This window comes from Bdellovibrio sp. HAGR004, from assembly GCF_055397015.1.
Genome location: NZ_AP029176.1, coordinates 4022590 through 4077730, shown reverse-complemented (window position 1 = coordinate 4077730; position 55141 = coordinate 4022590). Strand labels below are relative to the sequence as shown.

Below are 55141 nucleotides of genomic sequence, written 5' to 3'. Positions count from 1 at the left end.
CAGGCGGAAATATGAATTGTCTTATTGTCGAGGATGACATCTGTATTGCAGAACAAATCAGCAGAGGATTATCGGGTTTCTTTGGAAGCATTGATATCGTAAATGGTGGCTATGAAGCTTTAGAAAAGCTGATGAATGTAAATTATGACCTTGTAGTCACTGATCTTATGCTTCCTGGGGTGAGCGGATCAGATATCCTGGCGACGATCAAAAGAAATAAAACAACACCAACCATCGTCATCAGTGCACGAGGCGATTCTGCCACGCGAGCAGAGGCTTTGCAGAATGGGGCGGATGATTTTATTATGAAGCCCTTCTCTTTGGCGGAGCTGCAAATTCACGTGCAAAGAATTATTGGCCGCAGCGCTGAGGCAGATTTGGTTTTGAGCTCAGGCGATTTGATTCTAAATCGTTTAGAGCGCAAGGTCACCATTCGCGGTGGACAGTCGATAGATCTGAATGCCCGAGAGTTTATGTTGCTTGAAATGATGATAAAAAATCCAGCTAAGATTCTAAGTAAGAATTTGATTCTGAAAGAGATTTGGAATTACGATTTCAATCCACAAACTAATGTGGTTGACGTTATGATCTGCCGCTTGCGCCAGAAGCTTCAAGACGAAAGCCAGAAGATGATTCGAACCTACCGGGGGCAGGGCTATGCTTTGAACTTAGCTCAGTAGCTAAATTCAAAGGTTTTAGCTGCGACTTACAGAGCGGGGCTCCATTTCTTCCAATCCTTAGGGGCATCCTCGAGCAGTTGGAAATGAGTACCCGCCTTGGCTTTTTCACCCGCGGCATCGGGGGTTGCGAGTTCGACTCCACCGCGCAAGATCGAATCAAAAGAGTTCACTTTGATTTCGGAATTAAATAAACCGAGCTTGGCCTGCACACCTGTTTTTTCCAGAAGACAGTGTTGGTACGAATCAGGCGCATGTGCTGGTAAGGCAGACTAAGCTGAATCTCGGCCTTTTGTGCTGTTTTTGACAAACTGACTTTGGTTACGCTGCCGACCACATGACCGCGGCATCGAACACTGTCCCCCTCGCTGACAGATTCCGCGTTGTCGGGGCCAGGCAGGGTGGCGATATAGCTGCCCTCGACGAGGGTGCCCAAACCACTAATACCTTCGATACTGATTTTAGGAGTTTCAATCCAAAACTTCGTGCCTTCCGTCGCAAATTCTTTCGCATTGCGATTTAGGCGAGCGTACACCACGACATTTTTTTGTTATCCGAAATGGCAATATCGGTGACAGTACCGATTTGCACACCACGAAAGCGAATCTGTGTTTTATCTGGCTTAATGGAAGAGCCTTCCTCGAAAGTGATTTCGATTTTTGGTCCAACTTGTTGCAAGTAGTCCCAAAACAACCAACCGGTTAAAGCGACCGCTAAAAATGGAAATAACCACAAATACCAATTAGCTTTTAGATTCTTCATTCTGGTCCTTCCAAATAACTGCGGGGTCAAAACTTGCAGAGGCAAGTATGGTAAATATAACTACAAATAAAAACATAAGTGCACCAAGTTCTGGTTTTGCATTGGCCCAGGCTCCGAACTTCATGACCGCCACCAGAACGGCCAGCAAATATATGTCCAGCATCGACCAGCGTCCAATTGCTTCAATCATATGGTACAGACGCGTTTTAAATTTCCGATGCTGGCCATTTTTCGCCGTGGCGGCTAAGTAAAATAAAACAGCTAATTTTATAAAGGGAACAAGGATGCTGGCCAGAAACACGATCAAGGCAATGAACCAATCACCCGATTCGGCCATGATCACGACACCTTCCCATATCGTCGAAGTCGTTTGTTTGCCAAAGAAGTCGACAGTCATAAAAGGAAAAAAGTTAGCTGGAATATAAAAAATAATACCTGTCAGTGCAAAGGCCACAACAGCGTGGGGATTGGATTTGATGACTTTGTTCCCTGTCCCGCAGTTTTCGCATGCAACCTTAGGGGTGCCTTCGGCGACGTTAAGTTGTTCTTGGCAAGCCCAGAAAAACGCCAGGACGAGTACGAAACAAAAGTAAAGATGTGTCAGTTGGATTTAGCGGCGCAAAAGAAAAAAGCTAAGTACGCACAGGATTCAGAATAGTCGGAAATAGCTAAAAGAAAACGGCGCCCACATACACAGGGCACCGTTTTCTTTTGTATCCAATTATGGAAGTTTCGAGTTTAGAACGAAACTGGAAACGACACACTAGCAATCCAAGCTTTATCCTCACCTGTAATGCTGTCTGTTGTTCCCGTAACACCACTTTCGGATTCTAATTTATTAAATTTCGTATCTTGATATTCAAGATTTAGGCTGACCACAGCAACGTAGAATCCAACGCCTACGCGGTAACCAGTTTGTTCTTTGAATTTTACGTCAACGTTGTTGATCTCTTTCGGATCCATTTCGCCGCCAATGATATAGGTACCCCACACTCTAAGTCCCGCAACGGGAGTTTGTGCGCCCAAAGTCACACCATAGTTCATGGCATTGGCATCGGCTTTACCGTTCAAGGCGGATGAGTCCATGCTTAACATCGAGTAACGAACATCGGCGCCCAAGAAAATAGATTCATGAACGTGGGCTCCTAGACGCAACCCTAAGCCTGCGCCCGTGGTTTTTTCGGTCGAGTCATTGAAGATAGGATAAGAAATTTTCATTTCGCCACTTGTGTAGGTCACTGAAGGTTCGATGAAAACGCCACCCTTACTAAGGTCTGCAGAAGCGACGCTGTAAGCGCCAGTAATTAAGAAAGAGGCTGCGATTGTCTTTTTGATGAGTGATGAGTTGAACATGGAAGTATCCTTTAAGTGTTTTTCAAACCACCGATTTCCTAATGAATAGGAGGGGCGAGAGGGTCTTTGCGCAGAACCCTCTCGCTTGAGGGGTGGGATATAGACTGACAAGAAGCGTGTTCTTGTCATGCTTTAGAGGCATTGCAATCATAGGGCCCAGTCTAAAAGCGCATATATTCGCGCAGGAATATTTCTCGCGAAATCTCGGGGCAAAATGACCCAGTTCTTAGGAGAAAAACCTCAATATGTTTTGTGCAGTGTGTGTGCTTGTTTATCTTGATGGGGTTGGATGTATCCCCTATGTATAAGAAGAGCGATTCTTTTATAGAGATCATTGGAAAGGTTTTTGTGAAAAGACTAAAGCGACTGTTGGTACTCTCCCATGAATGGAATGTCTTTCTTGTTCTTTTGATTATTATATCTATTAGTCTATTTAGTTGGTGGACCGTAAAAGTCCATCTTGAAAAAGAGTGGAGTGCACGTCTTGATTCAGAGATGGGTAAAATCACGGGGGTGATTGATCGGGAATTTTACGGCTACGGTCAAGCCTTGATGGACCTGAAGGCCGTTTTTCAAGTCGGCGGAGTTTTCGATCCTAAGGAATTCAAAGAGTATATTGAGTCGACCCAAGTGCTGCGTCGCTATCCCGGTATGCAGGGAATTGGGTTTGCTCAAAAATTAGAAAGAACGGAAATATCTGCCTTAGAAAAAGATATGCGTGGTCACGGCTTTGAAGATTTTAAGTTTTGGCCTGACGGTGAGCGGTCTTTATACACGTCGATAACTCTGATTCAACCTGAAGACTGGAGAAATAAAAAAGCTTTGGGTTTTGATATGTCTTCGGAGCTGACTCGTCGTGCGGCAATGGACAAGTCTCTTATAGATAATTCATTGACCATTTCTGATCCGGTCATCTTAGTGCAAGATGATGCTGAAGTTCATCAGCGCGGGGTTTTGATTTACTTGCCGGTTAAAAAAAATGTGCAAGTGGTGAATGCGCAAGATCCTAAGGACGCGCTGTTGGGCTTTGCTTATGGCGTCGTACGGATCAATCGCTTCTTTAATGGGGCCTTTGGGGTGCCCGAGTTCTATAACGAAAAAGTAAATTACCGGATCGAAATCTTTGATAAAAAACTAGGTAACACTATTCCCGTGTATGAGCGTTTTCCATCGCGTGATGGCAGTCGTGCTATTCCAGATTTCACTAAAACTTATCAGGCAAAAGTTTTTGATAAGAATTGGACAATCCACTTTGAGCCTCTGCCACACTTTTTTAACTGGTACGAACGTTATATCCCCATCTTGTTCGCGTTTGTGACCCTGGTTATCCTGTCGGTGGTATTTGTGGCGTTGTGGTCAACGCAACAATTTTTGAAATTCAGCGAGCGCCATAAAAATTCGTTGTCGCAGATCTCTAAGAACAAGTCTGAAGAAATTGCGTTGTTCCGTAAGTTGAACATGGTGAAAGCGGATCTTTCAGCGGCAATTGATGGCGAGAGCATTTTTGATCGCTTCTGTACGCATATGAACGATGTTTTCGCGGTGGACGATTGTGTGGTCTTTGTTCGCGAACAAAAGGGTCCCTATGAAAAGCGCTTCCAAAAAAGTCTGAACGTCTTCCCAGACTTTTTAAGTATTCCTTCTGAATTCGAAGACTTTTTAAGTGAAGGTATTTTACCCAGTCGTACTCAGGACAAAAATGAAATCCGAGCTCTTGAAATGCTCAACGAAGAAACTCGCGCTCTTTTGGCAGAGTATCCTTATTATATGGTAGGCGCCGTTTTACATGAATCAGGTAAAAAAACATCTGTCTTGGTTATTTTGCGTGGGCCTGAAAACTTGTGCGATTCAGAAATGAAGGAGTACGCCATTCAGAGGGTTGTGAGTCAGTTTGCGATGTCTTACGACAAAGCCATCCTTCTGCGTCGTGCTGAAGATGCGAATTTTATGAAAAGCTCATTTTTGGCGAACATGAGTCATGAAATTCGTACGCCCCTCGGTGTGATCGTCGGGTACTCGGAGATTTTGGCGGATGAGGAGCTCAGTACGAAAGAAAAAGAGGAGATCAGCAAAAGTATCAAGCGCAACGGTAAAGAATTATCTCGTCTGATTGACGACATCCTAGATATTTCGAAAGTGGAAGCTGGGAAGTTGCACTTCGAAATGGCGCAAGTGAATTTGGAAAGATTAATTCATGAAGTTAAATCGATTATGGAAGCTCGTGCGATTGATAAAAAGATCCAATTCAACATCGCAAAATTAAACAATGTGCCCACTTATGTGGTCACGGATGATGTGCGCCTTAAGCAAATTCTTGTCAATATTGTAGGGAATGCGATCAAGTTCACTGAAAAAGGTGGCGTGAAGATTCTGTACAAAACCGGCACGAACGAAGCTGGAGAAGCGTACTTGGAATTTCAGGTGCAAGATACGGGAGTGGGGATATCAGAAAAAGGCCGCGAAGTTTTGTTTAAAGCCTTTTCCCAAGCGGATGTGTCCACGACGAGAAAATACGGTGGCACAGGGCTTGGCTTAGCGTTGTCAAAGCGTTTAGCCGAGCTTCTGGGGGGAGATTTGTTCTTGTTAGAGTCTTCTGTTGGTAAGGGGTCCACCTTCTGTCTGCGCATTCCTTTAAAGGACTTGGGGCAGGGGACAATGTTGACAATGCGCCCTGCAGAGACCTCAGTGAAGCGCGAAGGTTTGGAAGATTCGAAGCGTGATATTGATTGGGTGAACTTGGATCTAAAAAATCTTTTGCGCGGATCGCGAATTTTATTGGTTGAAGATTCCGAAGACAACCAAGAGATCTTCACTCATTTTTTGCGGGGGGCTGGAGCTGAAGTTCAGATTGCGGAGGACGGTGTCGCGGCTGTTGAGCAGGCCTTTAAGTTCAATCCGGACCTCATTCTTATGGACATTCAAATTCCAAAGATGGACGGACGAGAAGCTACAAAAAAAATACGACAAAAGGGTTTTACTAAAAACATCATCGCGTTGACCGCCCATGCTTTGCATGAGGAATTGCAAAGCAGTTTGCAAGCGGGCTGCAATGGGCAGATCACGAAGCCTGTGTCCGGAGAGCTTTTGGTGCAAGAGGTGTATTTCTATTTGAATCACAGGAGTTAGCAAATGTCAGGAATTGCAATCCCTATCGAATCACGAGTTCGTTATTTGAAACGTCGCCAGCAAGAGTTCGCTGATTTGTTGGCGACAGAGTCGACACCTGAGGCGCTGTTTGAAAAAGCGCAGAAGATAGGTCATCAAGTGAAAGGCAATGCGGTTACTTTTGATTTTGCAGAGTTGACGGAAAATGCGAAGTCTTTAGAGGCTGCTGCGTTAAAACAAGACGCTCTCGCTGTTTTGAATTTGGCGCGGGAATTGATGGTGCAAGTCGAAGAGCAGTTAAGTACCCTTGTCTGAGGGGTGAGTACGACCCATCAGGATGCGATATACGAATAGAATTAAAAGAGCTCCTATCACTGAGGCGACAAAACCTGCGGGTTCGCCTTCCATATAGTAGCCGGTTTCAGTGCCGATAACGTGGGCTAAAAAAGACCCCATGACACCCAGTAAGCAAGTGATGATCCAGCCGCCGGGATCTTTTCCGGGCATCAGAATTTTTGCGGTAGCGCCGACTATTAAGCCGATAATTATTGCGCCGATCATAACAAACTCCTTCCTGATTCCTTTTAGGAATGCCACCCCCCCGGAGAATGCAAGAGGGGGTGGCTGCTTATTCGCCACCCTAGCAGGTGAGTGGCGAACTAACTTTTTTAGTTTCTTTTTTGTGGCGGAATATCTTTGTCCATAGTCTTACGAGTATCCTCTATGTACTTGGCAAGTACGCCGCCTACTTTTTCGGAAGCTTCTTCTTTAGCAATTCCGTATTTTTGTTGAATGATCCCTGCAATTGCAGTGGCATCACCTTTTGTTTTTTCCCATTCGTCGTCAGTGATGTTGCCCCATGCTTTACGTAGATCGCCTTTAATTTCTTTCCATTTGCCTTGGATGATGTCTTTATTCATAAAAGTCTCCTTGTTGTAGTGCAGTTGTTTATTGTTTAATCCATTTGCCATTCAAATTATTGGTAACGAACTAAAATGATCGCTTTAGAAGCTTTGGCTCCAGGCAGAAGCGATTTCAAAGTTTGTTTTGTTGTTGGGGCCGCGCCTGTGGCTTCAAAAGTCGTCTTCACTTCGTAGTCATCGCTTTTGACCATTTCACTTAAGATGTTTGGACGTTTTGCCATGTTGTGTGTATCCACGTCCGCAGAGGTGTTCACATCTTTTTCTAAGAAGTTTTCAATCGCATTGGCTCTGTCGTCTGCCAGTTTTGAATCTGCAGAAGCGACCTTAGCGCCTTCTGCTGGATATTCTTTGTCAGACCAGGCAAGAACTTTGAACTCTGCGACTTTGCCTTGTCGTTCGGCGACGGCTGCAAGTTCCCGAATTTTGCTTTGTTCTTCACGCGACAAATCTTTGGTGCCGGGTCTGAAGTTGATGACCGCATAATGAGACGTTCCTACTTCTGCGGCGGCGACAGCCGTTGGCGAAGGCGATGTGTGACTTGCCTCTTTAGCTGGTTGATAAGCGCAACCAACTGCGAGAACTGATGAACATGCGAGGATTGATAAAAGGGTTCTGTTGTGTAACATAACTTCTCCTGTCGTGATTTTTATTATCGGGGCATTAACCCCTATGTCGACATATGCTGCAATTCGGGTACCTATGTTAAAAAACCTTTAAAGCGAATATGTTTGATTTAAAAAGAATTTGGTGTATTAATGTGGCAAAAGTACACATTTGCAATGTGTATATGTGCCCCATGTTTAAAGGCAAAACTTCTGGCAGGGGCGGTAAGGGAGAAATATGGAAACGCAAAAGACGATTTTGCTTATTGAGGACGACTTAGACATGGCGGAGCTGGCATCCGCCTATTTCCGGCAAAAGAACATTCTCGTCATTCATTTGGTTGATCCCATGGAAGCGTTGCAAGCCATCACGACGGGAAGAATTAAACCCGATGCCATTATTACAGATTTAAACTTGCCACTGATGTCGGGTTTGTCATTTATCAAAGCAGTGCGAGCGGAAGGCTTGCAACTGCCAATTATTTTAATCACGGTATCAAACGATGTTGAAACCGCGGTGGAAGCGATCTCTGCCGGAGCTTACGATTTTGTGGTGAAGCCATTGCATTTTCCGCAGCTATTAATTTCTGCTCAGCGGGCCTTTAAATACAAATCTTTGAATGCTGAAAATGAATCTTTACGCCAAACCATTGATTGCACCAAGGGTGTAAACCCCGATGGGATCATCGGCAAAAGCGAAGCGATTCGCAAGGTGATTGATCTTGCTAAGCGAGTTGCGAAAAGCTCCTCGACAGTTTCGATCTGGGGAGAAAGCGGGACCGGGAAAGAAGTTTTTGCTAAAGCGATTCATAATTGGAGCTCGCGCAGTAAAAAGTCTTTCGTCGCGATCAACTGTTCGGCCATTCCAGAAAATCTTTTAGAATCAGAACTGTTCGGTCATGCCAAAGGGTCCTTTACGGGGGCGCTAGACAAAAAAATCGGTTTATTCGAAGAAGCTGATGGCGGGACACTTTTCCTCGATGAAATCGGTGACTTGAATTTACCACTGCAGTCAAAATTATTGCGCGTCTTACAGGAGCGTGAAATCAAACGCGTGGGTGAAAATCAATCTCGCCCTGTGGACGTGCGGGTGATTGTGGCCACCCATAAAGATTTGCGTGTCGAAGTTCAGGAAAAAAGATTCCGCGAGGACTTATTCTTTCGTTTGAATGTAATTCCGATGAAACTACCACCATTGCGCGATCGTCGAGAAGACATCTTGCCCTTGGCCGAGCACTTCTTAAACCGCTACAACGTGTTAAATGGAACGAATATTGTTGGTTTTAAAAAGTCGGCAAAAGAATTTCTGTTAACTCAACCTTGGCGAGGCAATGTCCGTGAGCTTGAAAATGCGATCGAGCGCGCCGTGGTCTTGGCAACAACCAACGAAATTGATGCGAGTGCATTTTCCTTATTTGATGAGCCTTCTTTGCAGGAGACCTTCTTAAGTTCTGAGGATAAAAAGAACGCCTTCGTATTTCACTTTGGTGAAGAGGTTGAACCCTTACATGAGTTGGAAAAGAAATACATCCAGTTTGTGTATGAACGTAAGAACCATGCGAAGGAGCTGACAGCTAAAGCCCTGGGCATCGATCGTAAAACCTTATACCGGAAGCTGCAAGAAATTGATCCTGCGACCAGCGAAAAGTAGGTCTGGGGTTTGGCAAAAAACCCCAAAAGCTTAGGGATATTTGCCTCATGACAGTTTTTAAATCCCCTATATTGCTTTTAGGCAGTGGTGGTGGGCTTGCATGGGATATTTTCCAAGATCAGGAGGATATCTTATGACAACGATTATTCGTCTAGTTTTGGCAATGGGATTTTTCGGAGCCATTGTTTTTGCGCACCAACCCGATGTTGAAATCGCAACAGCTAAAATGATCGGTGCTTCTCAGGTAGCACCGGTATTTTTTGATCCCGGTGCAAAAAAATTAAGTGCCGAGGAAAAGTCAGAGCTGCAAGCTTTTTTTACCTCGATACGGGAATCAAAAAAAATAAAATCAGTTCGTGTACTGGCTTGGGCGGATCGAGAATATCCAGCTAAGGATGAAAAAGTATCGCCCAAGCAAATAGCCTTGGCGAAGGATCGTGGCGACGCGATTAAGTCTTACCTGCAGAAAGATCTCAAGATTCAAACTGTCGACACGCACAACATGACCGAACGCCCGTCGAAACTCAGTGAGTTTTTTAAAACCAACGACTATGAAGTGAAGTCATCGGCCGAAGCTACAGGTGCCGCTCCGACCCCAGATAAGACGGGTGTTTTTGAAGAAATGGGCCGCTCGACCACAGCCCTGGTTCTTGTTGTTCTTGAATAAATCACCCCTCCCACTAAATAAGGATGGGCTTACTTAGTTGAAATTAGGAATTTTGACTGAGTAAGCCCAAAATGACCGCATGGATTTAAATCAAATAATGTTCCTAGTGATTCTTGCAGGTGCTTTGTATTTCTTTATCAGCGAAAAGCTAAGCGTTGATATGACGGCGTTATTAATCATCCTGGCACTAGCGATCAGCAAAATTTTAGATCCGAAAGAAGCTCTGTCAGGCTTTTCAAGTGAACCGGCTTTGATTCTGGCCGCTGTGTTTGTTCTTTCTTCTGGGCTGACGGCCACGGGGGTTACTGATGCAATTGGCAATGCTGTCGCTAAGGTTGCGGGAAAAAATCAGTGGATCGCGAACTTGGTCATTATGTCGACTGTTGCTGGGTTGTCAGCCTTCACTCATCACTTAATGGTGACGGCCATGATGTTGCCGATTGTAATGCGCTTGTGTCGAGAGCGAAATATGCCGTCGTCGCGTTTGTTGATTCCAATGGCCACAGCAGCGTCTTTAGGTACGACGATGACCTTGATTGGTGCGCCGGCATTTTTGCTTGCCAATAGCATCATCAAACGCGCCGGAGAGTCGCCCTTGCAGTTGTTTTCAGTGACTCCATTGGGATTTATCCTGGTTGTTTCTAGCTTCATTTTAATTTTGTTGTTGTTGTGGGTTTTGCCAAAAACATCAGGTCGTGACAATCACGACGAAAAGTTTCGTATTGATGGTGTTTTTACCGAACTCATTATCCCGCCAGATTCAAAGTGGCTTGGTATTGCGATTTCCCAATTTAGCAAAGAAACCGGAAAGCGTTTTGAAGTTGTCGGTGTTCGGCGCAATGGTGCACGGATTTCGACGATGGCAGACACGCATTTGCAAGTTGACGACGTGTTATTGGTGAAGACTTCGCCCGATGAGCTTTTGTCGTTTGATGAAAAAATGGGTTTGGCTTTGCGAACGGTAAAGAAATACGGCGCAGAGATGTCTGACTTCAGTGAGTCTTTGAATAAGTCAGAACCGATGATTGTTCAGGCAGTGATTTCGCCGAAGTCATCTTTGATAGGAAAAAGTGTCGGTGAAGCAGACTTCCTGCATACCTTGGGTGTGTTGGTTATCGGACTGTGGCGCAAAGATGGCTGGATCTATCACGAAATCTCAAAAGTCCGTCTGCGTGAAGGAGACTTGATTGTGTTGTGGGGCCATGAAGAGAAGTTAGAGGCCGTTAATGAGGACAGCAATTTTCTACTGCTGGTGCCTATGAATGTTCGTCCGAAGAAACGTGTGAAGGCTAAAACTGCGGGCCTCGTTATGTTAGGTTCGATTTTTCTGGCGGCAACGGAAGCTTTGCCTGCACATATTGCATTTATTCTTGGCGCCGTGCTGATGGTGTTAACGAAGTGTGTTTCATTACGTCAAGCTTATGAGTCAATTGAGGTGAAAATTTTTGTGATGATCGCCGGAGTGATCCCTCTGGGGATCGCTATGGAGAAAACAGGACTTGCTACTATGTTTGCGAAAAATCTTTCAACGCTAATTGCGCATTGGGAGCCGTGGGCGATCATGATGACGTTCTTTGTCGCCGCGGGGTTGTTGACGCAAATTCTTTCTGATGCGGCGACAACTGTCTTGATTGCGCCGATTGCCGTGGCTTTTGCGAAAGCAGCCCAAGTTTCCCCGACGGCCGCAGTTGTGTGTGTGACGGTGGGGGCGGTAGCGTCCTTCTTGACGCCGATTGGCCACCACGGAAACTTATTAATTTTGGGGCCTGGCAATTATCGTTTTGTGGACTTCCTAAAGATCGGACTTCCGTTGACGGCCCTTATTGCCGTGTTAACGAGCTTTATCTCGTTGCGGCTTTGGGGATAGTTCTTTGAGGCACTGCCAACATTGGGTTCTATTTTAGCTTAAAATCTGTTCTTGATAAGATGCTGAAAGAGATTGGAGGCCGCCGTGGCAATACATCAACCAATAATGAGCAGAGCGAAGTTTAGAATAAACTGGGAGCGTTTTAGTGCCAAGATGCTCGATGATGATATTTTTGATGTGTCGGCAAGTTTGGCGTTTTACACGGCTCTGTCTTTAGCGCCGATCTTGATTCTCCTGCTGACTTTTTTATCTTTTATGGGAGAAGGTTTTCGCCAAGAGTTGCTTTTGCAAATTCAGGAGCTCGTGGGCATCGAGGCCAGCAAGGTCACACGTGCGATTGCTGAAAGTGTGGATCAACAGCCGGAAATTCGAGATTTTGCCGGCATCGTAGGTGTGAGCACGTTAATATTTTCTGCGGGTGTTATATTTGGCAGCTTGCGCCGATCGCTAAATAAGATATTTGAAGCCCCAGCCGCTGGTGATCCAGTCTCTACGAATATTATAAGTGGTGCCTGGGCATTTGCTAAAGATAAACTTTTTAACATGGGCATGGTTTTAACATTCGTGTTTATTTCCATTGTCTCACTTTTAATCTCTTCAGTGATCTCCTTGTCGCTAAAAGGTGCGGCCCTGGCCTTGGGACAACTCATAAATTTATTTGTTTCTTTTCTTATTTTCTGGCTCCTGTTTAGTGCGATATTCTGGTTCTTGCCACAAATGAAGACGCGACGGAGAGTGGCAATTTTGTCAGGGTTTATCACGGCAATATTGTTTTCATTGGGCAAGGCTCTAATCGGAGTATATTTAGGGCAAAGTGCTGTGGCCTCGATGTATGGCGCAGCGGGTTCGCTAATTTTGTTGCTGCTGTGGGTTTACTATTCTTCGATAGTGATTTATTTTGGCGCTGAATTATCTTACGAAATCAACCGGGAGGTCGTGCATGAAAAAAATCTGGAATAAGCTCGGTACTGCAGGCAAGGTTGCTTTCGTTGTCTTCACACTGCTAGTTGTGACGCGTGTATTTTTACCGGTGGGGATCAAGTATACGATCAATTGGTATTTGGATAAAAAGCTGACAACTTATCAGGGGCGAATTGATGACTTCGATTTAGCCCTTTATCGGGGTGCCTATCAAATTCAAGAATTAAAAATTTGGAAGCGCACGGGCTCTGAGAAGAGTCCGTTCTTCTTAGTTGACCAGCTGGATTTATCTTTGGCATGGCGAGGCCTGTTTCAAGGTAAGCTCTTGGGTGATCTGACGGTGAATGGAATGCGCCTTGCCTTTTTAGACAGTGAAACAAAAGCAAAAAAGGAAACGGGCGAGGGGGAAGATTGGAAGTCCCTAGTGGGCAAGCTGATTCCTATTGAACTGGAGTCTTTGAAGATTCAGGAAAGCTCTGTGCATTTTGTGAATCGGGATTTGAAAGTCCCGCTAGATGTGGTCTTAGACCAGATTACCTTAGACGCTACAAATATTAAAAACACCGAGGAAAGTATTGAGATACTGCCAAGCACTGTGGAGTTCAGCGCGCGTTTTCAGAAAACAGCGCCTGTCCAGGGTCAGGCGCGAATGAATCTGCTCGCAAAAATGCCAGTCTTTGAAGCGAAAGCGCAGATGGAAAAGCTGGACATTACAAAGCTAAACGATTTTTTTGTGGCTTATGGCCCCGTCAGTTTTACCAAAGGGAAATTTTCGATCTTCGCAGAAGTCAGTACCAAGGACAATCGCATCGTGGGTTACCTAAAACCTTTCTTTGAAGATCTCGACGTGATTAGTGATCACGAGCACTTTGATTCACCAAAAAGATTCTTTAACGAAGTCGGCTTGGCTCTTGGCAATTTGATTTTACGAAATAGCAAAGAAAAGACTGTGGCGACAAAGATAGAATTTGCAGGGGCTGCGATGTCTCCTGATATCGACAAATGGGGAGCTTTTTGGACTTCTCTGCGCAACGGCTTTATTGAAGCTTTGCAGCGCAGTCTTGAAAATACCATTTCTATCAAAGATGTCCCGGCAGCAGATCCAAGAAAGTAACGCCACGAAACAACGTTGGTTCAATCGTGGCGCGAAGGCTTGACTAAAAAATGATCTTAAGAATTCTTCTTGTCTGTGAGCCCATATTTTTCATAACCGTAGTTTTTGAAGTGTGAAGGTTCTTCGGCGAGACGGCGAATAGAACAACCCGAGGGGATTAGCGTGATACAAACAAGTTTCATTTTGGCATTTTATGATAGGAGAAAACATATTCTCCATTATAGCCAAAACTCAAAGCCTTCACCTCATCCAAGGTTTCTTTCTTTTGAGGGAGTTTTTAGAGGGGTTTCAACGACTTAAAACAATACGCAGGCCATTTACATCAATTCTACTGGCCCACCCCTCTGACCTTCAGAAACCAGCTCGTAGTTTTTGGTGGTGAAGTTGTATTTGGCGGTCACATTCCAGGTCATGCCGCCATCTAGTTTTCCTTCGACACTGAAAGATTCAGAATTCAGACAGTTGTTATCAGGAGGTGGTTCCCACAGCCGTCGGGCCAAGGCCGATTCCATCACCGCAAAAGCGGAAGTGGTGACTTCGTTGAGCAAAACCTGATCGTGATCCTTGGTTTTGTATTCGTAGTTTCTTTTTTGGATATCTGCAGAGTTCAGTACAAAGACCACGCCTATTGCGCATAAGACAGTGACAAACAGAAGGGTGCTTTGACCATTATTGTGAAACCTCATGGAACAATCTTAGATCGTTCGCTATATACAAACAAGTTAACAGTCGGATTCGGACCTCAGACGAAGGTAGGGTTCTGATTTGTCCCGCTTTGAAACAAAAAAAGAGAGCCGGTATTACCAGCTCTCTTTGGGAACGCATTACTCTAGGGAGGGGCGATGCGTACTTGCGATTTTAAGCCGCAAGCGATTTTGATTTTTTTGGATCTTTCTTCGCAGCAGTTTTCTTGTCAGTCGTTGCTTTTGCATTCTTGTCGAAAGCAACCGCAAACACTTCGTCCAAGTTTTCTGCCAGGATAAAGTTGATCTTGTCTTTGAAGATCTTAGGGATGTCAGCAAGATCCTTTTGGCAAGCCATCGGGATGATGATGTTTGTAATACCCAAGTTCAAAGCGGCAAGACACTTCTCACGGATACCACCGACAGGCAGTACGCGTCCTTGCAAGGTCACCTCACCAGTCATCGCGATATCGTGACGAACCGGAGTGCCTGTCATCAAGCTGACAAGCGCTGTTGTCAGAGTGATACCTGCAGAAGGACCGTCTTTCGGGATCGCACCTGCTGGCAAGTGGATGTGAATGTCGTACTTTTCAAAGAAGTCCTCTGGAATACCCAGTTCTTCCTGGTGAGCACGAGCATAAGACATCGCGGCGTGAGCGGATTCTTTCATGACATCGCCAAGCTGACCTGTCAGAGAAAGATGTCCTTTACCTTTCATTTTCAAAGCTTCCACCGTCAGAACTTCACCGCCGGCCTGAGTCCAGGCAAGGCCTTGAACCACACCGATCTGGGAGTCTGCGATCTTGTCGTCACGCTGGAATCTTGGTGGGCCCAGAAGCTCTGGAACTGTTGTGGCATTTACTTCCACAAAGTTTGCTTCGCCCATCACAACCATCTTCGCCACTTTACGGCAGACGGATCCCACTTCGCGCTCCAGGTTACGAAGACCTGCCTCGCGAGTGTACCCAGCGATCAGATACTTGATGCCTTCGTCGGTAAACTGGATGTTTTCCTCAGTGATACCGTTGGCTTCAATTTGTCTTCTGATCAAATGTTTTTTCGTGATCAAAAGTTTATCGTTCTCTGTGTATCCTGGAATATTCAGGATTTCCATACGGTCACGCAATGCTGGTGGAATATTTTCCAACACGTTGGCCGTTGCGATGAACAACACATTTGAAAGATCGAAATCGACGTTCAAATAGTTATCGCGGAAAGTGGCGTTTTGTTCCGGATCCAGAACCTCAAGCATTGCTGCAGAAGGATCACCACGGAAGTCAGAGCCCAGCTTGTCAATTTCATCCAGTACGATCACTGGATTGTTTGTTTTTGCCTGACGCAAAGCCTGGATGATCTTGCCTGGCATTGCACCCACATATGTGCGACGGTGACCGCGGATTTCCGCTTCATCTTTCACACCACCCAGGGCGATACGGAAGTATTCACGTCCCATCGCACGAGCGATGGATTTACCCAAGGATGTTTTACCCACGCCCGGAGGACCGCCGAAGCACAGGATTGGACCCTTAAGATTTGGTTTCAGCTTGCGAACCGCCAGGAATTCCATGATGCGGTCTTTGGCTTTTTCCAATTCATAGTGATCTTCGTCCAAAATTTCTTTTGCACGGTTCAGATCGATATGGTCTTCGGATTTTTTGCTCCATGGAAGATCCGCCATCCAGTCAAGGTAAGTGCGAACCATGGTGGCTTCGGAAGCATCCGGATGCATACGCTCCAGACGGCCCAACTGTTTCAAAGCTTCTGCCTCGACATTGGCAGGCATACCGGCATTGATCAGCTTTTCGCGTAACTCATCCATTTCTTCGGATTTGGAGTCGCCTTCCCCAAGCTCATTCTTTATAGCCTTCATTTGCTCGCGCAAGAAGTACTCGCGTTGAGACTTGGACATATCATCCTTGGCATTGCCCGGACGATTTTTCTGTTGAGTCTGCATCACTTCAAGTTCAGCAGCCAGAATATCATTTACCAGTTTCAGTCTTTCTGTGGCGTCAGAAGTCTCAAGAACTTTTTGAGCGTCCTGAACTTTCACACCCAGATTAGAAGCGATCAAGTCAGCAATGCGACCTGGATCAGAAACATCATCCAGCACCAGAAGGATGTCCGGAGAAAGAGGGCGGCCCAACGCGATGATGCGTTCGATGTGCTCTTTGGCTGTTCTGATCAAAGCTTCGTTTTCAACAACGGTTTTTTGAACCGGAGTTTCTTCGATCTTTTCAACCGCCACTTCGAAAGAAGGAGCTGTCTTAGTGAAGTTTTTCACGCGGCCTTTAGCCACACCTTGAATAAGGATTTTTACGCGACCATCAGAAAGTTTTCTCATTCTCATGATCATCGCCACTGTACCCACAGTGTAGATGTTGTCCGGAGAAGGATTTTCTTCAGTGATGTCTTTTTGTGATGCCAGGAAGATCAGGCGGTTTTTCGCCAAGGCTTCTTCAACTGAGCGGATAGAGGCGTCACGGCCTACATACAAAGGAATGATCATGTAGGGGAATACTACGATGTCTCTCACAGGTAGCATGGGAAGGGTCTGTGGGATTTCTAGGACTTTATCGTCAAAACTCATACCGCTCCTCCGCGTAAAATGCGGGAATTTATGTTTCTGGTATGAGTCTTCTCGGTGTGAGACAGTTTTTTCTAAACTGCAATTCAGGATAAATTTAAAAAATTGGACTGACATCCATGTCAGCGGACCTCATCCAATGAGATAAATTTGTACTTATTGGAAAATACTCGAATGGCTCTCTTGTTCTTCCATGCAATCAATACAAAGGGCTGTGAAAGGTCTGGCCTGCAAGCGTCGCGCGCTGATCAGCTCAGAGCAGGATTCACACTGGCCGTAGGTCCCGTCGGCAATCTTGCCCAGAGCTCTTTCAATCGCATACAAAGCGGCGCGATCGCGTTCGTGCAAGTGAATAGAGATATTGTTGGAGATATCTTGAGAAGCGGCTTCCGCTTCATCCGCAACCGCAGCCATGCTGGATTGCTCCTCTTTAAACTCATGAGTTTTGTTGAGGATCGTGCTCTTTTGGAAGAGCAAAGATTCTTTCAAATTTTGTAGTTCAACTTCTGTCAGTTCGGTTGCGTTCATCTCACCCCCCGATATGATGATCCTTGGCCGAAAATTGATCGCATATTACGGGGGAATGAATGTCTGTCACTAAAAAAGCACTGCGTGATTATTTAACGCGCAAACTTACGACTTACCGCTTCTCGCATCTCTGCGCCTTCAATGCTTAGGCGAGTCCATGGAATTGCCAACAACCTTTCAGTTTCGATAGGTTCTTCTGTTTCTTCACAAATACCGAATGTGCCTTGTTCGATGCGGGCCAGGGCCATCTCGATCTCGACAAGTTGATTTCTCATTCGCGCTTGGGAGATTAAAAAAGAATGTTCTTCGATGTGAGCGACAGACTGATCAGCCTCATCACCACCTTTTTCCTGGTGAACCAACTCGCGTTGGGCTGTTCTAAAGCGATTCAAAACATCTTGTTTTGCGGTGAGGAGTTTTCTTCTGCACTCCATCATTACGTTTTCAGAGATACGACTTGTCATAACGGCCCCCTTCTTTAGATTTTGCGACACTCATTGTCGCTGGTGTTCCTAAGACAGAGCACCATCCGAAGGGGGTTAAAAAATCGCCATTAATTTAACTTATGGGACTTATTTGCGGATTCTAAGCGGAATAACTTCGCCTTTTTCGATAGTTAGCGTGGTTACCGGGCGTTCGATCTCGCGTTCAGCATTAATACTGAGGCTTCCTAGGCTTCCAGGGAAGCGGTTGAGCTCGGACATCTTTTTGACCAAGTCCTCGCGCGAACTGGCGCCTGCGGCGATCAGCTGGCGCAGGATCAAACCCGCATCATAGGCCTGAATCTCGATCAGGGAGGGCTCTTCGTTATACAAAGAGCGGTATTCCCCCACGAAACGTGAACGGTCTTGGGAAGACGGACTCATACTGTCTACAAAGATCAGGCTTTGTGCGAAGTTCCCGGCACGTTTGGCAATGTCCTTGGTGTTCCAAAGATTAGTGCCCAGCAATTTTACGCCGCGAACATCGTTATAGGAAAGCATCGCAGAAATCTGACCCATCGCGCGTGCGCTGTCGGGGATGAAGATGCCGTCGAAGTCCACGATCGGAGGCAAAACATTTTCCAGATTAGATTGTCGCACGGAGTGTTTTTTCCCGGACTGTTGCAGTTCTTTAAGACGCAGATTGAATTCGTCCTGACGGGCTTCGCCAAAATAGGTGCCCACAAGCCGCTGAATCACCAGGCGGAAGTCCGTTTCTTTTACAGAATAGGTCTGAACCGCAGTGATTTCCCCACCCCGAGCCAGCACTTCATCCCAGAAGATATTTGTGAATTCAATGCCGTAGGGATCGTTGGGATAAAGAATTGCAAACTTCTTCATGCCCAGATCTTCCATGGCAGTACGAACCAGGGCGCGCACCTGCATGCCGCTGGTCAGGGAGTTTCTGAAAACAGTCGGGCCAATTTCTGTCAGTCCGGAACGCTGAGAAAGGGCGATCGTCGGAACTCCGAGTTCATCGGATTTCGCTGCGACGGCCGGAGCTGTCTTTGAAAGCAGGCTTCCCACGATCGCGATGACATTGTCCTCTTTCACAAGGCGTTCAACTCCTCGACGGGCAGAGTCGGGATTGCCTTCGCTGTCCATAACGGCCAGCTTAAAACCAGAGCCCGGAATATGAAGGCCCAGGCCCATTTCCAGCCCACGAAGCGCGCGCTGACCAACAGGAGCATTACGCCCGCTGAGCGGCAGGACAACACCCACAGTCTGGGACTGAACGTTTTTAGCCGAATCAAGCTGCAGGATGATTTCCTGCGCACGCAAGGCCAGGTCGCTTCCCGGGATGAATTCGGTCACGGAGTTGAAGTATTTGCGCGCATCGGAGGTGTCTTTTTTATCCAGGGAAATCTCTCCCAGACGGAACATGGCGTGTCCGCGCAGAAAGCCAAAATCAGAATCGTCTGCAACATCCTCAAGCTGGTCTTCGTTCAGCTTGTTTTCCACCACATCAATGGCGCGCAGGCGGAAGGACTCCTGATCCTGTTTGTTTGGAGCTTGAACTGTCTGGGTTACCAGACTTTTGAGTTGATTCAAAATATCGCCCGATGCTGCAGGAGTGGAGATATGTTCCGACACAACCTGCTCTGGCGGTTTCCCGGCTGTCATTCCGCCGACGGTCTTTGGTTTTTTCGCTGACGCTGTTGTGGTTGCCGCTGGCTTTAATGGGGCGCGCTTGGTTGCCACTGTCGTACAAGAAGTCAAAAGACCGGCCGTAAGCAGAAGCGAGAAGGTGGACTTCATTTTCTATTCCTCATAAGTTGGGATACTTTTTCCTGGAAGGCCTTAACCAAAGGACTGGATTCACCGCTCTTAGCAAGTTCTTCCATAAGCTCCTTTTGTCGGCTGGATAAAGTGCTGGGTGTGTCGACCAGAATTCGCACAAGCATGTCACCAGATCCAAATCCGCCAAGTTTCGGGAAACCCTTTCCTTTCAGACGGAAAGTCTGACCGGAGTGGGTGCCCGGAGGAATGCGAATCATGGCTTTGCCCGTTAATGTTGGGACTTCAATGTTGGTGCCCAGAATGGCGTCGGTATAAATGATGGGAAGATCCAGTGTGACGTCATTTTCGCTGCGTTTGAAAAGGGGATGTTCTTGAATATTGATAATGACGTACAAATCCCCTGCGGTGGCCCCCGCAGAAGCGTCACCCTCACCGGCAAGCTTCAGGCGTTGACCTTCTTTCACACCAGCAGGCACGTTCACAGACAGTTTGGCGGGCTCTTCGCGGCCGCCACGTTGTCTCATAAAGCTAATGACTTTTTCACAGCCCAGTGCGGATTCTTCAAAAGAGATATTCAAAGTGTAGCGCAGGTCTGTGCCTTTGCTGGGACGGCGCGGACGAGCCCCGGGGCCCCGAGCCGAACCAAAGATATCGCCGAAGACATCCCCGAAAATATCCTGGAAAGGATCCCCACCCTGAGAAGAGGATCCGGCTCCACCAAATCCACCAAAGCCACCAGCTCCACCAAAGGGACCTCCGGCTCCGCCGCCGAAGCCCTGAGCTCCGGCATGACCGAACTGGTCGTACATTTCACGCTTTTTGGTGTCACTGAGAACCTCATAGGCCTCGGTGATTTCTTTGAACTTTTCTTCGGCTTTCTTGTCACCCGGGTTTTTGTCCGGATGATACTGCATCGCCAGCTTGCGGTAGGATTTTTTAATTTCCTCCGGAGTGGCAGATCGAGAAACATTCAAAATGGAGTAAAAGTCTTTCTTAGACAATCAACACTCACTTACTCTGGCTTCTTCGCAACGACGACTTGGCCAGGTCTGATCACTTTGTCATGAAGTTTGTAAGGTTTCTTAAATACGCGCAGGATATGGCCAGGGGCTACCTGATCAGTTGCTTCGCTGCTTAGAGCATCGTGCACCGCCGGATCAAACGGAACCCCTTGAGCCGGAATTTCAGTGACGTTATGGCGCTGCAAAAGACTGCGCAGTTCCTGGGCGGTCATTTCCACACCTTGTTTGAAGGTCAGGAAGTTTTCTGCGTTGATGTTGACGCTCAAAGCGCGTTCGAAGTTATCCACAACTTCCAAGAGGTCGCGAACCAGGCGTTCGCCGCCGTATTTCATCATCTCCGAGCGCTCTTTGATCGCATTGCGTTTGTAGTTTTCAAACTCAGCACGCATATAAAGGAAGTCGTTTTTGAACTTTTCAGCCTGCTCTTGAAGCTTTTGGATCTCAGAAGCACTGTCGGCATTTTCTGAAGGAGGAATATTCGTATTTTGAGAGTTATTTTCTTCTGACATGAGACGTCCTTTCGCAATACTTAAGATTGTGTATTCACGAGATATTGTCAATGTCAGGAGGGTCGGAGAAAAACTCCTAGTCCTGTGATAAATCTTCTTTGAGGAAGGTCAACTCCTGGAAAATTCGGTTGCTCAACACAAGGCCGTCGCGAGTCAGCGACCAATGCCCGTTGTCATGCTGAATCCAGGCCTTTTCTTCCAGTTTCGAAAGAATTTGAACCACTTTGTCACAGGTGCTCGCAGGGAACTTGGACCGAAGTTGCTCAATATTGAGTCCGCGCATCAGACGCATGGAGGTATGACAAAAGTCCGTAAGAGCTTGGTGCATCTCTAAAACTTCCACCTGGCTTTCGGGCAAATGGAGCGCAGGGGAAGTAAACTGCTGTCCGTCAAAGGCCAGAACTTGTTTCTGGTAATCATTGATGTTGTTGATATTCCAATACCGCGTGCCCCACGAAGACTCCTTGGAATAAGAATGGGCACTCAGTCCCAGGCCCCAATATGGCTCATCCACCCAATACAGCAGGTTGTGACGGGATTCGAAGCCGGGCAGCGCAAAGTTGGAAATTTCGTACTGCCTGAATCCGGTCTTAGTCAGTTCGTCGGCAATGATATCAAACATTTCAATCTGTTCGTCATCAATCGGGCGTCCTTTTGAAAGGGGATGCCCATCGGGCACCGTCAGACAATAAGGGCTGATGTGACGCGCTCCCTGTTCCACGGCAATCTGCACATCCCGGCGCAGGCCCTCGACAGTTTGGGACGGCAACGCAAACAGAATATCGAAGCTGAAGTTCAGATTGTGGGCCCGTAAAAGGTCGAGCGTTTCCAGGGTTTGCTTCGCGGAATGTTCGCGATGAACCATCTTCAACAGGCGATCATCAAAAGTTTGAGCACCCACACTGAAACGGTTCACGCCGTTATCGATGTAGGTTTTCAATTTGTCTTCATTCACGGTCGCCGGGTTGATCTCGATTGTGATTTCGGTGTCAGGTCTAGTTGTAAATCCATATCTACCCAGCTCTTTGATAATCGCTACAATGAGATGAGCAGGGATGAGGCTCGGCGTGCCTCCGCCAAAGTAGATCGTATCCAGACTTTGTGGGGTGTAATAGCCGTGCTTCTGACGGATCTCCTTGAACAGGAGTTCCACATACTGTTCGGGCGGCAAAATCTTGCTTTGCTCATAGGTGGCAAAGTCACAGTAAGTGCAACGCTGAATGCAGTAGGGAATGTGGATATAGACGCCAAATGCCATGGGAGTTATGTAGAGTATGTCTAAGAAATTTCAACTAAAAAACGGTCTGAAGGTCCTTTTCCTGGAAAGCCATAAGTCTCCAGTGGTCTCAGTGCAAATGTGGGTGAAAACAGGCTCTGCCGATGAAAAAAAGGGTGAAGAGGGGATTTCTCACTTTATCGAGCATTTGGTCTTTAAGGGCACCCGCAAATACAAGGTGGGGGAGATCGCAGCCACGGTCGAGGGTTCCGGCGGGGAGCTCAATGCTTACACCTCATTTGACCAGACGGTCTTCTATGTGACCATTTCCAAGCAGTTCTCGGATGTGGCACTGGACGTGATCAGTGAGATGATGGGTTATCCGACCTTTGATCCGCAAGAGATCGACAACGAACGTGAAGTTGTTATCGAGGAAATCAAACGCGGGCAGGACAGTCCGGGCCGCCGGGCCAGTCAGCTGTTGTTCACCAACGTCTTCCAAAAAAGCCCTTACGGAATTCCGGTGATTGGTTATGACAAGGTTGTCAGAAAAGTCTCTGCGAAAAAAATCCGCGAGTTCTATCAATCCCGCTACGTGCCGTCCAACATGTTCCTGGTGGTCTCTGGTGACTTTGATTCCAAGGATATGAAGGCCCGCGTGCAAAAAATGTTCGGGGGCTTTGAACCGTTCAAACTGCGCAAGGTGGCTCGTAAAAAAGAACCAGCACAAAAAAACATCCGCATCAAAGTGGAGCAGGCCAAATTTGAACAGACGACGGCTTACCTGACCTGGCGTATTCCGAATGTAAAACACAAAGACATCGCCGCCCTGGAAGTGATGTCGGCGATTTTAGGCCAAGGGGATTCGTGTCGTCTGATGCAGACCCTGCGTATTAAAGAGCCTTTGACCAACTCTGTCGGATCTTTTGCCTACTCTATGCAGGATGATGGTTTGTTCGCGGTTTCCCTGGGATTGGAAAAGGAAAATCTAAGCAAAGCCCTCACCGCGTTGATCCCGGAACTGGTGCGCCTTGTAACCGAACCACCCACGGTGGCAGAGATGCAAAAAGCCATGACTAATTTTGCCAGCCACGAAGTCTATTCGATGGAAACGGTGGATAACATCGCCCGCAAAGCCGGAAGTAATGAGTTCTATTATGGCGATCATGATTATTATAAGAAGTACATGAAGCAGGTCTATGCCCTGAAACCTGACGACATTCTGAAGATCTCTAGAAAGTATCTGAAAGCGGATTCTTTTGGTCTTTCCATGATGACCAATATGGATAAAAAAGCCGCAGAAAAAACCCTGAAGACCTTTGCCAAAGATCTGAAGAAGGCTTTGAAGGAAGCCAAGGTCAGCAAACAAAAGCCTGCGAAGTTTGTGGCAAAAAAATTCAACATCAACGTAGGGGCCAGCAGCAAGGCTCCAAAAACCGAACGCATCGTGCTGGATTCCGGAGCCACTTTGTTGATTCGTGAGCAAAGTGACACGCCTTACGTGGCAATGAAGGCCGCCTTCTTGGGGGGCGCACGCGTGGAAGAAGAGGGGCAAAGTGGCCTGACCGAGCTCTTTGCGCGCAACTGGCTGTCAGGGTCAGGAAAATTCACGGAAGACGATATCAATCTTCGGGTCGATGAGCTGGCAGCGGGTATTGGGGCATTCGGAGGCAGAAACTCTGCGGGTCTTTCCATGGACTATCTGTCACCGTTTGAAGATAAAATGTTAGAGATCTATGCAGACTCCCTGCTGGCGCCACAGTTCCCGGAAGCCATCCTGGAGCGTGAAAAAGTGGTTTTGAAAAATCAAATCAAAGCCCGCAACGACAATCCGGCACAACTTTGCATCTTAAGCTTCATGCAGGAGATCTTTAAGGGACATCCTTACGCACGCGATCTGGTGGGAAGTGAGGCCAGTGTAAATGCCATCACGGCCGACTCTTTGCGTGGATACTATAAGAAAATTGCCAACCCTAAAAACCTGACTTTTGCTGTGGTCGGAGATGTCGATACTAAAAAATGGGTGAAGACTTTGAATGAAATCACCAAGGAGCTTCCCAAAGGGGAGCGAGTGAAAAATCATTTTGCGGCTCCCGTGATCAAAGAATCCAAACATCTTTATCGCGAACTCAAGAAAGAACAAAGTCACATTATCGTGGGATATCAGGGCCTGACACTTTCAAGTCCGGAACGCTACACACTGGAAATTATTCAGTCCATCCTCAGTGGTCAGGGTGGAAGATTGTTCCTGGAGCTTCGTGATAAAAACTCTTTGGCGTATTCTGTTTCGCCGATGCATATGGAAGGCATCGAATGTGGATATTTCGGTGGATATATCGGTTGTTCACCAGAGAAAGCAGACAAGGCTATCCAGATGCTGAAAGAAGAATTCAACAAACTGGCAACCACGATGGTTCCGGCAGAGGAACTGGTTCGTGCCCAGAGATACCTGATCGGACGCCACGATATCGAGTTGCAGCGTAAGGGCACGATCGGCAATGCCATCTTGTTCGATGATATCTATGGACTGGATTATCGCGAAAGCCTGGATGTCGCCGACAAGTACTTCTCAGTGACGGCGGAAGATGTGCGGAAGCTGGCGCAGAGGATCTTTGCGCAGCCTTCAGTTGTCAGTCTGGTAGGACCTTCGGATGTGAAGGCCGGTTAGCTTCTAAAGCTCCCGGCGGAAGTCCTCGATGATCTGCTGGTTGAGCCTCTCAATTTCATTGATGCCAAGAGGTCCGATTTCATCGGGCTTCTTGGCCAGAATCTCTGACAGGTTCCTTTCAAGAATCGCAAAAACCTTCGGAATCAAATTCTTGCGGTAGTTGTCGCTTTTAAGACGGCTCTTGGTGATCTTCCACAGCTCCCAGCGCGCCGGAAGGAAAGCGTAATAGACGTCCGTCGCATACTTGGATTCGACGTTTTGTTCTTTCTTCCAGGCCGCTCGATTCAGATGATGACGACCATCACTGAAGTCCCGCAGGAGAAGTCCTTCCGGAGAATGGTCCCGGGATCTCTGCTCTGCATTCTTTAATATATCACTTATGCTTCTGGGATCACGGGTGGTGGCCAGGGTTACAGAGTCAGCAAAGAGTTCGTGCAAACCACTGCGCAGATTCCAGAAGGACGTCAGTTGCTGCAGTCGTTTCGTCACAAACATGGCCTCGGCCCTTTTTTCTTCAGCCAGAGTTTTCAGGCGTATCTGTTCGTTTCCGGTGGCCCAGCTGGCCTGTTCTCCAAGCGCATCAGCCTCGGCGTGCAGGATGTCTTCTTTGCTCGTCAGTTCAAGATTCTCCTGGCGCAGATGTTTGTAGCTTTCCAGGTCGCGCATCAGATTTTTTTCAAAGACGGCGTGTGAGTACTCGTGAATCAGAATGTTCTGATTGATGGCAGGATGTTTGTTTCCCATCACTGAAGGGCGCAGTCCCACGGAAATGGCAAAATCCCTGACATCAAAAAGTGAAAAGGCAAAAACGTTGTCGACGAAAACGCGAGCCTCCGTCGCGGGCTGCAGGGGAGCCAGCAAGGAATCCACCTGTAGAATTGTTTTGGCAAAATCTGCCGCCGCCGGTCCGTACAAGGCGGAAGGGCGAACTTCAATGCGCCCATTCAGGGCATAGTCCGAAGAAAAGATCGGGCCGCACTGCTCGCCGCCGAAGGCATAGGCGGACCCAGCCGCAAAAGGGCTGAGCGCTGCAAAAAAGATAATCAGCCTTTTCAAATACATACGGTTTGCTCCTCTGCAAAGTGGCTCATGGGAGATGTAGCAAGGGCAGTGCCCAGGGGGGGTGTCTCAGATTGAGACTTTTGACCAGCTTTCACAAAAACAACTAACCGGAAGCCAAGTGAAATTTGTTAGACTATTAGTATGCGGGAGAAGCGTTCGACGACATCAACAGTTGAGCTTTTTGTAAGCCCCGAGGGCTACTTTCAGGAACTCGTTCAAAAGGGACTATCCCAGCGAAAGGTTCAGACGTATCCCTTGGTTGAAACCTATCTTGTAAATTTGTTGCAGCATTATTTGGATGCCCGCAATCTTTTCGATCCGGCCTATGCGACAGAAGGTGGTCAAAAGAATCCCACAACCCTGGCAGAGATGTATCTGACCGCTCAGAATGCCGACAGCGTGGTGCGTGCGGAGATGTTAAGAAAGCTGGGGGACCGGACTCTTTACATCAGCGGGTTCTTCGGCGACTCACTGTCGCGAAAAATTGTGGACGTGGACTACTATGCGGAAATCGGTGGAGCTGCTTACGCCTCCCTGGCTCATTGCACCCGTGAGGACACACTAGCCCGGGTGTATAACGTCTTTGCCGAACGCTTCCTGGAATTCGTGGACGTACTGACCTACATCAGCCATCATTCCCTAGTAAAAAGCGATGAGAGCATCCTGAGGCTCTATGAGCGCTATATGCGCACGGGCTCGGAACTGGCTCGTGAAAAGCTGGTTGAAATGGGTGTTTTGACTCTTCCTCAGGATCAAGTAAAGCTTGGCAAGCAGAGCTGATTCCACTATTCTGGCGCCATGTTTGGCCTAGGTATGTCTGAAATTGTCTTTCTTGCGGTTCTGGCCCTGATTGTGATCGGGCCGAAGGAACTTCCGGAGCTTGCAAGAACTTTGGGTCGTTTTTTGAACGAACTCAAGCGCAGCACCAATGTTTTGGGTGATGAACTGAAACAGCAGGTGCGCATGGACAAAATTGATCTTAACCAAACTATTCGCAATCCCAATCTGAACAACCATCAAGGACAACAAGACACAGCCCCCTTGGCTCCTGAGACCACGGACTCTGGCGAAAATCCCGAGCAACTGGAGTTTCCGCAGGCTGATGGCAAGTCCGAAGAGCAAAAGAATAAATGAAACGCGAAGAACTCGATTCCAAAGCCCAGTCCTTGTATGAGCACCTTGCTGACCTAAGAAAGATGCTGATCAACTGCGTTTGGATTCTGCTGATCGCGACAGGCATCTGCTACGGCTTCAGTGAAAAGATCTTTGATTTTGTCAGAGAACCCATTCGTCCTTATCTTCCGGGCGGGGGGTTGATCTACACTGGTCCCCTGGATAAGTTTATCGCCCATCTGAAGCTGTCCTTCGTGTGTGGTATTCTGCTGTCTTGCCCGTTCTGGCTTTATCAGGTGTGGAAATTTGTGGCTCCGGGACTTTATGCAAAAGAACGTAAATACACGATGGGCTTTATTATTTCCGGAACCGGCCTGTTTGTGCTGGGGGCAGCTTTCTCGTATTGGATTGCCTTGCCCATGGCCTTCCAGTTCCTGATGACATTCGGGGGCGATGTCGACAAGCCCATGATCTCCATTGATCAGTACATGGGCTTTTTCACCCAGATGTGCCTGATGTTTGGTGTGGCGTTTGAGTTGCCATTGGTGATCATTGTTCTGGGCATGATGGGAATTGTCAGTCAGGCCTTTTTACGCAAGAACCGTCGTTATGCCGTTATGACGATTGCGGTGATCGCCGCGATCATCACACCGCCGGATCTTTTGAGCATGGTGATGATGTTGGCTCCAATGTGGATTCTGTTTGAAGTCGCCGTCTTGATTGTCGGGGTCTTTGAAAAGAAGCGCGAAGAAGCTTACGCTGTGAATGAGCGAGAATAAGGTATAAAAAACCCGCATCCTTCTGAAAGATGCGGGTTTTTCTTTTAAAGTTCAAAGGGCCGATTAGGGCTCTTCGAACTTGATCAGAACGGCACCGGATTCAACCGAATCACCCTGTTTTACGCGGATCTCTTTGATTTTCACATCGCGAGTCGCACGCATTTCGTTTTCCATTTTCATCGCTTCCATAATCAAAAGCGGCTTGTTGGCTTTAACGATCTCACCTTCTTTGGCGAAGATCTCGATGATCTTACCAGGCATGCCGGATTTCAGCTCCTGATCGCCACCGAAACCGCCACCTTTCTTCAGGGATTCATGCAAAAGCATTTCATCATTGAAGACTTTGATGGTGCGGAAAGAGTTACGAGTGAAGACCGTGTACTCTGTGTCCTGTCCGATCACGTCGATCAGATAGGACTTACCGCCAAACAGGAAGCTGATGTATTGTTCAGCCTGTTTGTAGTCGTTTTTGGAGATGTCATAGTGGATCCAGTCTTTTCCCTCTTCCTGCAAGGAAACCTTCCAGGTTGTGCGGTGCTCGGTCACATCCACTTTAAATTTCTTACCTTTAAGTTCTGCCTCAAAATACATGACTACGTCCTCAATTGAAGTTTGCGGCTGACACGCTTCCAGTGGGAAGTCAGGTTCAGCTGGCGAACGTCTTTGGATTTGCGATCGTTGTAAGCCGTAATGGCCGCTGCGATCAGGAATACAGGGTCTTCAACTTCTTTGAAAAGATTTGGTTCGATAACTTCGAAGTTCTTTTCAATAAACTGAGTCGTGTAAGAGCCATCGCGGAATTTCGGGTGATCCAAAATAGTTTTATGAAGCACGATATTGGTTTTAATACCGGTCAACACGAACTCACTTAAGGCACGTTGCATTCTGTCGATCGCTTCCTCGCGGGTCTCGCCCCAAGTGATCACTTTGGCGATCATCGGGTCGTAGAAGATAGGCACTTCATAACCAGGGTACGCGTAAGAATCCACACGCATGAACGGACCTTGTGGGTGACGGCAAGCGCGAATCACACCAGGGTGTGGTTTGTACGTGATTGGATCTTCCGCACAGATACGGGCTTCAATCGCGTGGCCTTTTTGTTTGATGTCTTCTTGTTTGAAGCTCAAAGGTTTACCAGCGGCTACATAGATCTGCTCTTTCACCAGGTCATAGCCGGTCACGATTTCCGTGATTGGGTGTTCCACCTGAAGACGCGTATTCATCTCCATGAAGTAGAATTCTTTAGTGGCATTGTCGAAGATAAATTCAATCGTTCCTGCGCCCACGTAGTTAATCTGCTTGGCCGCGCGAACAGCCGCTTCACCCATGCGCAGGCGCACTTCGTGAGGTACAGAAGGGGACGGACATTCCTCGATGATCTTTTGGTGACGACGCTGAACAGAGCATTCACGTTCAAACAAGTGAACGTGGTTGTTGTGTTTATCGCCGAACACCTGGATCTCGATGTGTTTTGGATCGTTGATGAACTTTTCGATGTAAACAGTCGGATCTGCGAAATAGTTCTGGCCTTCAGAGCGGCAGGCACGGAACGCACTTTCCAGCTCGTCCATCTGACGAACCACACGCATCCCTTTACCGCCACCACCAGCCGAAGCTTTGATGATGATCGGCAGGCCGATTTTTTCTGCGATCTTCTGGGCCTCTTCAACGGTTTCAACGCCGCCGTCAGATCCCGGAACAGTTGGTACACCGGCTTTTTTCATCAACGCTTTAGCAGAAAGCTTGTCACCCATGGCCTCGATATTTGCAACCGTTGGGCCGATGAAGGTGATGCCAGCTTCTTCCAGTGCTTTGGCGAAAGTGGTGTTTTCAGACAGGAAGCCATAACCCGGGTGAACAGCGTCCACGCCGGCTTTTTTACAGACTTCGATGATCTTGTTATAATTCAAATAACTTTCACGGGAAGGGGAAGGACCAATGTGGTAGGCCTCATCCGCCAAAAACACGTGCAAACTGTCGCGGTCCGCATCGGAAAACACCGCCACAGACGCAATACCCAGCTCACGACAAGCACGAGTGATACGAATGGCGATTTCTCCGCGGTTGGCGATCAGGATTTTTTTAAACAATGCCATGTTCGCTCCTACAGAGGGATGTTTCCGTGCTTTTTAGCCGGAGTGATATCACGTTTATGTTTCAACATTTCCAAAGAGTCGATGATGCGCTTACGAGTCATTGCTGGCTCGATGACTTCATCGGTGTAGCCCAATTCTGCAGACACATAAGGGTTGCTGAACTTGGCTTCATACTCTGCCGTCAGGCGTGCGCGTTCGGCCACAGGGTCTTTGGCTTTGTTGATCTCTTCGCGGAAGATGATGCTCACTGCACCGTCAGCGCCCATCACGGCGATTTCCGCAGAAGGGTACGCCAGATTCACGTCCGAACGAAGAAGCTTGGAACCCATAACGATGTAAGCACCACCGTAAGCTTTACGAGTGATAACAGTGATTTTCGGCACAGTCGCTTCCGCATAAGCGTAAAGCAATTTGGCACCGTGAGTGATGATGCCGTTCCATTCCTGGTCTTTACCAGGCAGGAAGCCCGGAACGTCCACGAAAGAAACAACCGGGATGTTGAAGGCGTCACAGAAGCGAATGAAACGAGCGCCTTTGCGGGATGCCTCGATATTCAAACAACCAGCCAGGATGTTGGGCTGATTGGCCACGATACCCACTGGGCGACCGTTAAAGCGCGCAAAGCCCACGATCAGGTTTTGTGCGAAGTGTTTGTGCACCTCCAGGAAGTAACCTTCATCCACGCACTCTGTGATGACAGAGATCATGTCGTAAGGCTTCTTTGGATTTTCCGGAATAAGGGTGTTTAGCGATTCAGTCAAGCGGTCCGGACGATCGTTGGTTGGCAGCACCGGAGCATCGTCAAGATTGTTGGACGGAAGGAAGTTCATCATTTCACGAATCAGAAGCAAGCAATGCTTGTCGTCTTCAGCCGCAAAGTGCGCCACGCCGGATTTGGCAGAGTGAGTGGTTGCTCCACCCAATTCTTCTTTTGTTACATCTTCGTGAGTCACAGTCTTGATAACATCAGGACCTGTCACGAACATGTAAGAGGTGTTTTTCACCATGAAGACAAAGTCAGTGATGGACGGGGAGTAAACCGCACCACCCGCGCACGGGCCCATGATGGCTGTGATCTGAGGAATCAAACCGGAAGCCATGGTGTTGCGCGTGAAGATGTCCGCATATCCACCCAGGGATTCGATACCTTCCTGAATGCGCGCACCACCAGAGTCATTGATAGAAATGAAAGGGGCGCCGTTTTTCATCGCCAGATCCATGACTTTGCAGATCTTGTTGGCTTGAGTGCGGGACATGGAGCCACCAATGACGGTGAAATCCTGAGAAGACAAATAAACCAGTTTGCCGTTGATACGACCGTAACCCGTGATGACACCATCGCCAGGAACTACAGACTTATCCATGCCGAAGTTTGTGCAACGGTGAGAAACAAAACGATCCATTTCAACAAAGCTGCCCGGATCCAATAAAACATCCACGCGCTCACGTGCTGTAAGGCGTCCGCCTTGTTTGTGTTTGGCAACGCGAGCAGCGCCACCACCAGCCATTGCGGCTTCGTTTCTTTTTTCAAGATCTGCTAGGCGAGCTTGAATGCCAGATGAAACTTCTGTGCTCATACAATTCCTTTTCTTAATGAGGAACCATCCTCAAAAAACAGGGAACCAATCTAGCATGAGAGCCTAAAGAATCATCTTAAAACTAGGACGCGGAGCGCACTGTTTACACTCCGCACAACTCGGTCTATCTTATTGAATTTATGGAACTAACTGACGAAGAGTGGTCAGGGCCTTTTCGACGTTGATACGCCCTCGAGTATTTACTTTAAACTCGTGTCCGGCCTCGACGTCCACCGAGCGCAAAATCGCCTCTTTAATTTGGCTTGCGGTGGCCTCAGGTTTGGCGCTCCAAAGCAGGGCCGCAGTCCCGCTGACAAACGGAGCGGCCATGCTTGTTCCTTCCATATATGCGATCGAATTTCCTGGAACCGTGCTTAAAATTCTTTCGCCCGGAGCCGCCACATGCACCAGATTGAAGCCACGATTCGACCACGAGGTCATGAAATCAGAAACGGAGGCTGCCGCCACAGTGATCTGATTGGACATGTTAAAGGATGCCGGGAATTCAGGATACACGTCGACGTCACGTCCATCGTTTCCTGCGGCCACCACCACGAGGATGCCCTGACGTTGTAATTCGTTAAAGGCATTGCGCAGAGATGCCACACAAGGAGCTCCCCCCCAGCTGGCGTTGATGATCTTTGCACCGCGCTTGGCGGAATATTGCAAAGCCAAAACGGCATCGCCTAAGGAGCCACCACCATCATTTGAGATAAACTGCGCAGGAATGATCTGGGCCTGAGGGGCTACGCCTTCGACGCTGCCATAGCGGGAATCCGCTGCAATAATGCCAGCCACGTGAGAACCATGCGAGCTGGGTGTTTGATTGCTGCCGGGCTGGGATACGAACGCAGCTCCATAGTAGTCATCGACAATGCCGTTTCCATCGTCGTCTTTGCCGTTGTTGGGAATTTCACCCGAGTTCACGGCAATACGCGGAAGAAGTTGGGGATGACTGACGTCCACGTAGGCGTCCACCACAGCGACTTTGACGTCTTGACCATAGATGCCCTGACTCCAGACCGAAGGGGCTCCAATGCGCTCTTGCCCCCAGCTGTCGGTGAAGCCCGAGGTGCGCACTTCATTAGAGGTTTGCAGTTGAATCACTCGATCGTAATCCACGTGCTTAATATTTTCTAATTGTGGCTTGATGAAGTTCTCTTTGAACTCATCGGCGTTCGCAGCCGTTTCGGTTGTGAAACTGCCGTCCTCCCACTGGACGATAAATTTATTTTCGATGGCCTGGCCCCGACATGCACTTGAGTCAAGAGCGCCATTTTCTGGAAAGACGGATTCAGCGGATTTTTTGCTACATGCTGCTAATACAAAGACGCAAGCGACCGCCGAGAGAATTTTCTGAACATCCATGTTCACTCCCTGTGCGGGCCGTAGAGGTCCCATCAATGGGACGCCTATCAAAGGCCCGACCGGTTAGCTCTTCGGTCATTATATGTCTTATTTTGAGGCTAAAAATTCGAAACTAGACTGGACCTTTTTGCCAGGTCCAATCCATTAGATGTGAGCGATGAATTCGCGTAAAAACGAGGAGAATTGCAACTCGACCTGCTTCGCAGTTTCTGTCACTTCGTCGTGGGAAAGCTTCTGAGAAGAAATTCCCGCTGCCAAGTTCGTGATGCAAGAAAGTGCCGCCACACGCAGACCCAAGTGATTGGCTGCGATGGTTTCAGGAACTGTGCTCATGCCCACGGCTGTGCCACCAATAAGTTTTAGGTAGCGAACTTCTGCTGGTGTTTCGTAAGTGGGACCACTGACGCCGCAGTATACACCCTTGTGATAGCGCGTACCTTGCTTCATCAACACTTCTTCCATTGTTTGGATCAAGCGTTTGTCGTAAGCCTCAGTCATGTCGGGGAAACGAGGACCCAGCTCTTTGATGTTCGGACCCATCAAAGGATTCGTGCCCATCAAGTTGATGTGATCTTCGATGATCATGAAGTCGCCGGCTTGCATGTTTTCGCCAAAGCCGCCCGCTGAGTTTGTCAGGATCAAAGTTTCCACGCCCAGCATCGCCAGAGTTCTTGTCGGGAACACAACACTTTCCATGCTGTGACCTTCGTAGTAGTGATTGCGCCCTTGAAGAATCGCAATCTGCTGACCATCGACTTTACCGAAAATCAAATTTCCAGAGTGACCTTCAACAGTGGGTGGGGAGAAGTGGGGGATGTCCTTGTAGGGAATGGTTGTTTCAACTTCCACTTCCTTTACAAAAGCACCAAGACCGGAACCTAACACGACGCCAACTTTCGGTTTTGCCGAAGTCTTTGTGCGGATAAAGGCCATGGATTCTTGAAGCTTATTGAGTACCAAACGACGTCCCCTTTTTAGTCCTTAGAGCATTAGCTCAAAGTTTTGAGTATCAAACTAGGCTTTGCCACCTTTTGCAAGGAAATTGTCATTGCTGAACGAAGCATAGGCAGAGCGGATTGAAGCAAATCTTTGTCGTCGCCGTGCAATGTAAAGACGGTGTCTCCGACCTTCACTTCGTCTCCGACTTTCACATGGAATTCGATACCTGCAGTTGGTGCAATAATGTCCGTGGTTTGTGCGCGACCAGCTTTGATTAGAATGCCCGCAACACCAATACTTTCCGTGTGGAATCCGCTAACCCAACCGGCTTTTTCAGAAGTGACAGCGATAGAGTGTTTTGGTTTTGGCAACGCACTCAAATTTCCACCGTGAATGGAGCAAAGCTCTTCAAACTTCGCCATGGCCTTACCAGATACCAGCATGTCTGTGGCAATTTTGTAAGACTCTTCTTCGTTTTTACCAACACCAGCAAGTAATAACATGTGAGCAGAAAGTCGCAAACTTAGCTCGCGGGTGTCTTCATAAAGATCGTAACCCGCAGGGCCGATGAACTTTTCATTTTTCATGATCGCTACACACTCTTCAACTTCAACTGAGTTCCCTGCAAAGCGGCCCAGCGGTTGATCCATGTTTGTCAGAAGGGCGGTGACTTTTTTGCCGTAACCCTTAGCGATAGCCATCAGGTTCATAGCCAGCTCTTCAGCCAGCACGGAAGTTTTCATAAACGCACCGGAACCGAATTTCACATCCAGCACCAGGCCGTCGATGCCTTCAGCCATTTTTTTGGACATGATGGAAGCGCAGATCAGCGGCAAACTTTCAACCGTGGCAGTCACATCACGAAGAGCATAGATTTTTTTATCAGCCGGGCAGATCTCTTTTGTCTGGCCGATGAAGCAGATTTTGTGTTTGTGAACCAGTTCAATGAACTCAGGCAAAGATTTTTGTGTGTTGAATCCAGGGATGGCTTCAAGCTTATCCAAAGTTCCACCGGTATGACCCAAACCACGACCTGAAATCATCGGAACAGGAATGCCTGCTGCCGCCACGATCGGGCCCAGAATCAAGCTGGTCTTATCACCCACGCCACCGGTGGAGTGTTTGTCGACTTTGAATTCTTTTACGGAAGAGAAGTCCACGACATCGCCGGAGTGAAGCATGGCTTTGGTCAAAGAAAGAGTTTCTTCCGTTGTCATGCCGCGGAAGAAGATCGCCATTAAAAGAGCCGACATTTGATAGTCAGGAATGTGACCGCGGGCATAGCCCAGAATGAACTCATTGATTTCGTCAAACTTCAGTTCTTGGCCATTGCGTTTGGCTTTGATGATTTCAGCAGGAAGAAAAGACATTAGTAACCACCTTGTACAGAGCCGCCTTGAATAATAGTAATTCCGGAGCTTGTGCCAAGGCGGGTGGCTCCAGCTTCGATCATTGCATTTGCTTGTTGGGCATCTTTGATGCCACCGGAAGCTTTGACTTCCATTTGGTTTCCAACCACGGACTTCATCAGCTTCACGTCATCCACAGTTGCGCCGCCGCCGCCAAAACCTGTGGAGGTTTTTACGAAGTGGGCACCCGCTTCCAGTGCCGCTTTGCAGGCCAGAACTTTGTCATCGTTGTTTAGCAGGGACGTTTCGATGATAACTTTCACAGTGTGCCCGTGAGCGGCCTGAACCACGGCTTTGATGTCGTCACGAACATAATCCAAGCGGCGGTCTTTCAGCGCGCCGATCTGAATGACCATGTCGATTTCCTGAGCGCCATTGCGAATCGCAGTTGAAGTCTCGTAGGCTTTGCTTTCCGTGTCCATCGCCCCCAAGGGGAAGCCGACAACACAGCAGACTTTCACAGAGGAGCCTTGCAAAAGTTCTGCACAGGTTTTGACGTAAGAGGTGTTTACGCAAACGCTGAAGAAAGAGTGCTCTTTGGCTTCGGCACAAAGTTTTTCGATTTGTGAAAGCTGGGCTTCGGGCTTCAAAAGAGTGTGGTCAATATAACGACTTAGTTGCACGGGGCACCTCAAAAATGTTTAAATAGCAAAAGTATCTCAGTTCATTGCAGGAGGCAATCATGACACCACAGAAGTGGACCTCGTTTTTACTGGCATCTTTGTTGATTTTCGCTTCCTCGGCGTCCTTTGCGCAAGCCGACAGAACTTTTAAAAGAAACACTGCTGCAGTCCTGTTTGCCAGTCTGGGTGGGGCTGTTCTGGGATTAAGCACGCTGTCTTTCTATGGCAGCCCTGAAGAGCACACCGACAATATCAGCCTGGGGGCTTTAGCGGGTTTTGTTGCGGGGGTAGGGTACGTGGTCTATGACTCTTCGCGCCCAGCAGCTCCTACTTATGATTACTCGCAAAACTTGGGATGGGACCTGAAAAACCGAAGGGCCTCGGCAACAATTGCCAAAGCCCCATCTGCTATAAAATTTGAATTTGAGTTCTAGTTAGATTAGCCCACTTTCGTGCGCGGACCACCCGCAGCGCCACCCACGGCTGCCTGCACGCTGGTGTCGCCACCGCCGGCCTGGCCCAGGAAGGTTTTTGCATCGGCTGCGGAAACCTTTCCTTTGCGAACCAGATCTTCGATGTATTTTTCGAACAATACCATCCCCTGACTGGAGCCCGTCTGCATCGCAGATGGGATTTGGTGGACCTTGCCTTCACGAATCAAGTTGGAAATCGCTTTGGTGTTTCTCATGATCTCGTAAGCGGCGACACGACCTTGTCCGTCCGCGCGCGAGAACAATGTTTGAGCGACAACTCCACGCACGCTTTCCGCCAGCATTGTACGGATCTGCTGTTGTTGTCCCGCAGGGAAAACGTCGATGATACGGTCAATGGTTTTGGCAGCACTGTTGGTATGCAAAGTTCCGAAGACGATATGTCCGGTTTCTGCTGCCGTCAGGGCCAAAGAAATCGTTTCCAAGTCACGCAACTCACCCACCAACAGAATATCTGGATCTTCACGCAGCGCTGCTTTCAGGGCGTTGGCAAAGCTCTTGGTATGGCTTCCGACTTCACGTTGGTTGACCAGAGATTTTAAATTCGGGTGAACGAACTCGATAGGATCTTCCACCGTGATGATGTGCGCTTCACGAGTCATGTTAATTTGGTGAATCATCGCTGCCAAAGTGGTGGATTTACCGGAACCGGTAGGACCTGTCACCAGAATCAGACCGCGATCGCAGTCGATGATGTCCATCACGGATGGTGGCACACCCAGCTCTTGCGCGGTTTTGATTTTCTCAGGAATAATACGCATAACGGCGCCAAGGCCTTTACGCTGCATAAAGATATTGCAACGGAAACGACCCGTGCCTGGCAAAGTGTAAGCGAAATCCAGCTCCCACTTTTCGACAAAGGCTTTCTTTTGCTTTTCAGAAAGGATCTCAAAAAGCAAACCTTGCACGTCTTGGTTCGTGAGTTCGCGATAGTTCAATGGAACCATGTTTCCGTGCAGGCGCAAATAAGGGGCTGCTCCACTTGTGATGTGCAAGTCGGAAGCTCCTTGTTCGACCATGAGTTTAAACAGTTCATCAATTGTTGCCATCGTTCTCTCCCTAAGGGCTCTAATTCAGTGATCTTTTCGGTCAGATATGTTTCAATATTAAATATTATTTGCTATCGGTCTTGTTTCTGGACTATTGAACTAAGACCAGGCCCTGTTCTCGGGTAAAAGGAGCCACTGTGTCCGCTGAAATTCTGATCAATGTTCGCCCCCAGGAAACCAGAGTCGCCTATGTCGATGCGGGAATTCTTTCTGATTTGAAAATTGAACGAAAAACATCCCCTACATTGGTCGGGTCTATCCATCGCGGCACCGTGATCCGTGTTCTTCCGGGCATGCAGGCCGCCTTTGTGGATATTGGTCTGGAAAAAGCGGCCTTCCTGTATGTGGGCGACATCCGCGAAGACGTGGACGACAACTTCCTTTCTGCGGTGGACCGGGAAGAGCCCCTGGATGAGGGGGACGATGACAAGCCGCTGACTCACACTAATAAAACGCCCATTCAAGAGCTGGTGAAGGAAGGCCAGAGCATTTTGGTTCAGGTCTCTAAAGATCCGCTGGGCACCAAAGGCGCGCGTTTAACGACACATCTATCGCTGCCAGGCCGCTTCGTGGTCTTTTTGCCCACCGTGCGCCACTTGGGGATTTCCCGACGTATTGAGGATGAAGGGGAGCGCGAGCGCCTAAGAAAACTGGTGCAGAAGATCAATCCATCCGGTGGCGTGATTGTGCGTACTGCGGGTGATGGCGCCTCCGAGGAAATGTTGAAGGCCGACATCGAGTATCTCGATCGTATGAGCAAAGAAATCTTCAAGATGTACGAAAAGAAAAAGCAACCCGGGGCCTTGCACACAGAGCTGGATGTGGAGCTGCGTGCCCTTCGGGATCTAATGAGTGAAGATGTCACCAGCGTGTGGGTGGATGATGTCGAGATTCACAAAAAAGTTGTGAAGTTCGTGTCCCAATTCATGCCAAAATACAAACAAAACATCGTCCTTTATGAAGAGAAAAAGCCGCTGTTTGATTTGTACGACATTGACATCGAGATTTCCCGTTCGATGGAAAGAAAGATCTGGCTGAAGTCCGGCGGTTATATCGTCATAGATGAGGCCGAAGCTTTGGTTGTGATTGATGTGAACACCGGAAAATTCGTCGGCAAAAAAGACCTGGAAGACACGATCTTAAAAACCAATCTGGAAGCGGTTCGCGAGACCGCACACCAGTTGCGCATCCGCAACTGCGGCGGGATCATCATCATCGACTTCATCGATATGGAAAAAGAATCCCATCGCGAAAAGGTTCTGGAGGCCCTGGCTGAAGAACTGCAAAAAGACCGCGCTCGCACAAATATCGTTTCCATGTCCCAGTTGGGACTGGTGGAGATGACCCGCAAGCGCATTCGCCCAAGTCTGATCAAAACCTTGTGTGAACCGTGCTCTTACTGTGATGGAAAAGGCTATATCAAACGCAAGTCCACGGTGGCCAACGAGATCTTCCGCGAGCTGGAGCGTGACGCTGACATGCTGATCAATAAAAAGACCAACGTGGTGATTCACTGCCATAGCGAAGTCGTGGATTGGATCTATGAAGTTGAAGGCGAAACACTGGAAGGTATTGAGAAGAAGCTCGGCCGCTCCGTTGCTTTCAAGATCGAACCGAATTATCACCTAGAACAATACGAAATCTTCTTCGTCTAAACGGCGGGTGAAAAGGGCCCCATCGACTGCGTTGTGCTGCGGGCTCCTGCCCTTGCCCTTCGGGCTGACGCCCAAGAATAGCTTCCTGCTATTCTTGTCGGGCCCCTTTTGACCCGCCTTTAAGTTTGCTTTTTCTTGGTGCTTTGTTGGATCGCTTGGATGATGGCTGAATTTTTGGAAGAAAATGGGACTGCTGGACTTTGGTTGGTTTAGTCGGGTCTTGGGTGTTCCGATAGATGCTTTATGAAACATCTGTTGGGTTTTCTATTTGGCATTCTATTTTCGTTGGTTGTGCAGGCAGAACCGCTTTTCTGCGGTGAGAATCCTTATAAGGTGAAAGCTTTGGCGGATGTTTCCCGCAACACTTGTATGCAGACGCTGCAGTCGAAGGAGTGTCAGGCTTTGTTTGCCAAGATGCGCGCCAATGGGGAAAAGCCTGAGGAAAAAGCTCTGAAGTGCGCCAAGCAAAGTTCCTTGTCGCGCGCCTTTGAGGCGTCCTGGGATTACACCTCGGGATGCGCAACGGGGGGATGGTCCTTTGTCAAAGACAGCTTTGTTGCGGTCGGCACAGCCATCGGCGAAGGTGAATCTCTTTAAGCAATATAACGGCTCAGTCCCCAAGATCCTTCAGGTTCCCATGCCCAAAGCAGATGTTCTTCAGAAGGCCAATTGCGCGACGGTGAAGGGGATCTTGCATCTGCAGTCTGTGAGTAAGAAGAACGAGGCTCTGACAGCTATTACCCGCAAGCGATCCTTGAAAGCCCCCAACTTCACTGCGGAAGAAAAAGAATACATGGACTGGGTTCAGGGAAATGCGCCGAAGTCGCAAAAGATGGATCTGGTGGGCATGGCCAAGGCTCGCTTGAAAGAAATGGGCATTCAGCTTGATTGTTATAACTCTAAAGAAGCTGCTGCCATGGTTTGTGAAGCCATCGCAGAGGTCGCGTCCTTCGCCGGGGGGCCCGCGGGGGCTGCGCTGAAAGCTGCGAAGGCTCGGAACATTATGAAAATTGCCGGAGTCAGTGCCGATGCAGAAAAGGCCGCCGTGGCAACACGAACTGTGGCGTCGGCGGCGGATCTGGCAAAAGCCGCGAAGCTTTCTAATAGTGAGCGTGTGCTGGCGGCTGAAAAGTCACTAGGCCGAAAGCTCACGGAGCAGCAGGAAAAGGCCCTGATCAAGGCCCATGAGGTGGCGGCCGGGACCGGGCGCGGGTATGGAACCTATTCAAAGGCCGACATTGCGGAAAAGACCCGGATCCTGCAACAAGCTGGATTTAACGCCACCGAACGCGAGGCCCTGCTTCGCCAGGGATTGGCCGGAAGCCTGTCAGATACCAAAGCCGCCAGAGACTTTGCCAATAAAGCCCGCCTGGAGGCCGATAAGCTCCGCGTGTCTGGAAATATCTCAGAATCTACAGCAAGTTACCGCAAAGCGTCTGACTCGTATGAAGTGTTTATTGCAGACCCCAAGGCGGCCAAGTCTTCCCGGGATTATTGGGTGGGAGCCAAGCTTAATGCCGCGGCGGAGAGATACGATAAAGCAGCGGAATACTTCATTAAAACAGAACAGGCGACAGCTCGCAGTGATGTGAAGGCGCAGAACATCTTTGAGGCCCTCAACCGGGAAAAAAACGAGCTGCGGGTGATCGCTTCCAAGAATCCAGGCAGTAAATCGGCTCAAAAGAACTATCAGGACCATCGAAAGTTGATCGAAGCCGTCACTAATAATAAGAGTTTTCAACTGGGAGATGCCTGGAAGCGGGAACTTTTAAAGCCGTGATTTTGGCTAACCTGCTGAAAATATAGGCTTTTATCTGCCGACTAGACCTTGCCAACTTTTTCCAAAAATATTTGCTTTTGAGGGGGGTTAAAGCTAACCTCTCTTTCTCTCGTAAAAAGCTGAAAAAAATAGCATGTATTAGGTTGACAAAGCCTAGTGCGAAGTGGCATTTACCATTGGCTTAATTCGGGTAGCTGGAGGTTTACATGTACGCGATTATTCGTACTGGCGGGAAACAATATAAAGTTCAAGCTGGTGACGTAGTTCAGGTTGATAAACTTGAACAAGCACTTGGTGCAGAGTTTGAAATCAACGAAGTTTTGATGGTTGGTGGTGAGTCCACTGCTGTTGGTCAACCTCTTGTTAAAGGTGCGAAAGTAACTGTTGTTGTTACTAAACAAGCTAAGACAAGAAAAGAGATCGTCTTCAAAAAGAAGCGTCGTCAAGGTTACAGAAAGTTCGCAACTCACAGACAAGAGTTCACCGAACTATTTGTTAAAGCTATTTCCTTCGATGGAAAAACAGCTAAAACTGACGAAGCGGCTAAAGTAGTAGACGTGACAGCAGTTCGTGCAGAAAAAGCACAAGCTCGCGTAGCAGCTCGTAAAGAGCGTGCAGCGAACAAAGGGACTGCAGAAGTTGTAAAAAAAGCGGCTAAAAAAGTAGCGAAAAAGAAAGTTGCTAAGAAAGCAGTTAAAAAGACTGTAAAAAAAGCGACTAAAGCTGGCGCGAAGAAAAAAGTCGCTAAAAAAACTTCTAAGAAAGCATAATTAATTTTATTTCGTAAGAGAGGTTCGTCATGGCAAGTAAGAAGGCCGGTGGTAGTACAAAGAACGGTCGTGATTCACAGAGTAAACGACTGGGCGTAAAAAGATTCGGTGGCGAGAAAGTTCTTCCAGGAACTATCATCGTTCGTCAGCGTGGAACTAAATTCCATCTTGGTAACAACGTAAAAATGGGTCGCGACTACACGATTTATTCTGTAATCGAAGGTCTTGTTAAGTTTGAGCGTTTCTCTAAAGAGCGTTTCAAAATTAGCGTATATCCTAAAGCTGTTTAATCAGTAGTAAGATAGTACCGATACATTTTTTCAAAATGCGAAGAGGAGCCATTCCATGGCTCCTTTTTTGTTGTATAAACGGTCACTTATGAAATTCATCGATGAAGTTAGAATTACCTTAGCTTCGGGCCGTGGCGGTCCGGGGTGTGTCAGTTTTCGCCGTGAATCCGGTTTGCCTCGTGGCGGTCCGGATGGTGGTGATGGTGGCAAGGGCGGCGATGTTATTATTCGCACATCTCGTCACATCAACTCTTTGGTCGATATTCGTTCCAACAAAAGATATGCAGCTCAAAACGGTCACATGGGAATGGGCCGTCAGAAAGCGGGTCACGACGGAGAAGATCTGGTTATGATCGTTCCTAAGGGGACGATCTTCCGCAATATGGACGGTGAAATCATCGTCGATATGACCGACATCGATGAGCATGTTCTGCTTAAAGGTGGTCGTGGCGGAAAAGGAAACGAGTTCTTCAAAACCAGTGTCAATCAGGCGCCTGATTATGCACAGCCAGGCGAAGACGGCGAAGAGGTCGAGGTTAAACTTGAACTGAAGCTGATTGCTGACGTTGGAATTGTGGGCTTCCCGAACGCTGGTAAATCCACTTTGATCTCTCGTATCTCGGCGGCGAAGCCAAAGATTGCAGATTATCCTTTTACAACACTGACGCCCAATTTGGGTGTGGTTAAAGCGGGGGACTATTCCACGTTTGTGGTTGCGGATATCCCGGGTCTGGTGAAGGGCGCCCACGCCGGCGTGGGTCTTGGCATTCAGTTTTTGAAACATATTGAACGCACGCGTTTGTTCATCCATTTGATTGATGCTTCAGGGATGTCGGGACGTGATCCTCTTGAGGATTATGCGGATATTAACAATGAACTTAAGATGTATGATGAAAACAACAAGGACAAAGAGGGTTTCTTCCCTCTTTCCACGCGTCCACAGTTTGTTGTTCTGAACAAAATCGACACCTTGAGTGAAAATGAACTGGCGAAGTTGAAGAAGAAGTTCAAAGAGGCGTCAGGTTCTGAGCCTTATGCGATTTCTGCAGTGACTGGAAAAAATATTAAAGAGTTCGTACAGGAACTGGCTCGTCAGATTTTGGAAGATAATAAAGAGGAACAGTAATGAAAATAGGTATTTTCGGGGGCAGTTTCAATCCTCCGCACATGGGTCATATCAACGCCATTCAAACAGTGGCTAAAAAAGCGGGCTTGGGTAAAGTTCATATCGTTCCGGCCGCTCAGAATCCTCTGAAAACTCCGGTGGAAGGACCTACTCCAGAACAACGTGTAGAGCTGACGCGTCTGGCGTTCTCTCAATACGGTGACACTTATTTTGTAGACGATCAGGAAATCACTCGTGGTGGCATGAGCTACACGATCGATACAGTCTTGAATCTGCGCAAACAGTACGATGCCAATGATCTTTACTTGGTGGTTGGTGCGGATAAGTTCGAAGAACTGGCGCAGTGGAAGGACTATCAAAAGATTCTGACCGAAGCGAATTTGATTGTCACAACTCGTCCGGGTTATGACATTCCTGAATCTCTGGAAGAAATGCCAGGATTCCTGAAGCCATTGGTGGCGGAATTTGACTTCAACTTTATCGAGCTCAACACAGGCCGCAATATTCAGTTCATCACTTTGCGTGATGTGGAAGTTTCCTCCAGCGAAGTTCGCAAATGGCTTCGCTCCGGAAAGCCTGTGGAAAAGTATCTGCCATTGGCGGTTGAATCCTACATCAAGGAACACAAGCTATACAGAAACCTGGGCGATCGTATCGGTGACTACCAGAAGTTCACTGCGTTCTGCGCTGATGTTCTGTTTGCCAAAAAAGGTATCAACGTCCGTGCCTTTGACCTGACTCAGATGTCAGCTCCGAGTGAATACACACTGATTGCTTCTGGTACCTCCACTCGTCACGCGGCTGCGATGGCAGAAAACATCGTGACGGCGGTGAAAGAGGAATACAATGTTCATCCACAAAGCATCGAAGGTGTGGATGAGGGTCGTTGGGTGCTGGTGGACTACGGTTCATTGATCATCCACGTATTCTACGATTTCGTTCGCCAGGAATATAATCTGGAAAACCTGTGGAGAGAAGGCAAAGACATGGGTCTGAAGGATCCATACGTCGGCAAGGGTGCTCAATAGATGAAGTTCATTCTGTACAATCTCGCCACGGCCAAGGAAGCCTGGGCAGACGAGGTCAGCGAGTTGTACAAGAAGAAGATTTCCTTCTTTGTTCCCTTTGATATTCAGTCCTTGAAAGCCAAGAAGTCCGCACGCGAAGATGCGGACTTCAAACGCAACGAAGAATCCGAATTAATTCTTAAGAATATCAACAGCGATGACTATGTCGTGCTCTTTGACGAGCGCGGCTCGGTCCTTGATTCGATTCAATTTTCAAAAAAAGTGGAAAACATTCTGGGAAGCTCAAAGAAGCGCGCAATTTTTATTATTGGCGGAGCTTTCGGGGTGAATGAAGAAGTTCGCAAAAGAGCGGACCTGAAGGTGGCGCTGTCGCCGATGGTGATGAATCATCTGATGGCCCAGGCGATGAGCTTAGAGCAAATCTACCGGGCCTTTACGATTATCAAAAAAATTCCGTATCACAATATCTAAGATCTAGTTCTGCCAAGGTGGCTCGTTGCCAAGTTCCTTTTCTGGATTTCTGTGCAGCTCCAGCAGACGGGACCATTCCGGGCTTAAGAAGCCCCTCTGTTCACTGAGAGCTTCCTCCACCGGCAAACCACGAGAGGCCATGCAGTCCGAGCCCGGGTCATAAGCTTTATTCGAGCAGATCGCGTACTTCACGTAAGCACCCTCGCCACCAACGGACTTGTTCCACTCTTTCAGAGTCAAAGGTCTTGTCGGCTCAATGGATGGATCAAACACATACGCCTCGGCACCCACACGATAGGTCACAGCCACGTGGTACCACCACTGAACGGAGCCATATGGGGAATTTTTCGTCAGTGCTTTCAGACTGCCGAACACGAAGATCTTCTTCGGAGCGGGGAAGTTGTGCTCCACCAAAGCAATGGAGGCCATCTCCGCGCGGGCGTAACAGCCATCATCCGGATACATCCAGGTCAGGCGACGAGCAAAGGGGGTGACGTCGGTGATAAAGCGCGTGTCACGAACATACTTGAACTCACGCTCCAAATCCGCGTAAGAGCCGACATCCGGAATGTCCTGAAGATTCAGTTCAGCCAATGGTCTTTTGGCTTTTTCGGGTGTCGTACGCCCCAGGAAGTCCTGAGAAGCGTCGTAAGCGTGATTCCGGCGACTGCGTTTACTGGCCGCCTCATAGGTTTCATCGGAATGCCGAACAGGTGAAAGACCTGCCAGAGATGTTGCGGAAGCCGTCAGAGCCACCAACAAAATGAAAAGCGATTTCATATTCCCCTCACTTGCTATGTTTCTAGGCTTGAGGAAATGGGCTGTCAAAGAATTTGCAGTGACGCATAAGCATGAGAAATCTGATGGAATTAATGAGATCCCGGGTTGCTGTCTGTCTGCATTGCGGATCATTACAGGCACTGCCGGGGCTGCTTTGTGATCCTTGCCAACAAGCTCTTCTGACCTATGGTGTTCGGGAGGGAATTCAGACCACCAGGCGTTGGAAATCTCTGTTTCGCTGGACGCCGGGAGAAAGTGATCTGTTGTCCGGCTTGATCTTAAGTCTGAAAGGGGCGGGATCTCAGCGGGCGTGGAACTTCTATGCTGCCGCCTTCGCGCAGAAATACATCCCAACACTTCCGACGGGCCGGCGTTTGCGTCTGGTACCCGCGCCGTCCAAGACGGGTGGGCGCGACCATGCCTTTCTCTTTGCCCAGGCTCTGGCTGAGCAGTGCGGGGCGGATTTCTGCCCTTGTCTGAGAAAGGTTTCACAGAAGTCTCAAAGGGGAAGCACCCGGGGTGACCGGGCCTTGATTGAGATGGAGCTGATTGAAAAAAATACAGTCATGCCTGAGGACTGGTCAGAGGTCCTTTGGATTTTCGTCGATGATATCGTCACAACAGGCGCTACAGCGCGTGCGGCGGAGCTGGCGCTTGGAAGGCCTCCTCACTTTGAGGTTTGGGTCTTGGCAGAGAGGAGCCTCTCTTGCGGAGCGTCCACGGATCTGCTATAAAATCCGGATGCTTAGAAACTCTTTAGCTCTGCTATTCACTGTCCTTTTCTCTTGGGTGTCGATTGCCGCGACTGCAAGTAATGGAACCCTTCAAAAAGTCGGTAAAAAATATCGCGCCTCCAAACTTGTGGAAATGAGTGTGGAAAAGGTTGTGACGTCCGAACTGCTTGGCAAAGAAACCAAGTACGAAGGCAAAATCTATCTGGCTAGCGGCAAGTTCCGCTGGGAAAACACAACACCAGAACAAACACTGTTGGTGTTTGACGGCTCTACGATCTGGAGCGTGCAGACACCGCCGAAAGAATTCGGTGGCCCGGTTCAGGTGGCCAAGGGCAAGGTGGACAAGAAGACCCGCTCACATATCCTGATCTCTTCGCTATTGGGGCAGGATCTGGCCAAAACCTTCAAGGTTGTCAGCGAGAAGAAAGACGGAAGTCAGATTCACCTTGATGTCGAACCCGTGCGGGGCGAGGACCTGACGGTGAAGTCGATGAAGCTGGTGGTAAACGCCAAAGACAACACCCTGAAGTCGGTTTCTTATCTGGATGACATCGGTAACAAGACAACGATGAACTTCAGCAAAATCGAATTTCTAAAAAAAGAAAATAAAAAACTGTTCAAATATCAACCGCCAAAAGACGCACAGGTAACGGACCTATGAAACAAGAGACCACTCAAAATAAAAAAGTTCACTTCATCTCTCTGGGGTGCCCGAAAAATCTTGTGGACAGCGAAATCATGGCCGGCACTTTGATGAAAGATGGCTATGAGGTCGTGGGCGAGGCGGAAAGCGCCGACACTGTTATCGTAAACACCTGTGGTTTCATCGAGGATTCGAAAAAAGAATCCATCCAGCGCATTCTGGACATGAGCGACCTGAAGCAAGAAGGAAAGATCAAAAAAGTCGTTGTCGCGGGTTGCTTAACCCAGCGCTATAAAGACGAACTGGTGGAAGGTTTGCCAGAGGCCGATTTGTTTGTCGGATCCGGCGAATTCCAGAACATCGCCAAGATTCTGAAGAACTCTGATGGCGGCGACAAACAAAAGACTTTCTTCAATCTGCCAACTTACCTGCAGCAGGAAGAAACTCCGCGCGTGAACTCTCAGCCGGGGCATCGTGCTTATTTGAAGATTTCTGAAGGCTGCATGAAGCGTTGTGCGTTCTGCGCGATTCCTTTGATTCGTGGAAACCTTCAATCCCGCTCTATCGACGCCATCGTTGCAGAAGCAAGACTGCTGGTTGCTGGTGGCGTGAAGGAACTGATCATCATCAGTCACGACTTCACTGATTATGGTTTTGATATCCGTCGCAAGGATCCAACTCGCAAAGAAAGTCCTGTGGAGCTTTTGAAGGCTCTGGATCAGGTTGAAGGCTTGCAATGGATTCGTCTGATGTACTTGTATCCAGATGGAATCACTCAAGAGATGGTTCAGGTTATCAAGAACAGCAAAAAGATCGTTAAGTACTTTGATATGCCACTTCAGCACGTCAATGATGCCGTTCTAAAAAGCATGAACCGCAAAATGACCCGTGACGAAATCGAAACGGCCTTGATGAACATCCGCGAACACATTCCTGAAGCGGTGATTCGCACGCAATTCATCGTGGGCTTCCCGGGTGAAACTCAAGAGCAGTTCGAAGAGCTGTTGAGCTTTGTGGCTGAACAGCAGTTCGACCGTGTGGGTTGCTTCAAGTACTCGCCTGAAGAAAACACTCCGGGCGGTCGTATGGAAAACCAGATCGACGAAGAAACAAAACAATATCGTCACGATGCTTTGATGGAAGTTCAGCAGAACATTTCCCGCGAAAAGCACAGCGACTTTGTGGGTAAAACTTTGGACGTGATCGTGGAAGGTTTCTCCGAAGAAACAGACCTGCTTTTGCAGGGCCGTTTCTGGGGTCAGGCGCCGGACATCGATGGTGTGGTTTTGATCAATGATGGTCAGGCTCAGGTGGGTGATATGGTAAAAGTGCATATCACCGACAACATGGAATACGACCTCATCGGTGAAATCGTCACTGAAAACTAGAAAGTACAGTTGTCAGAGGCGACCTCAAACTGGTCCGTCCATTTACTATTCTTGGCATTTCTTAAAACTGTCGTGGCTCTTCTAAAGGCCACGGCATTTTTTTTGTCATACTTGCAGGCGTTCTTATAAGCCAAAAGTGAAATGTCATATTTGCGAAGCTCGAAGGACGTGGTGGCCAGTCCCAGCCACGAACGGGCCGCCTTGGCGTTGGCTTCGGTCCCGGCTTTATAGACCTTCATGGCTTCGATATAGTTCTTCTGATCCTCCAGCAGACGTCCATAGTTGAACTGTGCCAGCTCAGAGCGGGGGAAGTCGGCAGAGGCCTTCTTCAGCGTTTTGGCAGCCGTGTCGTCTTGTCCCAGCTCTTTATAGGCGATGCCCAGGTAGACATAGGCATCAGCGGTTTTAGGGTCCTTCTGGATGGCTTCTTTGCAGGACTGAACGGCCGGTTCATAGGTGCCGTCCATGGTGTTGATCTCGCACAGTTTGCGCAGGTACTGGGGACGTGGCCCGATGCTTTGAACCATGTCCTGGAACAGAATACGCAGCTCATACAGATTTGGCACATCACGATTTTCATACAAACCGACCAGTCCATCATAGGCAGGTTCGTACTTGGGGTTGAGCTCGATGGCGCGCTTGTAGCTTTCCATCGCGTCGCGGGTCTTCTTTTGCAGGACGTAGGCGTTGCCCATTAGACTGTGCGCTTCGTAGTCCTTTTCGTCTTTTCCGATCAACACATTCAGGGCCCGGATCATTTCACCGGGTTCTTTGCGCTTTTCATGCGTTTTGGCCAGCAGTAAAAGACCACGGCGATCCAGTTTATCAATATGTTTCCAGAGCAGCAGAGTGACTTTTTCGTACTCCTCTTTTTTGTAAAGCTCATCAGATAGATCCACAATCAGGCCGGCATTTTTGGGGCTTTTGCGGATCTCGGCTTTCAGTCTTTCAATTTTCTGATCCGCAGTTTCTCCTGTCGGTGCTGATGTCGCGGGGGTGGCTGCGACCGGCTCCGTTGGTGTTGTCGGTGCTGCCACTTTGGGGGATTCCACCGTGGATTTTTCAGGAGCTGCGGGGGCGGCTACTTGTGGTTTATCGACTTTCGGGGAGTTTACCGTCGGAGCCGTAGGCCTGGTCGGAGGTGATGCGGATTTTTCTTTTAGCTCTTCTTCAAAAAGAGAGAACTCGTCCTTGGTCGGTTCGGCTGCAAAACTCCGAGAGGGCGTGGTGACCCATAATGAGACAAAAGCCAAGAACACGGTAAATGTAAGTCGATTGAAATTCAGTCCATTGGGCATATGTTGTATTATGACCTAAATGCTCTTGCGAGTGAAGAAATCTCAATTTACATCTGGACTACCCAATAATCGGGGTCAGGCCGTGATCGAGTACACTCTGATACTCGTGATCACTGTGGCTATTGTTATTGGTCTTACATCTCAGATTCTTAAACCCATGCAGGCTTTTTTGGACAACTACATGGGAAAATACGTTCAATGTTTGTTGGAAATGGGAGAGCTTCCTGCGATCGGCAGCGAGGACACCACCGTTGCTGATGAAGGGTGTAATGCCCGTTTTCAGCCGGGAACCTTGGCGGCAGGGCGGCCTCCGCGCGACGGGGCGGGAAGTGGCAGTTCCTCTGGCAAAGGCGACGGAAATTCCAAGAATTCCAACGGCGGTGAAAGTGGCTCGGGCGGCGGCGGAGGTTCATCTTCGGGGTCCACCTATGCCGGGTCGGCCTCCCGCGGTGGCAGTCGTTTCATGAACCGCAATCGACGCCCGTCCAGCGGTGTGGAAGCAGGCGGAGCGGCCCAGGGCCGGGTGGTCGAGATTGCGTTGGATGGCGGAGGTAGTGGCAGCTTCTTCCGAGGCAGCAATGGAGGTACTTATAGTGGTTCCGGAGTGAAAAAGCGTTCGGTGGCTATTTCCGGAATGACCGAAATGGAGCGCAAGCGGCTTGAAAAAGCGGCCAACGGCGAGGGCCGTGCGACGATAGTCACGGGTGAAAGCATCAAACCTCCGGTTAAAAAGCTGGCTGTGAAGCCACCGGTGGTTCAGACCTTCGAGAAAGAGGAAGAGCCCTTCACCATTGGAAATTTTATAAGGATCCTCTTCATCACGGCCATTATCATTGCTCTGGTTCTGCTCATTGGTGGTCAGGCACTTCAGATGTCGAAGAGCTTTGAAAAATAGTCTGCGTTGCGTTTAGAAATTCTTCATAGAAATTCTTAAGTTATCTGTCATGGCGTTAATTTCTTGAAACCCTCCAGTGTTTAAAGGATACACCGTTCATCAGTTCATTGATGGGGGATTCATTGGAAAATGTGATTGAGATCAATCGCAGTAAAACGTTCAGCTTGGAAGAGGCGCGCCGACTGCTCCCTATCATCTATCGTATGACGGAAGAATCCGCACGTGAGGTGAAACTTCACCTGAACCGTATTGAAGCTTTTTCTGACAAATCCCACCCTTCCGTGGCCGTTATTGAAAGCGATATCAACGCCATTATTGACCGCTGGCAGATCAAGATCGAAAAACTGGGAGCTGAGCCCAAGGGTCTTTGGATGGCTGATTTTGACAATGGGGAAGGCTACTATTGTTGGAAGTATCCAGAAGTTGAAATTAATCACTGGCATGGCTACCAAGATGGCTTTTCTGGGCGTATAACGATTGAATGAGAATCGCAGTCGCCCAAATCAATCCGGTCCTAGCTGACTTTCAGCTCAACAAAGTAAAAATCCTCGATTTCGTCAACCAGGCTGTTCAACGCAAGTGTGATCTTGTGGTGTTCCCTGAGTGCACCCTGTTTGGTTATCACCCGTTTGACCTTTTGGAGCGTTCGCAACTGGTGGCTAAGCAGGAGGCGGAATTCAAAGACCTTATCAAGAAACTGCCTAAGGATATTGGCGTGATCATGGGTTTGATCACCAAGAACCCGCAGAAAAAAGGCCGTCCCTATTTCAACAGTGCCGCTTTGATTGCCAAGGGTAAAAAGCCGCAGTTCTTTCATAAGCAGCTTTTGCCAACGGGCGATGTTTTTGATGAAGCGCGCTTTATCGAGCCCGGTGACTTTTCGAAAAATTATTTCAAATGGAAAGGGAAGAAGTTCTTCCTGACCATCTGTGAAGACATCTGGGCTTGGCCGGATGCCAAGGGCCATTCGCCTTACAGAGAAAATCCTCTGGCGAAGGTAAAGAAGCAGAAAATTGATATGGTGATCAATCTGAGTGCCTCGCCTTACTTCGTGGGCAAAATGAAGCAGCGGGAATACGTCACCCAGAAGACGGCGGCGTATTTCAATGCGCCGATCATGTATGTGAATCTGGTGGGGGCTCAGGATGAAATCATCTTTGATGGCGCAAGCTTTGTGCTGGATAAGAAAGGCAAAAAGCTACTGACCTGTCAGCAGTTCACAGAAGATATTAACGTGATTGATATCAACACGATGGAAGTGTGGCATAAAACCGCCAAGCTTCAGCCGGTGGAGGAACTTCGCCAGGCTCTGGTGTTGGGTATCCGTGATTTCTGCGAAAAGACGGGTCTGAAGAAAGTGCATTTGGGTCTTAGTGGCGGGATTGATTCGGCGGTTGTGGCGGCCTTGGCCGTGGATGCCCTGGGGCCGGCTCAGGTGACGGGCATGGGACTGCCGGGACCGTTCAATGCGCCGGAAAGCCTGACTTTGGCAAAAGATCTGGCCAAGAATCTGGGCATAGATTTTAGAACAGTTGATATCACGGCGATGTATGATTCGGCTGTGAAAGGATTGACTGAAGGTTTGAATCTTCAAGGGTTCAGCGTGGTGAATGAAAACTTGCAGGCACGTCTGCGTGGAATGACGTTGATGGCTTGGGCCAACAAAGAAAACAGCATGTTGCTGACGACCAGTAACAAAAGTGAATATGCCTCTGGCTATTCCACTTTGTACGGGGATATGTGCGGTGGGTTGGCGCCGATTGGGGATTTGACTAAAGCGCAGGTGTACCAACTGGCAAGATACTACAACCAACAGGGTGAAGTGATTCCCCAGGAAATTATCGATCGCGCGCCGTCGGCGGAGCTTCGTCCAAATCAAAAAGATCAGGATTCTTTGCCTGAGTACGACGAGCTGGATAAGTCTGTTGTCTATCTGGTGGAAAAATCAGGGGTGGCGAAATCAGCCACTGACAAGTGGCTTCTGCCGATCTTGATGCGAACGGAATTCAAGCGCTGGCAGGCGCCTCCGGTGTTGAAGGTGTCAGGACATTCCTTCGGCCGTGGTCGCCGTTATCCACTGGCACACAGAGCGCGTGAGATATAAAAAAAAGCCAAAGCCCCTTTGCAGGGGCTTTTTTCTTTTTACAGACCTCCGAAGAAGTCCATTTGTTTTGGTTGGCGTACGATCTGCGGGAAGCGCAGTTCGGGTTTTCCCGTTAGCGCAATCAGGTTTGCAATCTGCGGAGCCTGACCACCGATAGAAATTCTTTTCATCATCTGAGAGAACATGTGACCCAGATAAGTCGCATCCTCTTCCGCTCTGTGGAAGTTGGAGGTTGGGATCTTTAAGTGTTGAACCAAGGTACCCAGTTTGTAGTTGGGAAGACCTGGGAAGACTTTTCTTGCGATTGGCAAGCTGTCCAGGATGACCCCTTTGGGAGCTGCAGTTTCGTGCTTTTTGATGTCCGCAATCAGGAATTGAGAGTCAAACGGCGCATTGTGAGCCACCAAGATATCGTCGCCGCAGAATTCTGCGAAAGATGGCAAAATGGTGTCGATCAGTGGTTTGCCTTTAACCATGTCATCAGAAATACCGTTCACTGCAGAGGCGCCCGGCGGGATCGGGCGAAGAGGATCGATAAGTGTGGCGAAGATCGCTTCAGGCTGACCGTCGATAAAGCGAACGGCACCAATTTCTACGATTTGATCTACACCGGGAACGGTTCCTGTGGTCTCTAAGTCAAAAGCTATGAATCTCATGAAAACATTGATACAAAATGGGGAGGGGTGTTTCAACTAAAGAGTGGCCCGATGAAGGAGTTCCTACCTGTGTCATCTAAGTCTGGAAAATTTATAAGCTTTTTGCCCGGACACAGGGATGTCCCAGTGAGTCAAAAAGATCATTCTGTCTTGGACGTGGCCCTGCGTGCGAAGGTTGCCTTAAATCACACCTGTGGCGGCTATGGAACCTGCGGAACCTGTCGTGTTTTTGTCACTCAAGGTCTGGAAAAATTAGGCCCCAGAAACGATATCGAGGCGGAGATGGCCCAGGACAGGGCCTTTCAGGCATCAGAGCGGCTGGCTTGTCAGATCGAACCTGTCGACGGTCTGGTGATGGAAGTTCCTCTGGCAGACGATTAAGGCCTTACAAAAAACGGATTAGTGTAAATCCAAGTGATCCATTTTTTAGCATCCGGGATAGGCAACATCGGGCTGACACGAACTTGAACCCGATAAGTACCCGGGGATTTGATCTCGTAAACGGTTTCAGGCTCATTCACTCGCGCCTGAACCTCGCCATCTTTGATAATCATGATCTCAAAAAATTCCTGGGGTTTGGACGGCAGGGACACCTTCAAAGTCATGTTTTTGGAAAGGGTCACTTCAGAACCCATCATGTGGGACTTGTTTTCTTCCTCGATGGTGGCAGAAAACCCCTTTGGATCCCCCAGCGTGTCCAGTGCAATATAGAAGTTTCCATTTTTTAAAGCGTTGAAGATTTTCAAGCGGTCACTATTGAAGCTGCCCGTCAGCTCTGACTTCAGAACCACGTGGTTGCTCATAAATTCAAAAGATCTTTTGTAGCTTGGGAAGCGAATGAAGTAGTTCGCCAAAGGAATCACGCGTGCCGAGGCTTCTGTTCCGCCATATACGACAATCTTGCGCTGCTGACTGAGCTTATCCAGCAAGGCAATTTCATCCGTGGGCTCGGTGTAAAGGCGCACAAAGGCCAGGCGAGGGTTGAAGGGATAAATCATCAAACTCCAGATCGTGGAAATTTTGGATTCTTCCCAGGCACGATTGATCAAACTTTTCAGATTCACCAGCTCGAATCCATCCAGGCCCGAGGGAATTTCACCGGACCAGGAAAAACCGGCTTTGTAAGGATGGGCAAGGATAGTCAGGGTGTCTTTGCTGGCCCCTGTCTTTTGTGACAGCAGATCCGACAATTTGACCTGTGCATCGCCAAGATTGGTTCCGATGCTTTCCTGATTCAAAGAATAGTAAATCAACCGTGAATCCAGATAGCTGTACTTCCCGGCATTAAACACCAGCAGATTCCCGTGATAGGATTCGAATGTCGTGGGCACATTAAAAATGTTGTAGTCAGTGAAGAAAAGAAAATCCAGATTTGCCAGCTTGGCCGAAGTGATCACGAAACTGGCCGGAGCGGAACCACTGGACAAATCGGTGTGAGCATTCATCACACCCTTATAATCGTACAGGTTGCGGGAATGCTCGGAGCTGATTTGTTGAGGGACAACGGCAAACTCGTACTGATTCAAATAAAATCCGTACAGGCAAAAGGTCACTAGCAGAAAAGAGAGGGTCGCAATTACTTTCATGGCCTTGTGAATTCCAACACGACAAAGTCAGGAGAGATCGTTTTGATCTCTTTCATCTGCCATTGTTGTTCGGAAATCCACGCAGGTAAACCATTTGTCTTGCGCTTCACCAAATAAAAGACCTTTCCTTGTGGCTGTGCTTCCGGAAGTGTGTCAAAGAAGTCAAAACGGCTGATGTCTTTGAGCTTGAACACAGGAATCTTGCTGAAGTACCACAAAGAGGACGCCATCTGATAACTGCTGGCATAAAGGGGGCTGTAATCCCGGGCCAGAGAGCTGAGCTCTTGAAAGACGTAAGGTTCTTCAACTTTGTCACTTAACTTTCTTAAAGAGGGTGTGAACAGCGTTGAGACCACC

57 protein-coding genes (1 of these 57 cut by a window edge) are annotated in these 55141 nt (G+C 48.3%); 28 read left to right on the top strand and 29 right to left on the bottom strand.

The window, feature by feature from the left end:
- Nucleotides 1-11 precede the first annotated feature (11 nt).
- A complete protein-coding gene (locus ACZ5ZV_RS20260; RefSeq protein ID WP_464119079.1) occupies nucleotides 12-680 on the top strand; it encodes a response regulator transcription factor in 669 nt (222 codons plus the stop codon).
- Nucleotides 681-846: 166 nt separating this feature from the next.
- Here ACZ5ZV_RS20260 and ACZ5ZV_RS20255 read toward each other — a convergent pair whose 3' ends face one another.
- The 4 genes from ACZ5ZV_RS20255 to ACZ5ZV_RS20240 all read right to left on the bottom strand — a co-directional run bounded on the left by ACZ5ZV_RS20255 (nucleotide 847) and on the right by ACZ5ZV_RS20240 (nucleotide 2792).
- On the bottom strand, nucleotides 847-1212 hold the full coding sequence (locus tag ACZ5ZV_RS20255; RefSeq protein ID WP_464119078.1) for an MlaD family protein: 366 nt from the start codon (nucleotides 1210-1212) through the stop codon (nucleotides 847-849).
- Complete coding sequence (locus ACZ5ZV_RS20250) at nucleotides 1197-1439, bottom strand: MlaD family protein (RefSeq protein WP_464119077.1); 243 nt, start codon at nucleotides 1437-1439, stop codon at nucleotides 1197-1199. Before ACZ5ZV_RS20250 ends, ACZ5ZV_RS20255 begins: the two co-directional genes overlap by 16 nt.
- The gene (locus tag ACZ5ZV_RS20245) at nucleotides 1420-1893 is read right to left on the bottom strand and encodes a paraquat-inducible protein A (RefSeq protein ID WP_464119076.1); all 474 of its coding nucleotides are present in this window, start codon (nucleotides 1891-1893) and stop codon (nucleotides 1420-1422) included. Before ACZ5ZV_RS20245 ends, ACZ5ZV_RS20250 begins: the two co-directional genes overlap by 20 nt.
- Before the next feature lie 284 nt (nucleotides 1894-2177).
- Nucleotides 2178-2792 carry an outer membrane beta-barrel protein gene (locus tag ACZ5ZV_RS20240; RefSeq protein WP_464119075.1) on the bottom strand — a complete coding sequence of 205 codons (615 nt, stop codon included), beginning with the start codon at nucleotides 2790-2792 and terminating at the stop codon, nucleotides 2178-2180.
- Between the two features lie 348 nt (nucleotides 2793-3140).
- Here ACZ5ZV_RS20240 and ACZ5ZV_RS20235 point away from each other — a divergent pair, with 348 nt between their 5' ends.
- Both ACZ5ZV_RS20235 and ACZ5ZV_RS20230 read left to right on the top strand, forming a co-directional pair.
- Nucleotides 3141-5918, top strand: a complete 2778-nt coding sequence (locus ACZ5ZV_RS20235; protein ID WP_464119074.1) for a CHASE domain-containing protein — start codon at nucleotides 3141-3143, stop codon at nucleotides 5916-5918.
- A 3-nt stretch (nucleotides 5919-5921) separates the two neighbouring features.
- Nucleotides 5922-6212 carry a hypothetical protein gene (locus ACZ5ZV_RS20230; protein WP_464119073.1) on the top strand — a complete coding sequence of 97 codons (291 nt, stop codon included), beginning with the start codon at nucleotides 5922-5924 and terminating at the stop codon, nucleotides 6210-6212.
- Here the strand turns inward: ACZ5ZV_RS20230 and ACZ5ZV_RS20225 are convergent.
- The 3 genes from ACZ5ZV_RS20225 to ACZ5ZV_RS20215 all read right to left on the bottom strand — a co-directional run bounded on the left by ACZ5ZV_RS20225 (nucleotide 6195) and on the right by ACZ5ZV_RS20215 (nucleotide 7446).
- Nucleotides 6195-6458, bottom strand: a complete 264-nt coding sequence (locus ACZ5ZV_RS20225) for a GlsB/YeaQ/YmgE family stress response membrane protein (RefSeq protein WP_464119072.1) — start codon at nucleotides 6456-6458, stop codon at nucleotides 6195-6197. The genes ACZ5ZV_RS20230 and ACZ5ZV_RS20225 overlap by 18 nt on opposite strands.
- A gap of 107 nt (nucleotides 6459-6565) precedes the next feature.
- Nucleotides 6566-6817: a CsbD family protein gene (locus ACZ5ZV_RS20220; protein ID WP_464119071.1), complete on the bottom strand. Its 252-nt coding sequence runs from the start codon at nucleotides 6815-6817 to the stop codon at nucleotides 6566-6568.
- Nucleotides 6818-6873: 56 nt separating this feature from the next.
- Nucleotides 6874-7446, bottom strand: a complete 573-nt coding sequence (locus tag ACZ5ZV_RS20215) for a hypothetical protein (protein ID WP_464119070.1) — start codon at nucleotides 7444-7446, stop codon at nucleotides 6874-6876.
- Nucleotides 7447-7660: 214 nt separating this feature from the next.
- Here ACZ5ZV_RS20215 and ACZ5ZV_RS20210 point away from each other — a divergent pair, with 214 nt between their 5' ends.
- From ACZ5ZV_RS20210 to ACZ5ZV_RS20190, 5 genes are all read left to right on the top strand, one after another.
- Nucleotides 7661-9073, top strand: coding sequence for a sigma-54-dependent transcriptional regulator (locus ACZ5ZV_RS20210; protein WP_464119069.1), 1413 nt, complete (start codon nucleotides 7661-7663; stop codon nucleotides 9071-9073).
- Nucleotides 9074-9206: 133 nt separating this feature from the next.
- Complete coding sequence (locus ACZ5ZV_RS20205) at nucleotides 9207-9740, top strand: hypothetical protein (protein WP_464119068.1); 534 nt, start codon at nucleotides 9207-9209, stop codon at nucleotides 9738-9740.
- A gap of 79 nt (nucleotides 9741-9819) precedes the next feature.
- On the top strand, nucleotides 9820-11607 hold the full coding sequence (locus ACZ5ZV_RS20200) for an SLC13 family permease (protein ID WP_464119067.1): 1788 nt from the start codon (nucleotides 9820-9822) through the stop codon (nucleotides 11605-11607).
- Between the two features lie 84 nt (nucleotides 11608-11691).
- Nucleotides 11692-12567, top strand: a complete 876-nt coding sequence (locus ACZ5ZV_RS20195; protein WP_464119066.1) for a YihY/virulence factor BrkB family protein — start codon at nucleotides 11692-11694, stop codon at nucleotides 12565-12567.
- Entirely contained in the window at nucleotides 12548-13642 is a 1095-nt protein-coding gene (locus tag ACZ5ZV_RS20190; RefSeq protein WP_464119065.1) for a DUF748 domain-containing protein, read from the top strand. Before ACZ5ZV_RS20195 ends, ACZ5ZV_RS20190 begins: the two co-directional genes overlap by 20 nt.
- Nucleotides 13643-13959: 317 nt before the next feature.
- On the opposite strand, the gene ACZ5ZV_RS20185 is transcribed toward ACZ5ZV_RS20190, so the two are convergent.
- The 8 genes from ACZ5ZV_RS20185 to hemW all read right to left on the bottom strand — a co-directional run bounded on the left by ACZ5ZV_RS20185 (nucleotide 13960) and on the right by hemW (nucleotide 22448).
- The gene (locus tag ACZ5ZV_RS20185; protein ID WP_464119064.1) at nucleotides 13960-14328 is read right to left on the bottom strand and encodes a hypothetical protein; all 369 of its coding nucleotides are present in this window, start codon (nucleotides 14326-14328) and stop codon (nucleotides 13960-13962) included.
- A 172-nt stretch (nucleotides 14329-14500) separates the two neighbouring features.
- The gene (lon, locus tag ACZ5ZV_RS20180; protein ID WP_464119063.1) at nucleotides 14501-16912 is read right to left on the bottom strand and encodes an endopeptidase La; all 2412 of its coding nucleotides are present in this window, start codon (nucleotides 16910-16912) and stop codon (nucleotides 14501-14503) included.
- Nucleotides 16913-17065: 153 nt separating this feature from the next.
- The gene (locus ACZ5ZV_RS20175) at nucleotides 17066-17437 is read right to left on the bottom strand and encodes a TraR/DksA family transcriptional regulator (RefSeq protein ID WP_464119062.1); all 372 of its coding nucleotides are present in this window, start codon (nucleotides 17435-17437) and stop codon (nucleotides 17066-17068) included.
- A 92-nt stretch (nucleotides 17438-17529) separates the two neighbouring features.
- Nucleotides 17530-17901 carry a TraR/DksA family transcriptional regulator gene (locus ACZ5ZV_RS20170; protein ID WP_464119061.1) on the bottom strand — a complete coding sequence of 124 codons (372 nt, stop codon included), beginning with the start codon at nucleotides 17899-17901 and terminating at the stop codon, nucleotides 17530-17532.
- A gap of 108 nt (nucleotides 17902-18009) precedes the next feature.
- The gene (locus ACZ5ZV_RS20165; protein ID WP_464119060.1) at nucleotides 18010-19677 is read right to left on the bottom strand and encodes an ABC transporter substrate-binding protein; all 1668 of its coding nucleotides are present in this window, start codon (nucleotides 19675-19677) and stop codon (nucleotides 18010-18012) included.
- Nucleotides 19674-20660, bottom strand: coding sequence for a DnaJ C-terminal domain-containing protein (locus ACZ5ZV_RS20160; RefSeq protein WP_464119059.1), 987 nt, complete (start codon nucleotides 20658-20660; stop codon nucleotides 19674-19676). Before ACZ5ZV_RS20160 ends, ACZ5ZV_RS20165 begins: the two co-directional genes overlap by 4 nt.
- Before the next feature lie 11 nt (nucleotides 20661-20671).
- Entirely contained in the window at nucleotides 20672-21190 is a 519-nt protein-coding gene (gene grpE / locus ACZ5ZV_RS20155) for a nucleotide exchange factor GrpE (RefSeq protein ID WP_464119058.1), read from the bottom strand.
- A 76-nt stretch (nucleotides 21191-21266) separates the two neighbouring features.
- Entirely contained in the window at nucleotides 21267-22448 is a 1182-nt protein-coding gene (hemW, locus tag ACZ5ZV_RS20150) for a radical SAM family heme chaperone HemW (RefSeq protein ID WP_464119056.1), read from the bottom strand.
- A 16-nt stretch (nucleotides 22449-22464) separates the two neighbouring features.
- Between hemW and ACZ5ZV_RS20145 the strand changes: the two genes are divergently transcribed.
- Entirely contained in the window at nucleotides 22465-25074 is a 2610-nt protein-coding gene (locus ACZ5ZV_RS20145) for a M16 family metallopeptidase (RefSeq protein ID WP_464119055.1), read from the top strand.
- 3 nt (nucleotides 25075-25077) lie between these two features.
- Here the strand turns inward: ACZ5ZV_RS20145 and ACZ5ZV_RS20140 are convergent, their stop codons facing one another.
- The gene (locus ACZ5ZV_RS20140; protein ID WP_464119054.1) at nucleotides 25078-26136 is read right to left on the bottom strand and encodes a hypothetical protein; all 1059 of its coding nucleotides are present in this window, start codon (nucleotides 26134-26136) and stop codon (nucleotides 25078-25080) included.
- Between the two features lie 141 nt (nucleotides 26137-26277).
- Here ACZ5ZV_RS20140 and ACZ5ZV_RS20135 point away from each other — a divergent pair, with 141 nt between their 5' ends.
- The 3 genes from ACZ5ZV_RS20135 to tatC are packed head-to-tail and all read left to right on the top strand — an operon-like array spanning nucleotide 26278 to nucleotide 28028.
- On the top strand, nucleotides 26278-26916 hold the full coding sequence (locus ACZ5ZV_RS20135; protein ID WP_464119052.1) for a hypothetical protein: 639 nt from the start codon (nucleotides 26278-26280) through the stop codon (nucleotides 26914-26916).
- Between the two features lie 33 nt (nucleotides 26917-26949).
- Complete coding sequence (locus tag ACZ5ZV_RS20130; protein ID WP_464119051.1) at nucleotides 26950-27270, top strand: twin-arginine translocase TatA/TatE family subunit; 321 nt, start codon at nucleotides 26950-26952, stop codon at nucleotides 27268-27270.
- The gene (tatC, locus tag ACZ5ZV_RS20125) at nucleotides 27267-28028 is read left to right on the top strand and encodes a twin-arginine translocase subunit TatC (protein ID WP_464119050.1); all 762 of its coding nucleotides are present in this window, start codon (nucleotides 27267-27269) and stop codon (nucleotides 28026-28028) included. The genes ACZ5ZV_RS20130 and tatC overlap by 4 nt, the downstream gene beginning before the upstream one ends.
- Before the next feature lie 63 nt (nucleotides 28029-28091).
- On the opposite strand, the gene ACZ5ZV_RS20120 is transcribed toward tatC, so the two are convergent.
- The 7 genes from ACZ5ZV_RS20120 to deoC form a co-directional block, all read right to left on the bottom strand.
- Entirely contained in the window at nucleotides 28092-28619 is a 528-nt protein-coding gene (locus ACZ5ZV_RS20120; RefSeq protein WP_464119049.1) for an acyl-CoA carboxylase biotin carboxyl carrier protein subunit, read from the bottom strand.
- Nucleotides 28620-28621: 2 nt separating this feature from the next.
- Nucleotides 28622-30124, bottom strand: a complete 1503-nt coding sequence (accC, locus tag ACZ5ZV_RS20115; protein WP_464119048.1) for an acetyl-CoA carboxylase biotin carboxylase subunit — start codon at nucleotides 30122-30124, stop codon at nucleotides 28622-28624.
- Nucleotides 30125-30132: 8 nt separating this feature from the next.
- Complete coding sequence (locus tag ACZ5ZV_RS20110) at nucleotides 30133-31701, bottom strand: acyl-CoA carboxylase subunit beta (protein WP_464119047.1); 1569 nt, start codon at nucleotides 31699-31701, stop codon at nucleotides 30133-30135.
- Between the two features lie 138 nt (nucleotides 31702-31839).
- Nucleotides 31840-33069, bottom strand: coding sequence for a S8 family peptidase (locus ACZ5ZV_RS20105; RefSeq protein WP_464119046.1), 1230 nt, complete (start codon nucleotides 33067-33069; stop codon nucleotides 31840-31842).
- Nucleotides 33070-33213: 144 nt separating this feature from the next.
- Entirely contained in the window at nucleotides 33214-34029 is an 816-nt protein-coding gene (locus tag ACZ5ZV_RS20100) for a purine-nucleoside phosphorylase (protein WP_464119044.1), read from the bottom strand.
- Nucleotides 34030-34058: 29 nt separating this feature from the next.
- Nucleotides 34059-35378 carry a thymidine phosphorylase gene (locus ACZ5ZV_RS20095; RefSeq protein WP_464119043.1) on the bottom strand — a complete coding sequence of 440 codons (1320 nt, stop codon included), beginning with the start codon at nucleotides 35376-35378 and terminating at the stop codon, nucleotides 34059-34061.
- On the bottom strand, nucleotides 35378-36040 hold the full coding sequence (gene deoC / locus ACZ5ZV_RS20090; RefSeq protein ID WP_347355762.1) for a deoxyribose-phosphate aldolase: 663 nt from the start codon (nucleotides 36038-36040) through the stop codon (nucleotides 35378-35380). The genes ACZ5ZV_RS20095 and deoC overlap by 1 nt, the downstream gene beginning before the upstream one ends.
- Nucleotides 36041-36099: 59 nt before the next feature.
- On the opposite strand from deoC, the gene ACZ5ZV_RS20085 reads away from it, so the two are divergent.
- A complete protein-coding gene (locus ACZ5ZV_RS20085; protein WP_464119042.1) occupies nucleotides 36100-36474 on the top strand; it encodes a hypothetical protein in 375 nt (124 codons plus the stop codon).
- Nucleotides 36475-36479: 5 nt separating this feature from the next.
- On the opposite strand, the gene ACZ5ZV_RS20080 is transcribed toward ACZ5ZV_RS20085, so the two are convergent.
- Nucleotides 36480-37580, bottom strand: a complete 1101-nt coding sequence (locus ACZ5ZV_RS20080; RefSeq protein ID WP_464119041.1) for a type IV pilus twitching motility protein PilT — start codon at nucleotides 37578-37580, stop codon at nucleotides 36480-36482.
- 137 nt (nucleotides 37581-37717) lie between these two features.
- Here ACZ5ZV_RS20080 and ACZ5ZV_RS20075 point away from each other — a divergent pair, with 137 nt between their 5' ends.
- From ACZ5ZV_RS20075 to ACZ5ZV_RS20040, 8 genes are all read left to right on the top strand, one after another.
- Entirely contained in the window at nucleotides 37718-39235 is a 1518-nt protein-coding gene (locus tag ACZ5ZV_RS20075; RefSeq protein ID WP_464119039.1) for an Rne/Rng family ribonuclease, read from the top strand.
- A gap of 243 nt (nucleotides 39236-39478) precedes the next feature.
- On the top strand, nucleotides 39479-39832 hold the full coding sequence (locus ACZ5ZV_RS20070) for a hypothetical protein (RefSeq protein ID WP_464119038.1): 354 nt from the start codon (nucleotides 39479-39481) through the stop codon (nucleotides 39830-39832).
- Nucleotides 39774-41015 (top strand): hypothetical protein, encoded by a 1242-nt coding sequence (locus ACZ5ZV_RS20065; RefSeq protein WP_464119037.1) that lies wholly within the window; start codon nucleotides 39774-39776, stop codon nucleotides 41013-41015. Before ACZ5ZV_RS20070 ends, ACZ5ZV_RS20065 begins: the two co-directional genes overlap by 59 nt.
- Nucleotides 41016-41221: 206 nt before the next feature.
- Nucleotides 41222-41785: a 50S ribosomal protein L21 gene (gene rplU / locus ACZ5ZV_RS20060; protein ID WP_464119036.1), complete on the top strand. Its 564-nt coding sequence runs from the start codon at nucleotides 41222-41224 to the stop codon at nucleotides 41783-41785.
- A gap of 29 nt (nucleotides 41786-41814) precedes the next feature.
- A complete protein-coding gene (rpmA, locus tag ACZ5ZV_RS20055) occupies nucleotides 41815-42075 on the top strand; it encodes a 50S ribosomal protein L27 (protein ID WP_063205653.1) in 261 nt (86 codons plus the stop codon).
- Nucleotides 42076-42163: 88 nt separating this feature from the next.
- Nucleotides 42164-43201, top strand: coding sequence for a GTPase ObgE (obgE, locus tag ACZ5ZV_RS20050; RefSeq protein ID WP_464119035.1), 1038 nt, complete (start codon nucleotides 42164-42166; stop codon nucleotides 43199-43201).
- The gene (gene nadD, locus ACZ5ZV_RS20045) at nucleotides 43201-44229 is read left to right on the top strand and encodes a nicotinate (nicotinamide) nucleotide adenylyltransferase (protein ID WP_464119034.1); all 1029 of its coding nucleotides are present in this window, start codon (nucleotides 43201-43203) and stop codon (nucleotides 44227-44229) included. Before obgE ends, nadD begins: the two co-directional genes overlap by 1 nt.
- Nucleotides 44230-44700, top strand: coding sequence for a 23S rRNA (pseudouridine(1915)-N(3))-methyltransferase RlmH (locus ACZ5ZV_RS20040; protein WP_464119032.1), 471 nt, complete (start codon nucleotides 44230-44232; stop codon nucleotides 44698-44700).
- A 3-nt stretch (nucleotides 44701-44703) separates the two neighbouring features.
- Here the strand turns inward: ACZ5ZV_RS20040 and ACZ5ZV_RS20035 are convergent, their stop codons facing one another.
- Complete coding sequence (locus ACZ5ZV_RS20035; RefSeq protein ID WP_464119031.1) at nucleotides 44704-45480, bottom strand: protein-glutamine glutaminase family protein; 777 nt, start codon at nucleotides 45478-45480, stop codon at nucleotides 44704-44706.
- 83 nt (nucleotides 45481-45563) lie between these two features.
- Here ACZ5ZV_RS20035 and ACZ5ZV_RS20030 point away from each other — a divergent pair, with 83 nt between their 5' ends.
- Genes ACZ5ZV_RS20030 through rimO form a run of 3 tightly spaced genes read left to right on the top strand, consistent with a single transcriptional unit; the run spans nucleotide 45564 to nucleotide 48245 of the window.
- Nucleotides 45564-46214, top strand: a complete 651-nt coding sequence (locus tag ACZ5ZV_RS20030) for a ComF family protein (protein WP_464119030.1) — start codon at nucleotides 45564-45566, stop codon at nucleotides 46212-46214.
- Between the two features lie 7 nt (nucleotides 46215-46221).
- Entirely contained in the window at nucleotides 46222-46875 is a 654-nt protein-coding gene (locus ACZ5ZV_RS20025) for a LolA family protein (protein ID WP_464119028.1), read from the top strand.
- The gene (gene rimO / locus ACZ5ZV_RS20020; protein ID WP_464119026.1) at nucleotides 46872-48245 is read left to right on the top strand and encodes a 30S ribosomal protein S12 methylthiotransferase RimO; all 1374 of its coding nucleotides are present in this window, start codon (nucleotides 46872-46874) and stop codon (nucleotides 48243-48245) included. Before ACZ5ZV_RS20025 ends, rimO begins: the two co-directional genes overlap by 4 nt.
- Here the strand turns inward: rimO and ACZ5ZV_RS20015 are convergent.
- Nucleotides 48242-49543 carry a tetratricopeptide repeat protein gene (locus ACZ5ZV_RS20015; protein ID WP_464119024.1) on the bottom strand — a complete coding sequence of 434 codons (1302 nt, stop codon included), beginning with the start codon at nucleotides 49541-49543 and terminating at the stop codon, nucleotides 48242-48244. The two genes, rimO and ACZ5ZV_RS20015, sit on opposite strands and share 4 nt — an antisense overlap.
- 82 nt (nucleotides 49544-49625) lie before the next feature.
- Here ACZ5ZV_RS20015 and ACZ5ZV_RS20010 point away from each other — a divergent pair, with 82 nt between their 5' ends.
- The 3 genes from ACZ5ZV_RS20010 to ACZ5ZV_RS20000 all read left to right on the top strand — a co-directional run bounded on the left by ACZ5ZV_RS20010 (nucleotide 49626) and on the right by ACZ5ZV_RS20000 (nucleotide 52542).
- The gene (locus ACZ5ZV_RS20010) at nucleotides 49626-50438 is read left to right on the top strand and encodes a hypothetical protein (RefSeq protein WP_464119022.1); all 813 of its coding nucleotides are present in this window, start codon (nucleotides 49626-49628) and stop codon (nucleotides 50436-50438) included.
- Nucleotides 50439-50569: 131 nt separating this feature from the next.
- The gene (locus ACZ5ZV_RS20005) at nucleotides 50570-50923 is read left to right on the top strand and encodes a DUF2203 domain-containing protein (RefSeq protein ID WP_464121436.1); all 354 of its coding nucleotides are present in this window, start codon (nucleotides 50570-50572) and stop codon (nucleotides 50921-50923) included.
- Nucleotides 50920-52542 (top strand): NAD+ synthase, encoded by a 1623-nt coding sequence (locus ACZ5ZV_RS20000; RefSeq protein ID WP_464119021.1) that lies wholly within the window; start codon nucleotides 50920-50922, stop codon nucleotides 52540-52542. The genes ACZ5ZV_RS20005 and ACZ5ZV_RS20000 overlap by 4 nt, the downstream gene beginning before the upstream one ends.
- Nucleotides 52543-52580: 38 nt before the next feature.
- Here the strand turns inward: ACZ5ZV_RS20000 and ACZ5ZV_RS19995 are convergent, their stop codons facing one another.
- On the bottom strand, nucleotides 52581-53198 hold the full coding sequence (locus ACZ5ZV_RS19995; protein ID WP_464119020.1) for a 3'-5' exonuclease: 618 nt from the start codon (nucleotides 53196-53198) through the stop codon (nucleotides 52581-52583).
- Between the two features lie 126 nt (nucleotides 53199-53324).
- On the opposite strand from ACZ5ZV_RS19995, the gene ACZ5ZV_RS19990 reads away from it, so the two are divergent.
- Nucleotides 53325-53579, top strand: a complete 255-nt coding sequence (locus tag ACZ5ZV_RS19990; protein WP_464119018.1) for a 2Fe-2S iron-sulfur cluster-binding protein — start codon at nucleotides 53325-53327, stop codon at nucleotides 53577-53579.
- On the opposite strand, the gene ACZ5ZV_RS19985 is transcribed toward ACZ5ZV_RS19990, so the two are convergent.
- Nucleotides 53576-54724 carry a hypothetical protein gene (locus ACZ5ZV_RS19985; protein ID WP_464119016.1) on the bottom strand — a complete coding sequence of 383 codons (1149 nt, stop codon included), beginning with the start codon at nucleotides 54722-54724 and terminating at the stop codon, nucleotides 53576-53578. The two genes, ACZ5ZV_RS19990 and ACZ5ZV_RS19985, sit on opposite strands and share 4 nt — an antisense overlap.
- Before the next feature lie 56 nt (nucleotides 54725-54780).
- Nucleotides 54781-55141: the end of an ArnT family glycosyltransferase gene (locus ACZ5ZV_RS19980; protein ID WP_464119014.1), read on the bottom strand. The gene runs 956 nt beyond the window's last position; 361 of the gene's 1317 nt are visible here — the last part of the coding sequence; its start codon lies beyond the right edge, outside the window; it ends in the stop codon at nucleotides 54781-54783.

What these genes read in the sequence shown, in the direction of transcription:
- ACZ5ZV_RS20260 (WP_464119079.1), top strand. Translation starts at nt 12, where the DNA reads ATGAATTGTCTTATTGTCGAGGATGACATCTGTATTGCAGAACAAATC.
- ACZ5ZV_RS20250 (WP_464119077.1), bottom strand. Translation starts at nt 1,439, where the DNA reads ATGAAGAATCTAAAAGCTAATTGGTATTTGTGGTTATTTCCATTTTTA.
- ACZ5ZV_RS20240 (WP_464119075.1), bottom strand. Translation starts at nt 2,792, where the DNA reads ATGTTCAACTCATCACTCATCAAAAAGACAATCGCAGCCTCTTTCTTA.
- ACZ5ZV_RS20230 (WP_464119073.1), top strand. Translation starts at nt 5,922, where the DNA reads ATGTCAGGAATTGCAATCCCTATCGAATCACGAGTTCGTTATTTGAAA.
- ACZ5ZV_RS20225 (WP_464119072.1), bottom strand. Translation starts at nt 6,458, where the DNA reads ATGATCGGCGCAATAATTATCGGCTTAATAGTCGGCGCTACCGCAAAA.
- ACZ5ZV_RS20220 (WP_464119071.1), bottom strand. Translation starts at nt 6,817, where the DNA reads ATGAATAAAGACATCATCCAAGGCAAATGGAAAGAAATTAAAGGCGAT.
- ACZ5ZV_RS20215 (WP_464119070.1), bottom strand. Translation starts at nt 7,446, where the DNA reads ATGTTACACAACAGAACCCTTTTATCAATCCTCGCATGTTCATCAGTT.
- ACZ5ZV_RS20210 (WP_464119069.1), top strand. Translation starts at nt 7,661, where the DNA reads ATGGAAACGCAAAAGACGATTTTGCTTATTGAGGACGACTTAGACATG.
- ACZ5ZV_RS20205 (WP_464119068.1), top strand. Translation starts at nt 9,207, where the DNA reads ATGACAACGATTATTCGTCTAGTTTTGGCAATGGGATTTTTCGGAGCC.
- ACZ5ZV_RS20200 (WP_464119067.1), top strand. Translation starts at nt 9,820, where the DNA reads ATGGATTTAAATCAAATAATGTTCCTAGTGATTCTTGCAGGTGCTTTG.
- ACZ5ZV_RS20190 (WP_464119065.1), top strand. Translation starts at nt 12,548, where the DNA reads ATGAAAAAAATCTGGAATAAGCTCGGTACTGCAGGCAAGGTTGCTTTC.
- ACZ5ZV_RS20185 (WP_464119064.1), bottom strand. Translation starts at nt 14,328, where the DNA reads ATGAGGTTTCACAATAATGGTCAAAGCACCCTTCTGTTTGTCACTGTC.
- lon (WP_464119063.1), bottom strand. Translation starts at nt 16,912, where the DNA reads ATGAGTTTTGACGATAAAGTCCTAGAAATCCCACAGACCCTTCCCATG.
- ACZ5ZV_RS20175 (WP_464119062.1), bottom strand. Translation starts at nt 17,437, where the DNA reads ATGAACGCAACCGAACTGACAGAAGTTGAACTACAAAATTTGAAAGAA.
- ACZ5ZV_RS20170 (WP_464119061.1), bottom strand. Translation starts at nt 17,901, where the DNA reads ATGACAAGTCGTATCTCTGAAAACGTAATGATGGAGTGCAGAAGAAAA.
- ACZ5ZV_RS20165 (WP_464119060.1), bottom strand. Translation starts at nt 19,677, where the DNA reads ATGAAGTCCACCTTCTCGCTTCTGCTTACGGCCGGTCTTTTGACTTCT.
- grpE (WP_464119058.1), bottom strand. Translation starts at nt 21,190, where the DNA reads ATGTCAGAAGAAAATAACTCTCAAAATACGAATATTCCTCCTTCAGAA.
- hemW (WP_464119056.1), bottom strand. Translation starts at nt 22,448, where the DNA reads ATGGCATTTGGCGTCTATATCCACATTCCCTACTGCATTCAGCGTTGC.
- ACZ5ZV_RS20145 (WP_464119055.1), top strand. Translation starts at nt 22,465, where the DNA reads ATGTCTAAGAAATTTCAACTAAAAAACGGTCTGAAGGTCCTTTTCCTG.
- ACZ5ZV_RS20140 (WP_464119054.1), bottom strand. Translation starts at nt 26,136, where the DNA reads ATGTATTTGAAAAGGCTGATTATCTTTTTTGCAGCGCTCAGCCCTTTT.
- ACZ5ZV_RS20135 (WP_464119052.1), top strand. Translation starts at nt 26,278, where the DNA reads ATGCGGGAGAAGCGTTCGACGACATCAACAGTTGAGCTTTTTGTAAGC.
- ACZ5ZV_RS20130 (WP_464119051.1), top strand. Translation starts at nt 26,950, where the DNA reads ATGTCTGAAATTGTCTTTCTTGCGGTTCTGGCCCTGATTGTGATCGGG.
- tatC (WP_464119050.1), top strand. Translation starts at nt 27,267, where the DNA reads ATGAAACGCGAAGAACTCGATTCCAAAGCCCAGTCCTTGTATGAGCAC.
- ACZ5ZV_RS20120 (WP_464119049.1), bottom strand. Translation starts at nt 28,619, where the DNA reads ATGTATTTTGAGGCAGAACTTAAAGGTAAGAAATTTAAAGTGGATGTG.
- accC (WP_464119048.1), bottom strand. Translation starts at nt 30,124, where the DNA reads ATGGCATTGTTTAAAAAAATCCTGATCGCCAACCGCGGAGAAATCGCC.
- ACZ5ZV_RS20110 (WP_464119047.1), bottom strand. Translation starts at nt 31,701, where the DNA reads ATGAGCACAGAAGTTTCATCTGGCATTCAAGCTCGCCTAGCAGATCTT.
- ACZ5ZV_RS20105 (WP_464119046.1), bottom strand. Translation starts at nt 33,069, where the DNA reads ATGGATGTTCAGAAAATTCTCTCGGCGGTCGCTTGCGTCTTTGTATTA.
- ACZ5ZV_RS20095 (WP_464119043.1), bottom strand. Translation starts at nt 35,378, where the DNA reads ATGTCTTTTCTTCCTGCTGAAATCATCAAAGCCAAACGCAATGGCCAA.
- ACZ5ZV_RS20085 (WP_464119042.1), top strand. Translation starts at nt 36,100, where the DNA reads ATGACACCACAGAAGTGGACCTCGTTTTTACTGGCATCTTTGTTGATT.
- ACZ5ZV_RS20080 (WP_464119041.1), bottom strand. Translation starts at nt 37,580, where the DNA reads ATGGCAACAATTGATGAACTGTTTAAACTCATGGTCGAACAAGGAGCT.
- ACZ5ZV_RS20070 (WP_464119038.1), top strand. Translation starts at nt 39,479, where the DNA reads ATGAAACATCTGTTGGGTTTTCTATTTGGCATTCTATTTTCGTTGGTT.
- rplU (WP_464119036.1), top strand. Translation starts at nt 41,222, where the DNA reads ATGTACGCGATTATTCGTACTGGCGGGAAACAATATAAAGTTCAAGCT.
- rpmA (WP_063205653.1), top strand. Translation starts at nt 41,815, where the DNA reads ATGGCAAGTAAGAAGGCCGGTGGTAGTACAAAGAACGGTCGTGATTCA.
- obgE (WP_464119035.1), top strand. Translation starts at nt 42,164, where the DNA reads ATGAAATTCATCGATGAAGTTAGAATTACCTTAGCTTCGGGCCGTGGC.
- nadD (WP_464119034.1), top strand. Translation starts at nt 43,201, where the DNA reads ATGAAAATAGGTATTTTCGGGGGCAGTTTCAATCCTCCGCACATGGGT.
- ACZ5ZV_RS20040 (WP_464119032.1), top strand. Translation starts at nt 44,230, where the DNA reads ATGAAGTTCATTCTGTACAATCTCGCCACGGCCAAGGAAGCCTGGGCA.
- ACZ5ZV_RS20035 (WP_464119031.1), bottom strand. Translation starts at nt 45,480, where the DNA reads ATGAAATCGCTTTTCATTTTGTTGGTGGCTCTGACGGCTTCCGCAACA.
- ACZ5ZV_RS20030 (WP_464119030.1), top strand. Translation starts at nt 45,564, where the DNA reads ATGGAATTAATGAGATCCCGGGTTGCTGTCTGTCTGCATTGCGGATCA.
- ACZ5ZV_RS20025 (WP_464119028.1), top strand. Translation starts at nt 46,222, where the DNA reads ATGCTTAGAAACTCTTTAGCTCTGCTATTCACTGTCCTTTTCTCTTGG.
- rimO (WP_464119026.1), top strand. Translation starts at nt 46,872, where the DNA reads ATGAAACAAGAGACCACTCAAAATAAAAAAGTTCACTTCATCTCTCTG.
- ACZ5ZV_RS20015 (WP_464119024.1), bottom strand. Translation starts at nt 49,543, where the DNA reads ATGCCCAATGGACTGAATTTCAATCGACTTACATTTACCGTGTTCTTG.
- ACZ5ZV_RS20000 (WP_464119021.1), top strand. Translation starts at nt 50,920, where the DNA reads ATGAGAATCGCAGTCGCCCAAATCAATCCGGTCCTAGCTGACTTTCAG.
- ACZ5ZV_RS19995 (WP_464119020.1), bottom strand. Translation starts at nt 53,198, where the DNA reads ATGAGATTCATAGCTTTTGACTTAGAGACCACAGGAACCGTTCCCGGT.